This is a genomic window from Paenibacillus sp. J5C2022, from assembly GCF_025567625.1.
Lineage (GTDB): Bacteria > Bacillota > Bacilli > Paenibacillales > Paenibacillaceae > Pristimantibacillus.
This window is the reverse complement of the sequence record NZ_JAOQJC010000004.1, coordinates 57,672-115,342: the sequence shown is the minus strand read 5'-3', so window position 1 is coordinate 115,342 and position 57,671 is coordinate 57,672. Positions and strand designations below refer to the sequence as shown.

46 protein-coding genes, 1 tRNA gene and 1 other annotated feature (1 of these 48 only partly in view) are annotated in these 57,671 nt (G+C 50.2%); of the genes, 14 read left to right on the top strand and 33 right to left on the bottom strand.

Annotated features, from left to right (window positions below):
* Positions 1–937 carry the 3' portion of a hypothetical protein gene (locus M6D81_RS04685; RefSeq protein WP_262675667.1) on the top strand. 386 nt of this gene lie to the left of the window's left edge, so only the last 937 of its 1,323 coding nucleotides appear in the window; its start codon lies off the left edge, out of view; the stop codon is at positions 935–937.
* Between the two features lie 15 nt (positions 938–952).
* Positions 953–2,320, top strand: a complete 1,368-nt coding sequence (locus M6D81_RS04680) for a hypothetical protein (RefSeq protein ID WP_262675666.1) — start codon at positions 953–955, stop codon at positions 2,318–2,320.
* Positions 2,321–2,518: 198 nt separating this feature from the next.
* Here the strand turns inward: M6D81_RS04680 and M6D81_RS04675 are convergent, their stop codons facing one another.
* The 5 genes from M6D81_RS04675 to rlmD form a co-directional block, all read right to left on the bottom strand.
* Positions 2,519–5,149, bottom strand: a complete 2,631-nt coding sequence (locus M6D81_RS04675) for a DEAD/DEAH box helicase (RefSeq protein ID WP_262675665.1) — start codon at positions 5,147–5,149, stop codon at positions 2,519–2,521.
* Positions 5,150–5,182: 33 nt separating this feature from the next.
* Positions 5,183–6,124 (bottom strand): HamA C-terminal domain-containing protein, encoded by a 942-nt coding sequence (locus tag M6D81_RS04670; RefSeq protein ID WP_262675664.1) that lies wholly within the window; start codon positions 6,122–6,124, stop codon positions 5,183–5,185.
* Between the two features lie 530 nt (positions 6,125–6,654).
* The gene (locus M6D81_RS04665; RefSeq protein WP_262675663.1) at positions 6,655–7,215 is read right to left on the bottom strand and encodes a hypothetical protein; all 561 of its coding nucleotides are present in this window, start codon (positions 7,213–7,215) and stop codon (positions 6,655–6,657) included.
* A gap of 182 nt (positions 7,216–7,397) precedes the next feature.
* Entirely contained in the window at positions 7,398–8,006 is a 609-nt protein-coding gene (locus tag M6D81_RS04660) for a hypothetical protein (protein WP_262675662.1), read from the bottom strand.
* Positions 8,007–9,098: 1,092 nt separating this feature from the next.
* On the bottom strand, positions 9,099–10,826 hold the full coding sequence (rlmD, locus tag M6D81_RS04655) for a 23S rRNA (uracil(1939)-C(5))-methyltransferase RlmD (RefSeq protein ID WP_262675661.1): 1,728 nt from the start codon (positions 10,824–10,826) through the stop codon (positions 9,099–9,101).
* Positions 10,827–10,941: 115 nt separating this feature from the next.
* Positions 10,942–11,189: a binding site (T-box leader), on the top strand.
* Between the two features lie 40 nt (positions 11,190–11,229).
* Here rlmD and argS point away from each other — a divergent pair.
* Positions 11,230–13,014 carry an arginine--tRNA ligase gene (gene argS, locus M6D81_RS04650; RefSeq protein ID WP_262675660.1) on the top strand — a complete coding sequence of 595 codons (1,785 nt, stop codon included), beginning with the start codon at positions 11,230–11,232 and terminating at the stop codon, positions 13,012–13,014.
* A 31-nt stretch (positions 13,015–13,045) separates the two neighbouring features.
* Here argS and M6D81_RS04645 read toward each other — a convergent pair whose 3' ends face one another.
* From M6D81_RS04645 to M6D81_RS04635, 3 genes are read right to left on the bottom strand one after another with little or no spacing between them, the layout of a single operon-like run.
* Positions 13,046–14,032, bottom strand: coding sequence for a hypothetical protein (locus M6D81_RS04645; protein WP_262675659.1), 987 nt, complete (start codon positions 14,030–14,032; stop codon positions 13,046–13,048).
* 34 nt (positions 14,033–14,066) lie between these two features.
* The gene (locus M6D81_RS04640) at positions 14,067–16,592 is read right to left on the bottom strand and encodes an ATP-dependent helicase (protein WP_262675658.1); all 2,526 of its coding nucleotides are present in this window, start codon (positions 16,590–16,592) and stop codon (positions 14,067–14,069) included.
* Positions 16,593–16,607: 15 nt separating this feature from the next.
* Positions 16,608–17,936 (bottom strand): hypothetical protein, encoded by a 1,329-nt coding sequence (locus M6D81_RS04635; protein WP_262675657.1) that lies wholly within the window; start codon positions 17,934–17,936, stop codon positions 16,608–16,610.
* 96 nt (positions 17,937–18,032) lie between these two features.
* Here M6D81_RS04635 and M6D81_RS04630 point away from each other — a divergent pair, with 96 nt between their 5' ends.
* Both M6D81_RS04630 and M6D81_RS04625 read left to right on the top strand, forming a co-directional pair.
* Positions 18,033–18,584, top strand: a complete 552-nt coding sequence (locus M6D81_RS04630; protein WP_262675656.1) for an SRPBCC family protein — start codon at positions 18,033–18,035, stop codon at positions 18,582–18,584.
* Between the two features lie 43 nt (positions 18,585–18,627).
* Entirely contained in the window at positions 18,628–19,284 is a 657-nt protein-coding gene (locus M6D81_RS04625) for a universal stress protein (protein WP_262675655.1), read from the top strand.
* A 36-nt stretch (positions 19,285–19,320) separates the two neighbouring features.
* On the opposite strand, the gene M6D81_RS04620 is transcribed toward M6D81_RS04625, so the two are convergent.
* From M6D81_RS04620 to M6D81_RS04600, 5 genes are all read right to left on the bottom strand, one after another.
* A complete protein-coding gene (locus tag M6D81_RS04620; RefSeq protein WP_262675654.1) occupies positions 19,321–20,424 on the bottom strand; it encodes a HAMP domain-containing sensor histidine kinase in 1,104 nt (367 codons plus the stop codon).
* Positions 20,417–21,124, bottom strand: a complete 708-nt coding sequence (locus M6D81_RS04615) for a response regulator transcription factor (protein WP_262675653.1) — start codon at positions 21,122–21,124, stop codon at positions 20,417–20,419. The genes M6D81_RS04620 and M6D81_RS04615 overlap by 8 nt, the downstream gene beginning before the upstream one ends.
* A gap of 4 nt (positions 21,125–21,128) precedes the next feature.
* Positions 21,129–21,695, bottom strand: a complete 567-nt coding sequence (locus M6D81_RS04610; protein ID WP_262675652.1) for a class I SAM-dependent methyltransferase — start codon at positions 21,693–21,695, stop codon at positions 21,129–21,131.
* 610 nt (positions 21,696–22,305) lie between these two features.
* Entirely contained in the window at positions 22,306–23,370 is a 1,065-nt protein-coding gene (locus M6D81_RS04605; RefSeq protein WP_262675651.1) for a M42 family metallopeptidase, read from the bottom strand.
* Between the two features lie 198 nt (positions 23,371–23,568).
* Complete coding sequence (locus M6D81_RS04600; protein WP_262675650.1) at positions 23,569–24,759, bottom strand: multidrug effflux MFS transporter; 1,191 nt, start codon at positions 24,757–24,759, stop codon at positions 23,569–23,571.
* 307 nt (positions 24,760–25,066) lie between these two features.
* Between M6D81_RS04600 and M6D81_RS04595 the strand changes: the two genes are divergently transcribed.
* The 4 genes from M6D81_RS04595 to M6D81_RS04580 all read left to right on the top strand — a co-directional run bounded on the left by M6D81_RS04595 (position 25,067) and on the right by M6D81_RS04580 (position 30,956).
* Positions 25,067–27,319: an AraC family transcriptional regulator gene (locus M6D81_RS04595; RefSeq protein ID WP_262675649.1), complete on the top strand. Its 2,253-nt coding sequence runs from the start codon at positions 25,067–25,069 to the stop codon at positions 27,317–27,319.
* 162 nt (positions 27,320–27,481) lie between these two features.
* On the top strand, positions 27,482–29,122 hold the full coding sequence (locus M6D81_RS04590; RefSeq protein ID WP_262675647.1) for an extracellular solute-binding protein: 1,641 nt from the start codon (positions 27,482–27,484) through the stop codon (positions 29,120–29,122).
* Between the two features lie 14 nt (positions 29,123–29,136).
* A complete protein-coding gene (locus M6D81_RS04585; protein WP_262675646.1) occupies positions 29,137–30,063 on the top strand; it encodes an ABC transporter permease in 927 nt (308 codons plus the stop codon).
* Between the two features lie 14 nt (positions 30,064–30,077).
* A complete protein-coding gene (locus tag M6D81_RS04580; RefSeq protein ID WP_262675645.1) occupies positions 30,078–30,956 on the top strand; it encodes a carbohydrate ABC transporter permease in 879 nt (292 codons plus the stop codon).
* A gap of 137 nt (positions 30,957–31,093) precedes the next feature.
* Here M6D81_RS04580 and M6D81_RS04575 read toward each other — a convergent pair whose 3' ends face one another.
* From M6D81_RS04575 to M6D81_RS04565, 3 genes are all read right to left on the bottom strand, one after another.
* On the bottom strand, positions 31,094–31,915 hold the full coding sequence (locus M6D81_RS04575; RefSeq protein WP_262675769.1) for a DUF817 domain-containing protein: 822 nt from the start codon (positions 31,913–31,915) through the stop codon (positions 31,094–31,096).
* Between the two features lie 71 nt (positions 31,916–31,986).
* Positions 31,987–32,220: a helix-turn-helix domain-containing protein gene (locus M6D81_RS04570; RefSeq protein ID WP_262675644.1), complete on the bottom strand. Its 234-nt coding sequence runs from the start codon at positions 32,218–32,220 to the stop codon at positions 31,987–31,989.
* A 15-nt stretch (positions 32,221–32,235) separates the two neighbouring features.
* Complete coding sequence (locus tag M6D81_RS04565; protein ID WP_262675643.1) at positions 32,236–32,712, bottom strand: DUF2975 domain-containing protein; 477 nt, start codon at positions 32,710–32,712, stop codon at positions 32,236–32,238.
* A gap of 359 nt (positions 32,713–33,071) precedes the next feature.
* Between M6D81_RS04565 and M6D81_RS04560 the strand changes: the two genes are divergently transcribed.
* A complete protein-coding gene (locus tag M6D81_RS04560; RefSeq protein ID WP_262675642.1) occupies positions 33,072–33,836 on the top strand; it encodes a hypothetical protein in 765 nt (254 codons plus the stop codon).
* Between the two features lie 70 nt (positions 33,837–33,906).
* Here the strand turns inward: M6D81_RS04560 and cysK are convergent, their stop codons facing one another.
* Positions 33,907–34,830, bottom strand: a complete 924-nt coding sequence (gene cysK / locus M6D81_RS04555) for a cysteine synthase A (RefSeq protein ID WP_262675641.1) — start codon at positions 34,828–34,830, stop codon at positions 33,907–33,909.
* A 340-nt stretch (positions 34,831–35,170) separates the two neighbouring features.
* On the opposite strand from cysK, the gene M6D81_RS04550 reads away from it, so the two are divergent.
* From M6D81_RS04550 to M6D81_RS04535, 4 genes are all read left to right on the top strand, one after another.
* Positions 35,171–35,244 (top strand) — tRNA-Pro (locus M6D81_RS04550).
* Between the two features lie 558 nt (positions 35,245–35,802).
* Positions 35,803–35,925, top strand: a complete 123-nt coding sequence (locus M6D81_RS04545; protein ID WP_262675640.1) for a hypothetical protein — start codon at positions 35,803–35,805, stop codon at positions 35,923–35,925.
* A 56-nt stretch (positions 35,926–35,981) separates the two neighbouring features.
* On the top strand, positions 35,982–36,623 hold the full coding sequence (locus M6D81_RS04540; protein ID WP_262675639.1) for an Ltp family lipoprotein: 642 nt from the start codon (positions 35,982–35,984) through the stop codon (positions 36,621–36,623).
* A 342-nt stretch (positions 36,624–36,965) separates the two neighbouring features.
* On the top strand, positions 36,966–37,328 hold the full coding sequence (locus M6D81_RS04535; RefSeq protein ID WP_262675638.1) for a helix-turn-helix domain-containing protein: 363 nt from the start codon (positions 36,966–36,968) through the stop codon (positions 37,326–37,328).
* Between the two features lies 1 nt (position 37,329).
* On the opposite strand, the gene M6D81_RS04530 is transcribed toward M6D81_RS04535, so the two are convergent.
* From M6D81_RS04530 to M6D81_RS04455, 16 genes are all read right to left on the bottom strand, one after another.
* On the bottom strand, positions 37,330–38,202 hold the full coding sequence (locus M6D81_RS04530) for a hypothetical protein (RefSeq protein WP_262675637.1): 873 nt from the start codon (positions 38,200–38,202) through the stop codon (positions 37,330–37,332).
* An 88-nt stretch (positions 38,203–38,290) separates the two neighbouring features.
* Positions 38,291–40,573: a hypothetical protein gene (locus tag M6D81_RS04525; protein WP_262675636.1), complete on the bottom strand. Its 2,283-nt coding sequence runs from the start codon at positions 40,571–40,573 to the stop codon at positions 38,291–38,293.
* Positions 40,574–40,613: 40 nt separating this feature from the next.
* Positions 40,614–41,954 (bottom strand): UDP-glucose dehydrogenase family protein, encoded by a 1,341-nt coding sequence (locus M6D81_RS04520; protein ID WP_262675635.1) that lies wholly within the window; start codon positions 41,952–41,954, stop codon positions 40,614–40,616.
* Positions 41,955–41,973: 19 nt separating this feature from the next.
* Positions 41,974–43,368 carry a sugar phosphate nucleotidyltransferase gene (locus tag M6D81_RS04515; protein WP_262675634.1) on the bottom strand — a complete coding sequence of 465 codons (1,395 nt, stop codon included), beginning with the start codon at positions 43,366–43,368 and terminating at the stop codon, positions 41,974–41,976.
* Between the two features lie 34 nt (positions 43,369–43,402).
* A complete protein-coding gene (locus M6D81_RS04510) occupies positions 43,403–44,356 on the bottom strand; it encodes a polysaccharide pyruvyl transferase family protein (RefSeq protein WP_410795692.1) in 954 nt (317 codons plus the stop codon).
* 148 nt (positions 44,357–44,504) lie between these two features.
* Complete coding sequence (locus M6D81_RS04505; protein WP_262675632.1) at positions 44,505–45,878, bottom strand: oligosaccharide flippase family protein; 1,374 nt, start codon at positions 45,876–45,878, stop codon at positions 44,505–44,507.
* A 6-nt stretch (positions 45,879–45,884) separates the two neighbouring features.
* The gene (locus M6D81_RS04500) at positions 45,885–46,784 is read right to left on the bottom strand and encodes a glycosyltransferase family 2 protein (protein ID WP_262675631.1); all 900 of its coding nucleotides are present in this window, start codon (positions 46,782–46,784) and stop codon (positions 45,885–45,887) included.
* Positions 46,785–47,109: 325 nt separating this feature from the next.
* Entirely contained in the window at positions 47,110–48,144 is a 1,035-nt protein-coding gene (locus M6D81_RS04495) for a glycosyltransferase family 4 protein (RefSeq protein ID WP_262675630.1), read from the bottom strand.
* A 1,419-nt stretch (positions 48,145–49,563) separates the two neighbouring features.
* Positions 49,564–50,706, bottom strand: a complete 1,143-nt coding sequence (locus M6D81_RS04490; protein WP_262675629.1) for a glycosyltransferase — start codon at positions 50,704–50,706, stop codon at positions 49,564–49,566.
* On the bottom strand, positions 50,660–51,880 hold the full coding sequence (locus M6D81_RS04485; protein ID WP_262675628.1) for a glycosyltransferase family 4 protein: 1,221 nt from the start codon (positions 51,878–51,880) through the stop codon (positions 50,660–50,662). Before M6D81_RS04485 ends, M6D81_RS04490 begins: the two co-directional genes overlap by 47 nt.
* Positions 51,881–51,911: 31 nt before the next feature.
* On the bottom strand, positions 51,912–53,261 hold the full coding sequence (locus M6D81_RS04480; RefSeq protein ID WP_262675627.1) for a hypothetical protein: 1,350 nt from the start codon (positions 53,259–53,261) through the stop codon (positions 51,912–51,914).
* Entirely contained in the window at positions 53,254–54,375 is a 1,122-nt protein-coding gene (locus tag M6D81_RS04475) for a glycosyltransferase (protein ID WP_262675626.1), read from the bottom strand. The genes M6D81_RS04480 and M6D81_RS04475 overlap by 8 nt, the downstream gene beginning before the upstream one ends.
* 23 nt (positions 54,376–54,398) lie before the next feature.
* Positions 54,399–55,094, bottom strand: a complete 696-nt coding sequence (locus tag M6D81_RS04470) for a sugar transferase (RefSeq protein WP_262675625.1) — start codon at positions 55,092–55,094, stop codon at positions 54,399–54,401.
* A 2-nt stretch (positions 55,095–55,096) separates the two neighbouring features.
* Positions 55,097–55,999 (bottom strand): UTP--glucose-1-phosphate uridylyltransferase GalU, encoded by a 903-nt coding sequence (galU, locus tag M6D81_RS04465; protein WP_262675624.1) that lies wholly within the window; start codon positions 55,997–55,999, stop codon positions 55,097–55,099.
* Between the two features lie 198 nt (positions 56,000–56,197).
* A complete protein-coding gene (locus M6D81_RS04460) occupies positions 56,198–56,884 on the bottom strand; it encodes a CpsD/CapB family tyrosine-protein kinase (protein ID WP_262675623.1) in 687 nt (228 codons plus the stop codon).
* Positions 56,865–57,617, bottom strand: coding sequence for a YveK family protein (locus tag M6D81_RS04455; protein ID WP_262675622.1), 753 nt, complete (start codon positions 57,615–57,617; stop codon positions 56,865–56,867). Before M6D81_RS04455 ends, M6D81_RS04460 begins: the two co-directional genes overlap by 20 nt.
* Positions 57,618–57,671: the final 54 nt, after the last annotated feature.

The window sequence follows — 57,671 nt, the reverse complement described above, 5'->3', positions numbered from 1 at the left end:
GTCGAACGTTGAGCGCATAGCTATAGAAACAATGGACGAGACAAAAAAGATTCCTTATCTTCAGAGTGAACTATATCAAATGCTCGCACTTAAGGGCTATAGAGAAGAAGAAGTAGCACTTGCGGTTGCTTTGCAGAATCAGTACCGACTTCTGCAAACGTTTAGTAAATCGAAAAGCCAAGAACCGATCATTAGCAATGAATATGTATGGGGGCCGAATCATAAGAAAATCGCAATGGCAGTATCGGATCTTCAAACCCAAGATAAACAGAGCTTGAAGGAAATAATAGAGATAATACAAAAAACGCAAGGTTACCCCCTTGAAATGCTGTCACCCTTAGCTGGCGATATGATACTGTTGGCGAAGAAGACAGGCATGATTAACCCTACAACAATTGTTTCAAGTAGAGGCCTGCAAAAAGATTTTGGATTCAGTCCAAATGTACTTCTTGATGCTGACACTTACAATGATGATATACTAGATGATGTTAAGTTATTGCTTGCATCTATTCGTTTCGGTGAAAACTACACTCCTTATTCTACAATCAGTGATCCCGAGAGGTTCCTATCCAAGCTAATGTCTTATGGAGATGTGGGGCCGCATAGTGCTAATGCTACAGACTATACGTTGTTAGAAAAAAAGGGAATAGTTCGAGTAGTGACGAAAACTAAATATAATGACTATACTGGGTATTCTAGAACAGGCCCCTGCTTAGAATTGGTTCGCAAGGATGTTGCAGAACAGGCGCTAAAAATTATTAGAAATCCTGACTATGCCATCAATATGGACAATGATGCAACTGACATTAGTTCTGTGATGGACACAGGATATTATTTCTCACCCGAAGAAAATAGAATTAGGCTGGGCGATTCTCCCGAACACATTAAAGAGGTTGAGGACCACTGCTGTCGCGTTTTAAGGGGCGAGAATTATTAGGAAGGAGAGATTATATTGGCTGATCAAACCAATGACGCTTCACCACACGCTGAAATTATTCAAGGAAATGAAGAAATAAAACGTGTTACTCATCAACAGGAACCTACTTTAGCCGCTCTTCCTATCCAAACTGAGCTTCCTATCGCAGATTTCAATTCCGAGAAAAAATCGACTCCCCTACCATCAGAGTCTGCTTATAAGCGCCATTCCCAAAAGGGGGGAAAGAGGAAGTTTAACAGCGGGAATCAAGCTAACAAACCAAAGACCGATGAAATTTCCCCAGGCAAGATGCTTGAATTTAGGATTAAGCGATTAATATTTAATCTGGGGTATTATCCAAGAATGGATATCGATATGAAAACTTCACCTGACGACTCTGCAGACAAAATCACGGACTTGGATGTGTATGGAGTTTACATTCACAAAGACTTTACTACAAAAACTATTTGGGCAGATTGTAAGTCAGGTGATGTTAAAATACATGATAGACTTTCGTGGATAAAGGGGATTATGAGTACGATTCAGATAAATGATGTTCTGCTTGTGGCTAATAACATTAGAACGTCTGTCAAACAACATGCAAGGAAGTCAGGAATACAAATTCTTGATATGCGGGTACTCGAAAAGTTAGAAAATGACTTTAACATTCGTAACGATGATTGGAGAGGATCTTGGAATCCCAAAACTCAACATAATAAAATAGTCAGTCTAGCTAAGCTAGCAATACCTACAAATGAACCGTATAAGAAGATAGCAGGCTTTATATCTTCTGACTATTGGGTCATGGATAACTATTCCAAGGCTAAAAAGTCGATAACCGCATTACGTGACTTAGCGACTGTAGCCACACTTCCATTAAGCGGTGACCAATTACAGACTGTAAAATGGGCTATTTTTGAGTTGATTTCTCTAGTACTGCTTGCCGTATTAAATATCTCTAAGGAACTTTATTATTTTAATGAGGCAGAGAAGAAGGAGACAGTCTATGATGGTTTAGCATCAGGTGATGTTCCAAATAAGAAAAGAGCCGAAATATTTGATGCAGCGTTTCGAGTAGCATATAGTATGGTTCAGAATCAAATCCCTGAGTTTCAGGCACCTCTCAAAATGCCAACATTTAATTTAGCCCCGCCAGGATACTCTGAATCATTTTTCGATCTAGTTTTACGAATTACTAATAAGCCCAACTATTACTTTGACATTTTAAGATTTATTGACTATATACTAATGGAACATGACCTAACGGATAAGGTGCTGGTAGCCTCCGAATTAAAGGCTATGTTTAGTAATTATGATGATCTTGTAATTGGAGCAAAAACAGTACTCCATACAATCTGCCAAATTACCCATCTGCCTAGAGATATGTTTTCATTGATAAAATAATCGCAAATACAAACAGGGACATCACAAAAATCCCCAATGTGATGTCCCTTCGTTTTCCTCCTTAGAATTAATCAGTAAATGTATTTTTTTTCATCCATTAGGCCCCTAGTGAAACAAATATGAGAGATTTGTCATTCTAAAACCCAAACTTATACAGCAATCATCAAATATAAAATGCTGCTCAGATGTGATGGATTTTCAATTAGATATTTTGTATCCCAGGTTTTTCAAATGTTTCACATATAGCGGTGGCAATACAAACTTGGCATTTATTTGTATCCAATCTTCTAAACTACCTGTGTAGCTATGTGGGATTTTTTTAACTAACGCAAGAGCGACAGTCCGAGTTATTCCCTTTGAGATTAGTTCCAGTCCTCTAGGGTTATCGGTTCCCATTTCTATCATATTGCATAGATTAAGTATGTACTTATGACTCTCTATTTCCTCATCACTCATAAAGTATCTTAAAGTGTCCGCCCAAAGCTTAAAGTATTTTACCATTAGAAATCTAACATTTTTATTTATACTTTTGGTTATTCTTCTGACAGCAGTATCTACTTTCTCTACCGTCTCTTCTTCAGAAAGATTCTCAAGTTCTCTTTCTATTAGCACTTTATATGAAGACCCACGAATCCAAGGAACTGCATCTCTTACTATCTGGCGTATAGTATAGCTTGCATAACTACTATTATTGTTTGCCTCTGAGACAATATCGAAAAAATGGTTTAATGCTTCAGTAACATATTCAAACTGTCCATAAAAGTTTTTATCTTTAAATTCCATTCCCCTTTGTTCTTGCACACTTATCATATCTCTTGTATTAAAGGGCAGCGCAGTAATTAGCCATTGATATATCCCATTTTGCTGAATGTTTCTAAAAAAACTATCTTGTAAAATAGGATCTATCATTGGATTTAGAGCAAGCAACTCTTTCGGTATAATCATAGATGCTGAGCTTTTTTTCAACTCTGTCAGAATCATTTCAGCATCCGTTTGTTCAACTTTTCGAATTGCTAGGTAGTCCGTTAGTTCTTCCTCACTTTGATTTAGCTTATGACGTAGAATGCTTATTGTATATGCAATTCCCTCATTAGCTTTTATATGCAGAGGATTCATCGTTAATCCCAATTTCAATTCATCCAAGTTTTCTGTCATTGCTCGACTTGTTGCGGAAACAATTTCTTTAGAGAAATCATTTGTTAATTTTTCCTTGGCCCAAGGTTCTTCATCCAGTTCTATACAATAGATAGAACCATATAGATGTTCTGACATTCTTCCAGCCCTACCGATTAAATTCCCGAAATCAAAATCACTTAAATTATTGCTCGCTGCTTTAGGTTTTATAATAAACATTTTCTTTGCAGGCAAATTGACCCCCTCAAGGAGAGTTGAGGTACATACTAAATTCTGTATATCCTCACTGTTAGAATAAATATCTTCTATTTCTGTTCTAGCTATATCAGGAAGGCCTGAATGATGAAAAGCCACACCTTTTTTTAAGCACCTAATCAAAGAGTATTTTTCATGAACCTCTTCCGATAAGTAGGCAATTAATTCATCGATTCGCTCACCAGTTGTTTGGCTCGTATTTGATGAAGTATTTTCAGATATTTTTATTGCCCAGTTTTCAGAAGTGTCAGTACGATGAGAATATATAATATTTTTACTATCACTTCCAAATACGCTTACTATGTTTGCAAGCGCCTCGCCTGGATTATTTTTTATTTTCGAAAAAAAACTTGATTTGGTTTTCACATTAAATTCAAGTAATCTACCTGAAGGACTAATTACACTTGCCTTTAATAATTTCCTATCTTGCTTAGAAGCGCTTATTACAGATTTTAATTGAAATACAGAAGATAATCTTGTTATTTGGGGGCTAACACTATTTGTACTAAGTTCATGTAATAAGTTTTCTGATCGCTCTAAATACGGTCCTGCAGTTACCAATTTTGCCTTTGGCCATCTTCTATGTAATTCCTTAAGGATATATTCAAGCAAAATACCTCTGGAGCCCTTTTCAATGTTTTGTATTTCATCAATAAAAATCACATTAATATCTGTATATGAATCATTACTCATGTTTACTTCAAGTAATTTCAAGCATCTCTCTGGCGTAACAACGATAACTTCTTTTTTAGATATTTCGTTAGTTTCTTCATTCCCAAATCCTGTTCGTACTATTATTCCTTCATCATTTAAATTTTTCTTAAAACTTGCACTTACTTGATATATTAATGCTCTAGAAGGCACAATGTATACTGCCCGAAAAGCATCTAATTTCCGACTCCTATTGATCAAATAATTTTGAATAATGAAAGATTTACCGGATGAGGTTGGTGCAGAGATTGCGATATTGCTTGGTTCCTCTTGAAGTGCTTTCCATAGTTTTTTTTGAAATCTTGTTGAAACAAACTCATGATTGTCTATATTAATTATTGAGTCAAACCTTTGTAAGCCCATTTCAATATCCAACAATGTGTTAAACGAATTTGAGAAGTTCCCCTTATTAAACAACCCATTTAAGTGCTTACTTAAAGGAATATTACCGGTTCTTGATTGAGTTAAATAACAATTCCTTAAATACAAATCATTATTATATTGTAAATAACAAAGCGTCGAAAAATTCAAGGCTTTTTGTTGATGAGCCTCATCAGGGCTTAATGCCAGTATTGATGACAACCAGTTTGCTTTACGAAGCTTTTCTTTTGGGATTTCAATTAATTGTTGTTGTATGTTATTATCAAGAATAAATTGATTTTTTGTAAGAATATCTATAGAATCATTTAATACTTCATGATTAAATGCAGAATCAAAGGTGTTGCTCATAGTTTAACTTCCACCTCCTAATTTATCTAGAACTTACGCTTTTGAGGTTGGAGATGTATATGCAACTCCATGAATCGCTTGATACATAGTATGTCTAAGTTGCTTTACACTTGTGGTGGGTAAAAAGAAGAAATCAAGAAATACTGTTTTAACTTTCGGATGATCCGTTAATTTTGATTGAATATTTTTTACTAACTCCGGTATTCTCTTCTTCATTCTCTTACTTAAGAGAGACTCCCCGTCCAAATGTCCTTTGCAAGCCACTTCAATATCACTAATATGCTGATCTTCATAAATAATTAAAATGGGATGCACCAAGTTATTTTGTTTATAAGTTTCCGTTTTCGGAGTAAAACTATCATACAGATAATCCAATTGTTCCACAGTTAGGTCTTGTCGAAGAATTTGACTAGCTATTATTAATTCATGTCGAAATTGCGAAGTGGTTTCCAAATTAGAGTGAAATCTTTCAATAGAACCAAGTGCATGTGTAATTGCAGTTGTTGCTTCGAGCTCAATTTTCGATTCACCAATAAATAGAGAATTAGAGCCATTGTACTCTCCAAAAAATATACCGTCCCCTCCTTTTACTTGATCACGGGTATTCGTCAGCAGAGTCATTTTGTGTGCAATCATAGGTGCTTTCAAAACAGATTCAGTAAACAAGTATAGTAGCAATTCTCCATACTTACCGTCATTTTCTGGATTAGTGTCACCAAAATATTGCATAGCTCGCCTATAAACATCTATTCCCTCAGCTTCGAAACGACTAATATCTTCAGGAGGAAATACAAATTGTTTAATATAATCAACTATTCCTTCGACAAAACCCATTATCTGATATTGTGTTCCACTGAACTTTAAACTATAGCTCCTCACATTAATCTTTGCCTCATTATGAGCCTCATTATGATTAAGATAATCCTTTATCCATCGATCCGAAATCCTAGTACATTCGGCCCAATTTAAATTCACCCTATCACCCCGCACCTCTAAATGATCTATACTACTTACTTCGACACTTTCCGTCATTTTCCTTTTTTCGATAATTTTAAGCCTAGTTACTTATTGACTTTCATTATCCGCACGTAAATACTAGGATTAAAATTCAACGGCTTGAATCGGATCTTGCTCGGACATGTTGCAGTAGCATTTTTTCAAGGTCGCTTCAATAGCCTATTGCTTTTCCCTCCTTCTATGTGTCAATAGGCAGTCCTGATTGCGGGGGTTGTATGTATGATTTCTCTTTCTGCAATGTCTTATAACGGAAGTTGTCTGTAATGTAATTGGAATGGCAACACTCATCCACCGGAATACTCACAATACGCTTGGCTGCCATTCATCAGCGTATAACCCGTGATTCATAAGCTGGGATAATCAAAGTTGATGCGAAAGAAAGCAGCAATAGCGAAGTGAGGATATAGGGAGAACCTTTGCTACACAATGGTTCAAGGCATTTTTAAGGTTTAAAAAATGTTTTCGCATAATTCGATGTTACTGAAGTGCTATGAGAAACTCGACAATTCAATAGTCTTTCCATCTTTGAACCATTCAATATTTGAGCAACTCATAGTTGCCATATTAAAAGATAAAAAGGCACCATACTGATATTTTAAATCATTATATTTAGAGTCTGTGTATGCCTTTAATTTGCAGTAATCATAATCCTTTGTAATTGAGCTGTTTGATTTTTTAATTTCGATAATAAGTATGTTTCTATTTGATCTTCCACGTTTATGGACTATTATGTCTGGATACACCGAGAACTCATAATATTCTTCCCCATCTATTTCATGAATTCTTGGATTACTCTTAATTCCAGGCAGTTCTTTTATTTCATTATGTATCACAAGTATTTTTTTCAATTCGGCTTCATTTGAAGCATTTCTATTAAACTCACAATCAACATCATAAAAGGAACCGAATTCATCTTCTAAGTAAGAAGCTATCTTGTGAGATATTGCCCGTTCACTAACATTCTTCTCTAAAAGATACTTGTCTCTATCTAAAAATTCTTTTATAGAATTATTTAATGCTCTCTTGATATATGAAAATTGTACAGCCAACTTATTCACCTCTTTTATTTTCTTCGCATTTCAGGAAACACCGTAAATTCACATACTTCACAGAATCAACATATGCGTCGCGATCTAATTGAGCTCTCAAGTGGAATAATAATATTAGCCAGGCATTCATAATTAACATTCCAGCCTTCATTCAAAAAAGAATGTTTTATGCCGATAATCTACTACAATTCATAGCGTAATTTTTCAAACTCTTCTCGGGTAGCTCCAATCGCTTCATTGCCCCATATAATCCTGCCAAAATGGGCTTCATGATCGAGATCGCAATCAAAGCCAAACTTCCGGTAATAATGCTCCAATCTATCAATGTGATCCCAATCAACCCCTGATATTATGCCGGTGATATACCGGACTTGCAGGTGGTCGACTAGCTGCATGATGGCAGTCATCAGGATCGAACCGTAGCCACGGCTAACGTGATTGCCTTTAATTTTGATGTCAGAAATTCGCATGAGCTTGTTCTTATGGTAAAAGAACAAGAACGCATTCAAATCGGGAGTTTTTATCCCCTTTTGGGATACGATCTTGATACACAAGTGGATAGGCTGATCTTCTAGTTCATTGTGGTCATGATGGTGTAGACGATAGATCATGACGGTCTCGCCATGCCGAGTTTTATCGACATGGATTACCTTGTGTCCGTCTTTTGCGATATCAACGGTTCGCCATTCGACTTCATAATTGATGTCGCCCTTGCGCTTCAACGGGATCGATTTATGTTCACGATCAAGATCAGGGAAGGGATCTCCGGTTCCGAATAAATTTTTGAACATTCTACAAGGCACCTTCTTTACTTAACTGTCAAGTTGATTGCTACAAATTTCGCCATGAGTCGTGTAAAAACCTGCTAATTTGAGCAGAGCTTTCAAAATTAATCCCCCTTAAGCCCCTCAAACATATAAGTGAACTCCTTATGAACCGATTCAAAGCAACTATTGCATACAAGGAGAGTTTTATCTCCCAAGCCTAAAAACATCGCCTGAACTCGATAGGAAACGTCGGGGATTGGATCTAAAGGCAACAAGCTGGAAGCGCATGCCCCACAAGAGCCATGAAGCCGCATATAACATTCGATACAGAGTGAACCAAGATCATAAATCAAATGGCTAAACAACTTCACAGCTTCGTTAGAACAGAAAGAACAACATTTCATTTCAATACCTCCAGTTTTAGTCGAAACGCAAAAAACCACAGACCTTGCCTGTTATTTAGGCAATATCTGCGGTGCTTCCGCTTCAATAGAATATTCGATTAGCTTTAATATAACGGAATGTCAAAAAATAGGCAATCTTTTTTAAATCAACAATGCTCTGTTAGACTAGCTTGTAAAAAAAAACCAACAAGCTGACCAACGCAATAGACTTAAACTTGACTGATTATTCAACAAGAGGTAAGCTTGCAGCATCAGCTTCGTATATCACGTAAAAATCAGGTGCGTATTTCTTTTTCTGCACATATCCTGCAAACGCCTGGTTCGTATATCTGAGCTGAAAAAATCAAAGTTATGCGAAAACAAAGCGACAAAAGCGAAGTGAGAAAACAGGGAAAAGCCTTGCTGCGCAAGGGATTATGGCCTTTATGAAGGGTCGAAAAATGGTTCGCATAATATGGTGTTATACGAAAGACCACCTTCGTTTTGCAAGGTGGTCTTTCAACGTTTTGATGCTTATTCATTTTCAAGGTTCATGCCATAAATAGCATAAGAATAATGATTCTTGTATTCTAAAAATCACTCGTCATGTCCACCCATTTCAAATCCAAAACAACCTTAACCATAATCGTATCTCTCAATACCTTATTCTTATAGTCATCGTCATCTTGCACAAATGAGAAATACTTCGCAGAATGCTGAAAACTATAGACTTCTAAGTATCGATGCGACATATCCCCACCACGCACTCCACATGCGCCGTCTGAGGAAACATATCTACCGGCTGGACCCATTCCAGACGGTAGCCGTTCTCCAGCAGCACCTTGCAATCCTTCGCCAAGGTGGAGGGATTGCACGAGACATAGACCAGCCGTCGCGGCTTCGACTTGACGATCGCCTGAAGCAGCGGCAATTCGCAGCCGGTGCGCGGCGGGTCGACGACAACGACGTCGGGACGCACGCCTTGCGCTACCCACTCCGGCAGCAGCTGCTCGGCACGTCCCTCGTAGAAGCGCGTATTCTCGATGCCGCTCGTCCGGGCATTGTCCCTCGCATCGCTGACCGACTCCGGAATCAGTTCAATCCCTCGCACCTCGCACGCATGCGGAGCCAGCCACAGGCCGATTGTCCCCGTGCCGCAGTAGGCATCGACGACCAACTCCGTTCCCGTCAGCTCTGCCGCCTCCCGCACCGCATCGTACAGCTTCACCGTCTGCTCCGGATTAAGCTGGAAGAAGGCGCGTGGCGACAAGGAAAATTGCACGTCCCCAAGTGTCTCCCCCAAGCGCTCCTCCCCCCATAAAATAGCCGTCCGCTCGCCGAAGATAAGCGGCGACTTGCCCTTGTTGACATTATGGGCAATCGTCACCACATCGGGAAGCTCGTCGCGAACTCGCTGCACAAGCCGTCTGGCATCCGGCAGCCGATCTGTCACCGTGATCAGCGTCAATTGCACCTTGCCCGTCTCGGTGCCGACCCGGGCCACGATCGTCCGCACCGCTCCTTCTCTCTTCCGCTCATCGTAGATGGGAATATCCAGCTCCGCCATTATGCGCTTCACGCCGTCAACTGTACGATTCACGGCAGGATGCTGGACCGCACAGCCGCTAATATCCACCAGCCGATGAGAGCCCGCAGCATACAGTCCCGTTATGATCTCTCCCTTATACTGTCCCGTCTGCAGCTGCGCTTTGTTCCGGTAACCCCACGGATTGCCCATTCCAATAATCACTCGTAGCGGCAGATCCTCCAGACCGGTATAGCGCCGGAAAGCCTCGCGTACGATTTCTTCCTTCGCCTCCAGTTGGGCATCGTATGTCATATGCTGCAGCTGACAGCCGCCGCAAGTGTCGTATACTTCGCACATAGGCTCCTGCCGTTGCTTGGAGCGCTTCTCGATTTCCACGACGTCCGCAGACATATAGCCGCGCTCCACTCCCGACACCTTCGCCTTGACCACCTCGCCGGGCAGTGCTCCTTTTATGAATACTGCCTTCCGCTTATAGTAGCCGACGCCTTCCCCGTTAATGCCGATCCGCTTAATGGTGACGACGATGCGGTCGCCCGCCTTCACCTGCTCCGCCGAAGTCCCGCCGTTCCTTTCACCAGCAGGCCTGTTCCCGGCTCTCACTTGCTCCCGTCCTGCGTGACCTTTGCCGTGATGCGGCCGCTTGCCTCCCGCTTCCGTTGGCCGACTCGTCTTCCTCTCACCGCCTCCGCTTCCCGCCGGCTTGCTCGACCTTCTCTCACCGCCTCCGCTTCCCGTCGGCTTGCTCGACCTTCTCTCACTGCCTCCGCTTCCAGTTGGCTTGCTTGACCTTCTCTCACTGCCTCCGCTTCCCGCCGGCTTGCTCGACCTTCTCTCACCGCTTCCGCTTTCCGCCGGCTTGCTCGCCCTTCTCTCGTTGCCACCGCGTTTGCCATGCTTGTTCTCGCCTTTCATTCGTCACTTCTCTCCGTTTCCGCCAATGTTCCTTCCACTATACCACAGCGCAGAACTTTTCCCAACGCATGAAAAAACCGACTTGATTTCTCCGGCCGAACCGCTATAATAAGTCGTAATATCTTGGAACGGGACAGTAGGCGGTGTATCCAGTTGCACAGCGAGCCGGGGCGGTGGAAGCCGGTCAACGATCATTAGCCGAAGAGGACCCGGGAGATGGCTTGCCGAACATAGGGTGCAGGAAGCTGCCTGTATTCGCACAGTAGGGAAGTCCGGCGAAGCGCCGTTATCGTACGAGAGATCCGATGCGCGCATCGCACCGGATAACAAGAGTGGCACCGCGGGTCAACCCCCGTCTCTAACAGAGACGGGGGTTTTATGTATTTCAGAGGAGGAATCGATAATGGACATGAATCAGATTACCCGGCTTATCTCGCCGCATGTGCCTCTGCCTGAAGAGGAAGTGAGAGAGCTGCTGCAATACCCGCCGAACCCGGAGATGGGCGACGTAGCTCTGCCCTGCTTCACATTGGCGAAGCTCATGAAGCGGAGTCCGCAGCAGATCGCACAGTCGCTGGCAGACGCTATCGAGCATCCGGCTATTCGCGCCGAAGCGGCTGGCCCTTATTTGAACTTCAAGCTGGACAGAGCGGGCTTCGCCGAAGCGCTGATCAGGGCGGCCGCATCCGGCCAGTTCTGGCATGTCCCTGCAGAGCGTCCGGAACGCATCATCATTGACATGTCTTCGCCCAATATCGCCAAGCCGTTCGGCATCGGGCATCTGCGGTCGACGATGATCGGCAACGCCGTATCCCGCATTTTGCGCGAGATCGGCCATGACACAGTCAATGTGAACCATCTGGGTGACTGGGGGACGCAGTTCGGCAAGATGATTGCCGCCTATATGAGATGGGGCGATACGGTGGATCTGGAGCAACAGCCGATTAAGGGCTACTTGCAGCTCTATGTGCAATTCCACGATGAAGCGGAGCGGAATCCTCAGTTGGAGGAAGAAGCCAGAAGCTGGTTCCAGAGGCTGGAGGCCGGGGATGAGCAGGCAACTTCTCTATGGCGCTCCTTCATTGCGGAGAGTATGCGGGAGTTCAATAAGCTGTATGAGCGGCTGGGCGTATCCTTCAATCACGTGCTGGGCGAGAGCTTCTACAATGACAAGATGGATGCGGTTGTGCAACAGCTTGCGGAGCAAAGTCTGCTGGAGGATAGCGATGGCGCCAAGGTGGTGCGGCTGGAAGAGCAAGGCATGCCGCCATGTCTAATTCTCAAGTCCGACGGCACCTCCATCTACGCGACCCGAGATCTTGCGACTGCCCTGTACCGTCATCGGGAGATGGGCGGCGACCGTCTCCTGTATGTCGTAGGCGGAGAGCAGACGCTTCACTTCCGTCAGGTGTTCCAGGTGCTGAAGAAGATGGGCTGCGATTGGGCGGAGCAATGCCGCCATATTCCGTTCGGATTAATGCGGCTGAAGGGGCAGAAGATGTCCACCCGGCGAGGCCAGGTCGTCTTCCTGGAGGATGTGCTGAACGAAGCGGTCGATAAGGCGCTGGTCAAGATCGAACAGAAGAATCCATCGCTGCATAACAAGCGGCAGATTGCGGAAGCTATCGGGCTCGGAGCCGTCGTCTTCGGCGATCTGAAAAACTCGCGAACGCTGGATATCGACTTCTCGCTTGAGGAAATGCTGAACTTCGACGGCGAGACTGGGCCGTACTTGCAGTACACGTATGCCAGAACGGCCAGCATTTTACGCAAGGCGGAGGCTGGGCTGCATGCTGCTACCGGAGGACTGGGCAGCACACCGTCTGATGATGACAGCTCGGCCTCTGCAAGCCGTACGGATGCTTCACCAGCAGTCGATACGTCAACGTCACCGTTACCGCAGATGGACTATTCGCAAGCGGAGAATCCTTATGCATGGGCGCTCATCACGACGCTGAACCATTATCCTGAACGGCTGCTTCAGGCGGCGGAACGCTACGAGCCATCCGTGCTGGCCAGATACCTGCTGGATCTTGCGCAAGGCTTCAACCGGTATTACCATCATGTGAAGGTGCTGTCCGGCCAGCCATCGGAAGTCCGCATGAAGCTGGAGCTGGTGAGCCTGGTGTCGCAAGTGCTGCGGAGAGGACTGCATCTGCTGGGCTTGGCAACACCGGAAGAAATTTGAATCGTTCTACGAAGCGGGCTTAGTTCTTTTTCTATGACGCTCTCTCCTTTTCATCGATGATCGGGAAGAGATGGAGAGGGCGATTCCGCGGTATTTCGACGTCAATAGGTATGTTCAATCTCCATGCGGCAATATATAGATTCTGCAGCAGCGAGAACCATTCTTCATCGGAAAATGCGTAATTTTTTGTTTTGACGGTACAGTTCTTTCCATTCCTCAGTTCGAATCTGATCTCTCTGCCTCCGCCGTTTTCCCGGCTTACTTTGCAATCTACAGTAATGCTTCTAATTTGATCTGCGGATAATTGTTTCTTACCAGATAAGATGATCCGGTTTTCAAAATCTGCGACGATCAGCCCGGCCTTTAACCTTCTGTAAGCAATTGTCAGGCGAGTCTCGCTCGATAGGGACGTATCCTTGCCCGTTTCCAGCTTTGCCGTTGCTTGCAGCGCCTCCACTCTTCGCTTATTTTGCCGTTCGTTACATTCAAACAGTCGGTCTTCAAGCTTATAATGGCTCTCGATATTTCTCATAGGCAATTTAATGATCTGGTCCGATATATAAAGACGGTATTCTCTCAACCAGTACAAACCACCGAGTTTGATTTTGAATAGTTGTTCCACCCCGATCAGATCATCGAAAGCAATATCGAAGGAACGCTCCCGTATCGAGAATTGAATCCGTTCATTCGTCATTACAATGGAATAAGGAGGCAGCAAGTAGCCATAAAGCATTGTTCCACTCAAATACAAAGCGATGAACAGGAAAATTCCCGAAGCAACGCCCGCTAGCGGCTTTAGATCATTCGATAGAAAAGATAACCATTCTATTCGAGGTAATTGAATCAAGAGGAAGATAACTGAAAAAATAATCATAAAGAAAAGGGATACACCTAGCGAGAAAACAGCAGTAAATCCAATAGATTTCATTAGCGGTTCTCTCTTCAGCGTTTCAGTAATTGCTTCACTCACTTGCTCACGTTTACGTTGTCGTTTTGTGCTTGCACGATTACTCATCATTCTTCCCCTTCCTGTTACTCTCTCCCCAAGGTCATTACTCAGGCTCCAGAAGCCCCATCGATAAGCATGTGGCCAGCGAGAGCACCTTCGACCCGGACGGATATCGAAGCCAGATGCGCTCCCCATCCCACCGCTCCACTACACCCGTGCCAAATACGCGATGGCGTACCATGCCGCCGGCCACGAGCTGGGAGGCCATCCGGATCGCCGTCGGGCTTGCCGCTCCGGCGGAAGTTCCGCCATGCTCCTGCACGATTACTCCGGAGGAACTATCGCCAGGCCTGCCGGCGTCGGACGCGCCATGCCGCAAGCCAGCGTCCTTGCGCCCGACGCCGCCCTTGCCTCTCACGCCATCTTCCACTCGTGCGGACGAGTTGCCCCTCCTGTCTGCGGCGGCCCCCGATCGCGCAGATGGAGCCGCACGTCCAGCCGCTCCCCCTCTGCCTCGTTCACCAGTTGCTTCCGTACGCCGGGCTGAGTGGTCGGACGAACCACCGCCACTGCCCCCGCGCTCCCGCTCCGGCTTCACAAGGCCGCGCACCGCGGTGACGAATGCGGACTCCTTCACCGTCTCCCCGTCCCGTTCCCGGTAGGTCACCATCTCCAGGTGCTCGCGCGCCCGGGTCATGCCGACGTAGAACAAGCGCACCGCTTCTTCCATAAGCGGTTGCTCTCCCGTGCCCCCATCCTTCTTATGGGGACCGCCGCCCTTGCCGTCCTCGCTGGACGGAATGACGCCGTCGATGAGATCGATCATATATACGCGGTCGAACTCCAGCCCTTTCGCACTGTGGAAGGTAGAGAAGGTGACGGCGTTCTGTCCCCGCTTCGAGCGCGAGCCCTTCAGCGCCGCCTCCAGCTGCTTCAGCCGGGCGGCGAACTGCTCCATCGTCCCCAACCCGTCCGCAATATCCTCCAGCGTATTCAGGATGCCGATCAGATACTCCCGCTTGAAACCGAGCCTTTCGCACATTTTGTCCAGCGCCTTCTCGTAGCCCAGCCTGCTCCGGATGACGCGGATCGCGTGCTGCGGAGGCATGCCGCGCATCCCCTGGAACGTCTCCCTCGCCTCCTCCAGCAGCTTCACCTGATAATCCTTGAGCATCACGAACTTCAGCAAGTTATCGAACACCGACTCGCCGTTATCGATCTCCTTCAGCACCTCCATCTGGTGCTTGCTGATATAGCCGCTCATCTTCAGATGAATCCGCTCCAGCAGCTCCGCCCGCTTATCCGTATACGACATGCGCATGAAGTTCAGCACGTCTTCTACCACCCAGTGCGAGAAGAAGCGGACATCCGCATCCTTCATATAGAACGGAATGCCCATCCGGTCGAATTCATTCATCAGCGCAATGGATGAAGCATTGTTGCGATATAGAATCGCCACCTCGGACAGCTTCTCCACCTCCTGCACATGCTGGGCGAGGAACTTCGCCTGGAAGCGGTAGTCCGGCAGCTCGCGGAACAGGATGTCGCCGCGCTCACCGTTGGCCGTGAACATATTTTTGTTATAACGGTTCCTATTCCGCTTGATGAAAGCATTAGCCGCGGCAACTATCTCCTGCGACGACCGATAATTCTGCTCCATATACAGCGTTACCGCATCAGGATACACCGACTTGAACTCCAGCAAGTACGAAGGCTCCGCCCCGCGCCAGCTATAGATCGACTGATCGTCATCCGCCACCACGCACAGATTGCGGTGCTCGCGAACCAGCTTCGCGATAATCGCATGCTGCACAAGCGACGTATCCTGGCTCTCGTCCGTCAGCACATAATCGTAGCGCCGCTGGTACTTCCGCAGCAGCCCCTCATCCCGCTCCAGAATGTCGTTGGCATATGTCAGCATATCGTCATAGTCGATCAGCATCTTCCGATGCCCCGAGCGCTTGTAGTCTTCGTATTCCTGCAGCACCTTGGCGGCTTGCGGCACGCTTGTGCGGACGCTGCTCCAGCGATCCGGAGGAATCATCTTGTTCTTCACATAGCTAATGAACGTCGTCAGCTCATCCATGCTGTCGTCGCTGGGGTTCTCGCCGGCTATTCGCTTGAACAGCGATCGCAGCAGCAGCTTCTTGTGCAGAGGCATGCCGTCCATGCCGACCTCGCCGCTTCCGCCCCCGTCTTCTTCCTCGCTGATCTCGCCTTCAATAATCAGGAACTCCGTTCCTTCCTTGCGGAACTGCTCCCTTATAATTTCGAACGCCAGACTATGAATCGTGCTGAACCCGGCGGTCGGAAGCTGCGGGAAGAAACGGTCGAACCGCTCCTTCATATCTCTGGCAGCAGCTCTGCTGAAGGTCACGGCTTTCATACGGGACGGGTTCACCCCGAGCGCTTCGATGAGATAGCCTATCCGCATAATAATCGTTGTCGTCTTGCCCGAGCCGGGCGATGCCAGCAGCAAGAGCGGTCCGTCCCCATGCACGACCGCCCGCTGCTGCGCCTCATTCAGCTCGATGCCGAGCTCCTCTTTCTTCACCGCCAGATACCGCTCTTGCTCCTCTGTCAATCCGCTGCTCCATTGCCCTGCTGCCCCTGTATCCTTCATAACCATCCTATCACTTCTTCCTTACGCTTCATTCGTCAAATGCCTATTCGACTGTCGCCGCAAGTCCCGCTCGATATTCATCGGGTACCGGAATGCTATATCTCCCTGTTCACAGGCCCATTGCAATGCAGCCGTTATAGGAATCTCCAGTACGCTGTGACCGAACAAGATGTAGCATTCGTTGTTGTTTCCGTCATCCCGCAGCGCGTTCAACTGCGACACCATCCGCTCACTGCTATCGCAACCGTCGAAGCGCCGTTCCGAGCGAAAATAATGCAGCTGATGCTCCAAGTCCGCGTAGCTGTCGTAGTGCCTGACAATTCTGAGCGGAGCTCCGGACAAGCCGCAATTGTCCGTTCGCTCATCATCCGCCGTCAGCGCTCCATCAATGAGACCTTGACGCTTCAGTGCGATGAGTGCCGAAGTGTTGACCGAGAAATAGCCGAACCGGACAAGCTTGTCGATGCTATCGGCGCCGGCGAACCGGGTGATGGCAGCATGCATATTCCCTACGCTCGCGATCATCTCCTCATCGCTCAACCGGCTGGAGCGCGTATCCTCGTACAAGGAATGATAGCCGAACTTCAGCCAATCCGCATGCGTGGCGAATTCATCCTTGAACTTGGTCGTCATATCCGACATCGTGAAGGCATCGTCCGTCCTGCCGTAGAACAAATAAAAGCTGAATACCGCGCCGTACTTCTCATGCATATCCCGCAAATACGCGAACACCTCATGATCGAACAGGCTGTTGTACCGCGTCTCGTTCACCGTCAACTCCTTCATCAGATCGTACGTGTCGTCGAACGATATATGCATGAACTTTCCCGGCTTGTGCTGCACGTCGAAGTGAACCAACTGAGGAACCGAAGCGAGCGTGTCTTCGACAACCGTACCCGCTTGTGTGACATCTCCATCAATGGCAGCCTTCAGCTCGTAAGCGGCAAGGAATATCCCGTTGGCATAAATAAAAGCCGTCTTGCCGACCATTCTCGTCTCAACCATCAGCCGTTCCGGCAAAGAAGCCCGACTAAGAACTGCCTTCGCCTCGCCGGGCAAAGCGGCAGAACGATGAACCCCCTCGCCAGACTCAGCCGCAGGAAGAACGGCATACGATTCATTCCCTTCATCTACCGTATAAGCTTCTGCCTTCAGCGCTCCCGCACGCTCGGCAGTCAGCAAGAACCATAACGTTCCGCCATTCGAGTTCCCGAGGAACAGCCGAAGCCTGTCCACTGAGGCCGCTTCTATATGGAACGTTGCTTTCACCACGTGTATTTCCCTGTTGTCATCCGTCAGCTTGCGCTGCCTCCACCGCTGTGGCGAAAGCGCCGAGTTCTTCTTGTTCATGACAATCGATCTCCTCTATTTCCCTTTTTCCGTTCCGCTTGCAGCCGCTTCATGTGTTATTATTATAACAGCTAGTACAGTATACAGGAGGACCATATGTTCAAAAGGAATAAAAAAACGGCTTCCAAAAGCGGCCCGGCACAAGAAGCGAAAAAAGGGCTGCATATGACCCGCATCTTCCATGCGCCGCCGGAGCTGCTGTTCGATATATTCACGCAAGGGGAGCACATGCCGAACTGGTGGGGGCCGCGCGGCTTCAAGACGACTGTCATCAGCCAGAGCCTGCAGCCGGGCGGCTCTATTCACTACATGCAGGAAGCGCCGAACGGCGGGATCATGTGGGGGAAATTCAACTACAGGGAAATTGAAGCGCCTCATAAATTCGTCTACACCAATTCCTTCGCCGATGCGGAAGGCAATCGCATACGCGCGCCGTTCAGCAAGGACTGGCCGCTGGAGATTCTCAACACGATTACGTTCGAGCCGCATGAGAACGGAACGAAGCTCGTCCTGCATGGCCTGCCGGAGGACGCCAAGAAAGGAGAGCGCCGCGTATTCGAAGCGCTCATGGACAATGTACGTCAAGGAATGAACGGAACGTTCGAGCTGCTGGACGAATATTTGGAGCAGGTGCAGAAGAAGGAATAGAGCAACGGTATACGAAAACGATAGAGAGAGGATGTCACGGATTATGGAACATGCAGCACGGGAGAATATACTTGTCTGCGTCTATTACGGGCCGAATGCGGAGCGGCTTATTCAACGGGGCGCCAAAATAGCGAGTGCGATGGGCGGAACGCTGACCATTCTGACCGTCAATCCGATGCGAGACAATGAATATAACGCTTCCAAGGAACGCAATATGGCGGAGTGGAAACGATTGGCGAAGGAGCATCATGCTGAGTTTCTGGCGGAGGAAAGCGGCCCGCGAAGCGTCGTGAAAGTGATCGTCGACGTTGCGAGGAAGAAGCAAATTACGCAGATCGTATTGGGAGAATCGGCCCGCACCCGATGGGAAGAGCTTCTTCGGGGCTCGATCATTAACGAGATACTGCGCCAAATCGACTTCATAGATGTCCATGTCGTATCCGTGCAGCGCGTCTTGCCGGAGCAATATGAGGAGGAATTCGAGCAAGGCGTTAGAGCCCATCTCCTGAAGACGGAAGGCGGGATGATCATGAACGTGGGAGAGTCGCCGACGGACGAGCTGGAGGGCATGTTCTTCAAGCTGACCGGTACAGACTTCAACAGCGGCGTATTCAAGCTGGTTCAGCACAAGAAGAAGACGTTATACAAGATCTCCGACGGCAAGGTGGCGGAGGAACTGAAGAGCAGTAAGGAAACTTAATATCGCCTTTTCCGATAAGCAGCTTCCGAAGCTGCTTTATTCTTTGTCATCCGCATCATTCGATGTATCTATTGGGTGATGAGCCGGTATGTCAATACGGAAGGCGAATCGTCCTTGATCATATGCCAGGTTCAAGCTGCCTCCATGATGCATGATGATACTTCTCGCAATAGATAAGCCGAGACCGGCGCCTTGCGGCATATTTTGTTCCGACCGGGATGCGTCTACCTTATAAAATCGTTCAAACAGCCGTTCAAGCTGATGCTCGGCAATCGGCTCGGCCAGATTCTCGATGACAAACCCGATGTTTTCTTTTTTCCGATACAGCTTGATCGTTATTTCACTTGGCCTAACCGAAAATTTCAGTGCGTTCATTAGCAAATTATCAACGGCGCGCACAAACATTTCCGCATCTATCCATCCCGTCGCCTCGCCTTGCTCCATCTCGACAGAGACGGTAATTCCGTTCTGTTGAGCCAGCGGCTCGAATTCATTTATGATTTGATTGAATAAACTTCTGAGATCGACGGCTTGGAAGCCGAGCTGTACCGTACCGCTCGTTAATCTTGTATATTCGAACAGATCGTCAATCAATTTTTTTAGCTGCTGCGTTTTGTAGAATGCGTTCCGAATATACCGTTTATGCTCCGTAAGATTCTGATAATCATCATCCAACAGCAAATTAAGATAACCGATTATGCTGGTAAGCGGCGTCCGCAAATCATGAGAGACATTCGTAATCAACTCCATCTTAGCCGCTTCAACCATTCTTTCCTTATGAATCATCGTCTGCAGCCGTTCGGCCATATCGTTAATGTTGCTCGCGATCTCGCCCAGCTCATCCTTGCAGGACAGCTGCACGCGGCAGCTTAAATTCCCATTGGCAATGGTCATAAGTCCTTCGTTAATGACTTGCAATCGGGTAATGACAGGATGCATAAATAAGAAAAACAGCAAAAAGAATGAGCCTAGAAAAATGATAAACGGAAACACGCGGCCAATGAGCGGAATGCCTTCCAAAAAATACTCCCATATCGAACTGGCGAAGACCGTTACAACAAAACTGAGGACAATCGAGCCAAACATCCGAAATCGAACACTTTTTTTCCAATTGAAATGATCCCAGAACGATCTACTCAATTTTGTATCCCACTCCCCATACCGTTTTCACATATCGCGGCTCTCTCGGATTTGCTTCAATTTTCTCGCGTATATTGCGAATGTGGACCATAACGGTGTTGTCCGAGGTGAATTTGTCTTCCTTCCACACCCGCCGGTAGATCTTATCAACACTAAATACATAACCGCGGTGACTCGCCATTAATTCCAAAATAGAAAATTCAATCGGGGTGAGCTGTACCTCCTTGCCTCTAACCGTAACCAGGTGGCGGTCGCGATCGATGACTAAGTCGTGAACAACAATTTGAGACATCTCTTGCGTCATTTGATTCTGGTGAGCAGGGAGATTACGCATCTGCCTTCGCAAATTCGCTTTGACTCTCGCGATCAATTCGAGCGGATGAAACGGCTTGGTCATATAATCGTCCGCTCCAGTAGTAAGTCCCGCTACCTTATCCATATCTTCACTCTTGGCAGACAGCATGATAATGGACGTGTCGTATGAATGTCTCACTTCGAGACAAGTTCGCAACCCATTCATAACCGGCATCATCACATCGAGAATAATGAGATCAATGGAATCTGTCTCCATATAGCGCAATACTTGTGCACCATCTTCCGCTTCAAGGACCCGGTAGCCTTCATTGAGCAAATAGATTCGAATCACATCGCGAATTTCGGGATCGTCATCTGCAATTAATATCGTCGGGGTGTAACTCATGCCATCACTCCTTTTTTTTGCGGCAGACATACACAAACGCAGGCGGTACATTGAACAAGACGAAGCGGATTCGTTCGATCTCGAAATATTGACTGAATGACTTGCGCATTTGCAGTGAATATTGAAAGGCGATAAACCACCCTTCGGGCCTTAAGGATTGATTAATTTGCTTCAGTATTTTGCTACGCATGGCTGGTTGAAAATTAAAGAACGGCAAGCAGCTTATAATGCAATCGACATTCGTCAGCTGTTCGTTGCGGAGCGCATCTTGCAAATGCAAGGCATCCCGATAGCAAGGGTGGGGATATTGCTGTGCCATATAATCTCGAAGTCCGGAATCTTTTTCGAATAGGATGATTTTCGTCTCTTCTTGACTGGCCCGCTCGATCTGTCTGGTCACGGACCCGGTTCCTGCGCCCAGCTCAACAACGGATTCCACTTCATCCCATGGAACGGAAGCAACCATCTTGTGCGCGAGATGCCGCGAGCTGGGCGTAACACTTCCAATATATTGGGGGTCATTCGAAAATTTGAACAAGAAAAGCAATTTTTCATGAATCGATCTGATCATCGATCGCAATCTCCTCTCCAAGCTCTTTATGGTGTAAGCATAAAGAAGCCATTTGAGATTCGATTGAAGATTTAATAAAGAAATCATGAAGATTGATCGCCAGCTTTAGCTCATTAAATTCCGCCGATGATCAATGATCAATGCTCCTGACAGCACGCCTACCGCTACTACTTTTTTCATCCAGTTGAGCCTCCTTAATGTTGTGCTCTCTCGCTTACAAGACATACTTTATAGGGCGTGAATGAGAGCAACATAAGAGCAACATTAGAATTCGATGAGAAGAGGGACTCACTTTACTCAGACTCCTTATCCAGAAAAGTGGGAGCAGACAGATAGTTAAGATCATTAAGTTAGTTAGAAATAATCATCCGATCCGAGGAGCGAGTTGCATGCAATAGCGATACAGCGGTACATTGCATTAGACACAACTAACTGTATTTAGTGTTGTTAATAGATGCGAGATCGCCATTCTGATCTCCTGTAAATGGAATAAGTACAGTTATATTAGGTCATTCAGCGTATCATCCCAACAATCGATCAAATTAGTATCATGAAATCCAGTTATCGCTTCGTTCAAGCCTTCCATCTCCCGTTCTCGTCCATCTGCTGCCTACCGCTCGTCACATTCGTCCATTACATAAGCAAGCAGCAAAGCCGCTGTGCCGACAATCGCACTCGCATGCGTCCGCTCCATGCCGTGTGAAGCGTGAACTCCCGGCCCGATAAGCCCCGCGCGAATATTGCTTCCGCCTCTTAACGCCGCCGAAGCGTCCGAGCCGTAATGCGGATAGATATCGACGGCATGCGGAATGCCCTCCCGCTTCGCCAGCTCGATGAACCGCGATGTCATCCCGTAATCGTACGGCCCGGAGGAATCCTTCGCGCAGATCGACACATCCTTCTCCGTCGCCGACAGATCGTCGCCAAGCGCTCCCATATCGACTGCGATCAGCTCCGTAATATCTGCCGGAATATACGAGCTGCCGTGACCGACTTCTTCGTACGTCGAGATCAGCAGCTTGAGCGTATAAGCAGGCGTCTTCCCTTCCCGCTTCAGCCATTCCATCAGTCCGAACAGCGCGGCTACGCTTGCCTTGTCGTCCAGATGGCGCGACTTGATCCAGCCGTTCGGCAGAATGCGGGTACGCGGGTCCCAGGAGATGAAGTCGCCTACCCCGATGCCCAGCTCCAGCACGTCTTCCTTCTTCTCCACCGACTCGTCGATTCGGATCTCCATATTGGCTTCCTCGCGCTTCCAGTCGCGCGCATCGCTGTACACATGCACGGACGGCTTGCTGGACAATACCGTTCCTTCATACTTGCGTCCATCCCGGGTATGGATGACGCAATACTCCCCCTCCACCGTCTGCATGGCGTAACCGCCAATCGGGGTGAACCGGATCATGCCGCTGGACTTGATGGAACGAACCATGCCGCCAAGCGTATCGACATGGGCCGAGATCCCAATCGTCTTGTCGTTGCTCCGTCCCGGAATGGTAATAATGCCCATGCCCTTCGGCGTTCGTTCTACCGTATAGCCCAGTCTGCCGGCTTCCTCCCGAATATGCTCCATAATGGCCATGCAATATCCGCTCGGACTAGGTATGCCAAGCAGCTTCCGCAGCTGCTCCACCATGTAATCTTGCTTTAATCCCTGCTTGATCGTTGCGCTCATCGCCGGATTCTCCTTTGCTTCATGCTATGTATTCCTGCTCCTGCCTGCGTGCCTTATCTACCCCTATAGTATACATGATACCGCCATCTCTCTTCACGTCTCCCCGGAGCACTCCCCCATCCATAATGAAAGAAGCCGCCCCCAAGCCCGATTCAGGCTTAACAGGACAGCTCCTCTTCTTAATTCACTATCACACATTCACTCCGGCATCTCACGGCTAGCCAACCTTACGCTGACGACAACCATGCCTGCCGATAATATCAGAAAATAAACGGGCATCGTCCATAACGAACCGTTATGCCAATAGCTCATTCCGCTTGTTATGAGACTAACGACCGCATAATAGCCGAGCCCGAAGATTGCCCCTGCCGTACCCAGCACATCACCGTAGCGAATTAGTGCGAGACTGAGACAATTCGGGATAGCCATCCCGATTCCCAACAGCAATAGGAACAGACAAGCGACGATCAAGATAAAATGGGCGACCGTCGCTTTCATGCCAAGCAAGGAAAGCCCCGTCAAGCAAGCGGCGCCTATTGTCGTCACTATCGTCCCGATGACGATAATCTTGCACGGCTGCACTCTTCCCAGCAGACGTCTCGACAGCATCGCGCCTATAATGGAAGATAGGGCAACGACAATGCCCAGGAAGCCATATTCCCCGGAAGTCAAGCCGAAATAGTCGATGAACATGAACGGCGCTTCGGCATAATAGCTGAACAGTATTCCGTTCGTTGTGCCAATCAAAAAGCCGAATGCCCATATGTCGCGGTCTGCCAGCATCCGCTTCGCCACGGAAAGCATATCCGCCTTAACCTGAACGGCTATTCTCGTCTCCGGCAAGGCAACGAATGTATAAGCAAAAATAGCTGCGCTCATCGCTACCAGCGTAAACAATACGGCCCGAAATCCAAAAGCTTGATCCACCCAGCCGCCGATTAGCGGCCCGATGGCCGGAGTAAAGGCAAGTGCGGCGGAAATTTGGGCAAAAACAGCATGGCGCTTCGTTCCGTCGATGCTCTCGCGCAGAATCGTCTGCGTAACGACCGAACCGGTGCTGGCGCCGAACGCCTGAATGAAGCGGCATGCCAGCAGCCACTCGGGCGAAGACGACAGGAAGCAGCCCAGACTGCCGGCTCCATACACGAGAATTCCCCACAGCAGCGCGGGACGTCTTCCGATCGCATCCGAGAGCCTGCCCCAGCAGAAAACGCCGACGGCAAATCCCAAAAAATAGATGCTGAGCGTCAATTGAATCGTATTGCCGCTGGCATGCAAGCTGTCCGCGATACCCGGCAATGAAGGCGTATAGATCGTTTCGCTAATTTGCGGAAATCCGATAAGAATAATAACTAACAACAATGACGGCGTTGAGATTTTCTGTTGCACTGTTCATACCCCCTGTATTGTCAAATCTCAATCAGCGCAACAGTAAATTACGGGATAGGGGGCTTGCACTTCGTCAATCTTGTAAATGAGAGCATAAATTCACTTCACCTTTTATCAATGGGGGTATGCAAATGTTAAAATCGATTAAAACTCAACTTGCATTATAACATATCCATTCGCAAGATGACGCAACCGGATTTAAGATCATGGATGTTCAAGGCAACTGCGATGCTGTTATAGTAAATAAAAGAAATGAAATCGGTTGCATAAAGAGGTGTTTCCGCTGCTGAGAAAAAAAAGTGTGTTCATGACGATTCTTATCTCGTATTGTCTCATTCTGCTCGTCCCAACGTTTGCCGGAGGCATCGGGTACCGCGTACTGGAGAAAACGCTCATCCGCAACGTCAATCAATCCAACTATGCCATGATGGAGCAAGTCCAACAGCTGGTGGACAGCCGTATGATCGAGCTTCACCGGATGAGTCTGCAGCTTGCGCTCAATCCCAATGTGCAGTGGCTGATCAACAATCCCGACAGTCCGTTCGCGCAGCTGCAGCTGCGGCAGATCGGACTTATTCAAGATATGCAAGCGCTGGCGATCGCCAGCGACTTCCTGGATTCCTTCTTCATCTACTTCGAGGAGCTGGATAGCGTCATCACCCCGACGCTGCAGTCCGATCAGAAGCTATACTTCAAGCGCATCCAGCACTTCGAGCATGTAGAGGATATGTCAGGGCTGCTGTCGCAATATCATCCTCTGAAGTTCAGATCCATGGCCGTTACCGAGAACGATTCCACGAGACAGAAGCTAGCCTATATCCAATCGTTGCCCCTGCAGGAGAAGAGCAATCCGCAGGCTTCGCTTGTCGTGCTTATTGACGAACAGAAAATTCTGGACATCCTGCAGCTGACGAACTGGGACGACAACCGGACAGCTTATATTTTCGATCAGAACGGACAGCTGCTCGTCTCCTCCGCGAATCAGGAAGCGGAATTGCCGGCATTATTCCAGACGCTGAAGGATGAAGAAACGGTCTTCACTGCGGAAGAGAACGGGAAGCGGCTGCTTGTCTCCTCCATTACGGGGGATAACGGCTGGACGTACAGAATGGTCACTCCTGAGAGCTTCGTTATGGCGCCGATCCATCAAGTCAAGCTCATCTTCCTGCTCCTGCTTGCCGCCAGCGTGGCCGCCGGATTGGCAATCTCTTGCTATATGGCCTACCGCCATTACAGACCGCTGCGGGAATTGCTGAAGCTGATAGGAAAACGCCATGGGCACGCGCTGGGCGGTCATGCGAACGAATACGAGGTCATTAACCGCACGCTGATTGACGCCTTCGAGGAGAAGAGTATGCTGAAGAGCAAGCTGCAGGAGCAAGCGCCGCTTATCCAGTCCAATTTCATCTCCCGTTTAATGAAAGGCAGTGTGGACATGGCTACGCTCGATCAGGCGTCGCTGGACTTCATGAAGGTTGAGCTGACGGGGAAGTCATTCCGCGTTATTCTGCTGGATATCGAGGACGGCCGAGCCTTCATGAAGTCGGAGACGGAGCAGGAGCTGGCCCTCATCCGCTTCATTCTGTCGAACTTGAGCATGGAGCTCATGCATGAGCAAGGATACGTGGTGGAGCTGGAACGGAACCGCTTGGCGATACTGGAGCTTATGGAGAGCGATCGTGAGCCGCGCGGAACGGAATGGATCTATGAGCTGAAGCGCTTGTCGCAGGAACGCTTCAACTTGAAGATGACCATTGCGGTAAGCCTAGCCGCGGGGAGGCCCGAGGATATCGGGAAATGTTACATCGATGCGCTGCTCGCGCTGGAGAGGCGGATCGTCATCGGCCACAATTCCGTCATCGTCTCCGAGCCCGGCCAGCACGAGCAATCGATGTACCATTATCCGATCGAATTCGAAGCATTGCTGATGAACTACGCGAAGACGGGAGATTACGAGCAAGCAGCCAACCTGCTGACGCAAATATACGACACCAACTTCGCCAGCGGCACACTGTCGCCCGAGATGACGCGCTTCCTCTTCTTCGACTTGCTGGGCACGCTGCTGAAGCTGGCTCACGGCACCTGCTCCGAAGAGAATCGACCGTCTGAGTTGGCCGATCCCGCCTCCTTCTTCACGGAGTGCCACACGGCGGATGAGATGCTGAAGAAGTTGCAAGCTCTGTTGGCTCGGTTATGCGCGCATGCCGGTGAATCCCGTTCCGATCAAGGACAGCGATTATATGACGGCATTACGACTTATATCCATGAGCATTATGACGACGGGAATTTGAGCCTGACGCTCATCGCCGACCACTTCCAGCTGACGCCGCAATACTTGTCCTCCTTCTTCAAGAAGTATAGCGGCCAGAACCTATCCCATGTCATCTCGGAATACCGTGTCGCGCAAGCGAAGAGAATGCTTGGGGAGAGCGCGCTGACCATCAGTGAAATCTCCCGCAAGGTCGGCTACTCCAACCATATCGGCTTCGGCCGGGTGTTCAAGAAGATCGTCGGCTTGACGCCGAGCCAGTACCGCGAAACACTGGATAATGCCCGGTAAATGAATTCGGGTTGCATCACCTTAAGCATGTATACCCGCCAATCTTAAGAGCAGTTGCCGGTTCGAGCGATCGGATTCTTCCACAGCCGGTCGCTCCTCTGATACGCTGATGCTGCGGCACAGAGAAAGCCGACAACCAATCATTCCAAGGGAGGCCACCCGATGTACAGAAACAAAATAGCGCTTACATGTCTTGCGATTGTCCTCATTCTCAGCATGCTTGCCGGCTGCAGCGAGAACGCCGAGCCGAATACGGAAGCGGTGCAAAATGAAACAAAGGGACAGAACGAAGGAACGACAGGAGAAACCGCTGATGAAGTCCCGTATCCGGAGAAAATTACCTACTGGGCTGCGATGAATGCGAACGTAGCCGCTACGATGAAGAGCTTCAATGAAATGAAGGTTTATCAAGAGCTGGAGAAAATCACCGGCACGAAAATCGACTTCCAGCATCCGCCCGTCGGGCAGGAAAGGGAGCAGTTCAACCTGCTGCTCGCATCCGGCGACAAAATCCCGGACGTCATCGAATATGTATGGACGCGAGCGCCTAAAGGACCCGATGCCGCTATTCAGGACAACGTGATTCTTCGCCTTAACGAATTGATTGAAGAGCATGCACCGAACTTGACGGCTTACTTGAACGCCAATCCCGATCTGAAGAAGCTCATCACAACGGACGAGGGCAATATATATGTCATGCCTTACTTCAACCCGGAGATGAATCTGCGCGCCTATAACGGGCCGGCTATTCGCCAGGATTGGCTCGACAAGCTCGGACTGGAAGTCCCTACAACGCTGGAAGAATGGGAGAAGATGCTGATCGCATTCCGCGACGGCGACCCCAACAACAACGGCGAGAAGGATGAGATCCCGTTGATCTTCTACCCTGAGCTTATGCATGTGAATCACTACTTCGTCGGCGCGTACGGCATCTCCAGCCGCTACTACCAGGAAGACGGGCAAGTGAAGTACGGTCCCGTCCAACCGGAGTACAAGGAATTCCTGACATTGATGAACCGATGGTATAACGAAGGGCTCATTGACAAGGACTTCGCCACCATGGACGGCAAGCTGATGAACGCCAAGATGGCGGAAGGCATTGCAGGCGCCATGGGGATGAATGTAGGCTCCGGCATCGGTACGCTGACGCAGAGCGGGAAGCAGAGCAATCCGGACTTCAGGCTGACCGGCATTCCTTATCCTGTGCTTGAGCCGGGAGGCAGCTCGCTTGGATTCATGGACGCGGCCTTCATCGGTCTGGGCGCTGCCGTCAGTGCTAAAGCCGAGCATCCGGAACAGATCGTGAAGTGGCTGGATTACGGCTATAGCGAAGAGGGCGGACTCCTATACAACTTCGGAATCGAAGGAGTCAGCTACGAGATGAAGAGCGGTCATCCTACGCTGACGGAGATGATTACGAACAACGAGCAAGGACTAAGCCTTGCCCAATTGCTATCGCAATATTCCCACGGCACGTTCGGCGGGGCGTATATATTCGACAGCCGGCTGGCCGATCAATATTCGCTTACGATGCCGGAGCAGAAGACCGCTATCGCCGCATGGGCTCAAGCGGATCACTCCAAGTTAATGCCGCTTACGTCCCAGTCGATAGACGAGAGCGCGAGAATCTCTACGCTTGGCAATGATATCGAGACTTATTCTGCCGAGATGCTGAATAAATTCATTACCGGACTGGAGCCGCTGGACAACTTCGACAAATTCGTAGAGACGATTAAGGCAATGGGGATTGATGAAGTATTGAAGCTGAAGCAAGCCGGACTTGACCGGTTCAACAGCAGATAATGGAGCGCTCCCCCATGTCGTCTCCTAACAAAAGCTATATGAACCGGCTTCTGCGAGACTTCGTCCGCAACAAATATGTCTATATCATGCTGCTTCCCGTAGTCGCTTATTATGTCATCTTTCATTACGGGCCAATGTACGGCGTGCAGATTGCATTCAAGGACTATTCCCCGTCACGCGGGTTCTGGAACAGCTCCTGGATTGGCTTTCAGCACTTTAACGACTTCTTCAACAGCTTCTTCTTCTGGAGGCTGCTCAAGAATACGCTGCTCATTAGCCTGTACGAGGTGATCTTCGCCTTCCCGTCCGCCATTATACTGGCGCTGCTGCTCAATGAGGTGAGGCGGATGGCGTTCAAGCGCTGGGTGCAGACCATTACGTACTTGCCGCACTTCATCTCGCTTGTCGTCATATCGGGCATGCTGATCGACTTTCTGGCCCGCGACGGCATCATCAATCAGATTCTTGGCTTAGTCGGCATAGAGGCGATTCCGTTCTTCAGCTTGTCGGAATGGTTCCGTACAATCTATATCGGGTCGGGCGTATGGCAGAATGTCGGCTGGGGATCGATTATCTTTCTTGCGGCCATATCCAATATCGATCCTTCCCTGTATGAAGCCGCCAAGGTCGACGGAGCGGGTCGCTTGCGTCAAGTCATATCCATTACCATTCCAAGCATGATGCCGACGATCATGATTATGTTCATTCTGCAGATCGGAAGCTTTATGGCCGTCGGAACGGATAAGATTCTGCTGCTGTACAACCCGACGATCTATGAGACAGCGGATGTCATCGGCACTTATGTGTATCGGAAAGGCATATTGGAGTCCAGCTACAGCTATACGGCTGCCATCGGCTTGTTCAACTCGATCATCAACCTGGTCTTGCTTGTCCTGGCGAACTATTGGAGCCGAAGAAAAACCGATTCGGGATTATGGTAGGAGGTGCTTTCAGGATGATGAAAAGAAGCTTCGGAGAGCACTTCTTCGATAAAGGCAATACGCTGTTTCTAACCGGCCTTTGCTTTGTCACCGTCTATCCTTTTCTATATGTGCTATTCGCGTCATTAAGCGATCCGGCCGAACTGATTCGGTTCAGAGGGATCATGCTGTACCCGCAAGGATTCAGTCTGGAAGCGTACAAGCTCGTGTTCGCCAATCCCATGATTGTGCTCGGCTATGCCAATACGCTGTTCTACGTCATCGTGGGCACCTTCATTAATTTGCTGCTCACATCACTTGGCGCCTACGCCTTATCGCGCCGGACGGTCATGTTGAAGAATCCCATTATGATGATGATCGTATTCACCATGTTTTTCAACGGCGGGCTTATTCCGAACTTTCTTCTCATCAGCGATCTGGGGATGCTTAACACGAGATGGGCGCTTATTATTCCTGCAGCGATCAGCACGTACAATCTGATTATTATGCGGACATCATTCCTGGCGATTCCGGTCGCCCTGGAGGAATCTGCGAAGATAGACGGAGCGAACGACTTCACTGTGCTCTTCCGCATCGTGCTGCCCCTGTCGCTGCCGATCATCGCCGTTATGCTCCTCTTCTACGGCGTCACGCATTGGAACTCCTGGTTCAACGCCCTCATCTACTTGCGGGACCGGGAGCTGTATCCGCTGCAGCTCGTGCTGCGGGAAATACTGATTACGAACAGCATCGACGTCATGACGACCGGCGTAAGCGACGCCGATAAGTCGCTCCTGTCGGAGACGATCAAGTATGCCGCTATCATCATCGCCACCGTGCCGATACTGCTGCTGTATCCGTTCTTGCAGAAGTACTTCGTCAAGGGCGTCATGATCGGCGCGATAAAGGAGTAGTTATTCATCAGACGCAAAGGAGCAGTCCCTGCTGTCGTTCAGACTTGCGGGACTGCTCCTTCTTGCCTATGTCGCTAGCGTATCTTGCCTCAGTTACTCTCTTCACTCCAGACGATAGGGAATGATTCCGATCATATTCAGGCTTGCCGCTTCACGTCTTGCCCACTGTCCCGGCTGGCACGGAGCGTTTCTTCTTGCTGCCCCTCCTTCACATGCTTCAGCTGAGCTACAATGATGAAGCTGACGATGACGAGCAGGAACCATGAGCTGAGCTTCCCCCAGCTGACCGCCGTCCATGCCTCTCTCTGGTTGGGATATTGCCATGCGCCAAGGAAGGTGGCGATATTCTCAGCCAGCCATATGAACCATCCGATCAGAAAGAACGACACGGCCAGCGGCATACGCCTTGTAACGGACAACACCTTATACATGACGACTGTCCGGAAGAAGATGATAAATAACAAGGCGGTGAGCACCCAGCGAATGTCATAGATGTAATGATGCGTCATGAAATTCAGATAGATCGCCGCTCCAAGCGGAACGGTCCACACCGGCTTCGGCCAGCCGACGAGCGTCACGGCCAGTCTGCGCCACGCCTGGCACAAGTAGCTCGCCACGCTGGCATACATGAAGCCGCTGTACAGGGGAACCCCGAACAGCTTCGTCCACCCGTCCTGCGGATAGGACCACGAGCCGTGATGCACCTTGTACACCTCCAGCGCAATGCCGATCAGATGAAAGAGGCAGATCACCTTCAGCTCATCCTTCGACTCCATGCCTGACCGATACATGACGTACTGCGTCGCAAGACAAATGATGAACAGCAGATCGTAATCGGGAAGATAGGGCACGTCAATCACCTTGGTGATAGCGAGTGAGACGAAGATGATCACCGGAAAAAGGCATGACATCGCCTGCTGATAGCCAAAGTAAAGCAACGGCTTCCAAAAACGTTCCATCATCGCGTTCATCCGACGCCCGCAAGCAACGCAGCAATTGCTATGATCTTCTTCATGATGGAAACCCTCCTTTATTGCTCCTGCTCTTCATCCGATCCCGCATCCTTCGCATATGCCAGAATATCTCCCGGCTGGCACTCCAGCACCTCGCATATTTTCTCCAATGTAGAGAAGCGAACCGCCTTGGCTTTCCCCGTCTTCAGTATCGATAAATTGGCCATCGTAATGCCTACACGCTCTGAGAGCTCGGTTACGCTCATCTTGCGCTTGGCCAGCATCACATCAATGTTCACAATAATCGCCATATCGCAGCCCCCTCCTTAGATGGTCAGATCGTTCTCTGATTTGATCTGGAGAGCCTGCTTTAACAGCTCTTGCAGGACAGCGGCGAAGAACGCTACCGTCAAAGCGGCGAATACGATACTCGCTCCTGTTGCAGCAATTGCGGGACTCCATATCTGCCGCAGCGCCAGCGCTGCGAACATGACCGCGTACAGGACAGCGATCGTTGCGGCGCACTGCTTAATGCGCTGCAACGCCCGCACCGCCGACTCGGAGAACGCATCTCTGGCTTCAATGAGCTTTAACAAGACGTAGGCTTGATACAGCGCTATGAAGAATGGGATAGCCGTCACGTATACTCCGATTAGCAGCGGATAGCGCATAAGTGCCAAATCTGGGTGTATCCTGGCATAATGCTCGACAGACGCAGGCAACCAGACGACACACGCCATAATCGCAACTAGTCCCATGACTGCCAAGACCAGCTTCAAGAAAACAATACTTCCTCTGCGCATAGAAGCACCTCATCCCTTGGAAATGAGTACAGTTTACATTAAAATTTATCGTTTATCAATAAATATTTAGCGTTTAAAGATAATTACATGTTGCTATTCAATATTTATTGCAGCTTACGGAAAAGGGCGGTTGAGAATCCTTGCATGCAGGAAAGCAGTCATAGCCCGCTTCGACAGAGCCGACAAAGATCTACTTATATTGTTTTTAATCATATCCAGATAATTGTCGCTTGGCGGATTCAATTTGGTGATTCAGCTTGTCTACTCTATTAGAGATCGTCCACATATGTCCCAGTACATCTTCATGTTGTGTTATAATTTTGCATATTAGGATTGGCTTGAACAGGGAGGGAGTCATATTGAAGGCAACAGGGCTTCGGGTTATCGGTTACGTGGCTTCAAAACTTGCAGCCGCAGGGCTTGTATTTTTAGGATTTCTGGGTATGATGGCAGGATTCCAGCTATATGAAATGTCCGAGCTAGCCCGACAACTCCCACTGTGGAAATATATTTACGGCTATGCCGTCTTGTTCTCTGTCGTGGTAGATGCGATGCTATACAAGTGCAAGGCCGGCCCTTCCAAAATAGCGCTTACCGTCCTGCTTTATATACTCGGAGGGTATGTCCCTTTTTTATTTTGGTTTCCTGGCCAATGGTTCTTGAGCCTGTATGCTGGTGTCTTTGGCGTAGCCTGCGCACTTGCATTTCTCGCTGTATCCCATCTGTTTCGCGTGTTGCGGCTATACAGCGCAGTTGCAGCACTGCTGCTGCTTGCCGGATCCATCTACATATCCACGACCGACTTCACGGTGACTGAGCAGTGGACAGAGACGAGAACTGCCGACAGCTATCAAGCGGAATTTGCATACTTCAACGGACAGAAGGGAATTCCTGTCAAGCTTGAGAAGGGACAGACATTATCCTATAACATCGACTGGCAGATCACCAGCGGAGGTTATGGCACCTACTTGGACGCCAAGGGCGGGACGCACACGAGTACGGAGCAAGACGGGGAAGCATGGCTCATCTCCTACCGGGTCGATATGCCGTCCACTGTACGAATCGTCGTCACCGGCGATCAGGCACAGGGAGCGCTGAAGGTAGAGTGGGAAATATCCGGTTAAGGACGGATGACTTCGACTCCTGCGATAACTCCATTACAACAGGCTGCCGGTCATACCGGCAGCCTGTCTGCTATCCGAACAAGTCCGTCGACAGATAGCGTTCTCCTGAATCCGGAGCGATACAGAGCACTTGGGCGTCAGACGGCAGCACCTTCCCGATCTCAACTGCGAAGTAAGCCGATGCTGCGGAAGAAGCGCCAACGAGGATGCCTTCCTCGGATGCGAGTCTTCTCGCCATGTGCTGCGCATCGTCATCCCTGATATGCAGAATCTCATCATAGATGGAGGTATTAAGAATCGCAGGCACGAAGCCCGGACCCGTGCCTGGAATCTTATGTTTGCCTGGTTGACCGCCTGCTAGAACGGGCGAACCGACAGGCTCTACTGCGTATATTTTCAAATACGGCATCTTCTTCTTCAATTCTTCTCCGACACCCGTAATTGTACCGCCCGTTCCAGCCGTCAGCACCAGCGCATCCAGCTTCCCCTCGAACGCTTCATGGATTTCGACCGCTGTAGTCAAGCGATGCGCGTCCGAATTGGCCGGATTCTCGAATTGCATGGGGATGAAGCTGTCCTCCATCGTCTTAGCCAGTTCCTCGGCACAAGCGATCGCTCCACTCATCCCTTCATGCGCTGGGGTAAGCCGCACCTCTGCGCCGTATGCCATCATCACCTGCACACGCTCCCGGGTCGCACTCTCCGGCATCGTAATGATGCAGGGATACCCGAAAGCTGCGCTAACCATCGCAAGTCCAATTCCAGTATTGCCCGAGGTAGGCTCAATAATGGTGGAGATACCGCGCTTAATTTTGCCTTCTTGCTCTGCGCGCTGGATCATGTTGAAAGCTGCGCGATCCTTCACACTCTTGCCGGGATTGAAATATTCCAGCTTCATATAGACAGATGCGCCCATATCGGCTGCAACTCGTCTCAGCCTCACGATTGGCGTATCGCCTATAAGCTCTGTGACAGAAGAAACTATTCTCGACATTGTCAGCACACCCTCTCTAGTTGGTCATTGTCCGCACGATTGCTTCATGCGTTTACTTAAGCCCGAGCAGGCTCATAATCATCTGACTGTTCGCGGCGAAGCTCTCGTCGTTGCGATTCCGCGGTCTTGCCTGATAAGCGAGATCTTCTCTACAACCTGCCCGGGTCTTACGCTCATGACGAATATTTTGTCGGCTTCTATTGCCACTAATTTCATAAAGGAAATAATACGAAACACAAACATGCCGCAAGAATGCCTCGCGGATATCTTTACAATTCGTTAGTCCGCGATTATAATAAACGGAAGCAGTCTCCTGCAGCCTGCTGCCATTTGTACATATCGGGGTATGGCGCAGCCTGGTAGCGCGCACCCTTGGGGTGGGTGAGGTCGCTGGTTCGAATCCAGTTACTCCGATTTCTTTCAACACTTTATAGCTTTCGACGTTTTATCTGAACGTTATAAAGGTTGTAGTCACTGACAGTCACGCTTTAACCCATAAAGACCACTTTCTAAATGTAACGACTACATTTGGTGAGTGGTCTTTTCATGCTCATTAAACTTGCTATTAAATATTTCAGAATGAATTTCATACCTTTTGTTTAGAAAATAAATTGGTCACAAAGCTGAAATGATTATATCTTCCAATTTTTATATTGATTGCACATACAATACTTACTATACTGTAAATAGGTAAACGCATAGTGGTTGATGTTGGGTGCTGGCTGTCATCCTGTAGGCAAGGGGGTGAGAGCCTATGGATTATATAACTGTCTTTATTGCAGGAGCGACATTCGCTATGACACTGATGAAAGTTATAGCGAAAATACTCAAAGATGCAAAAAAGAAGTAGTCCACCCCAACCCTGACAAGTTGATGGATTACTTCTTTTAGAGGTGACACTATGCGTTTACCTCTTGCCTGTAGTGTATGACTTATTTGATTAAATTATACCAAGAAAAGAGGAGTGAGTCAATGTTGCCATTTGAATTAACAAAGCAAGCTGTGGGAATCGGTATAGAATATTGGTTCTTGCTTGGCATGGGCTTTGGGTTTTTGGTACATATGATTTATGAGCATGTCAAAGAACGCAAATAGCAAGTGCAGAGAAATAAAGATGAACAAAGAAGTATATAATTGGGAGTGTATTATTCATGGCATTTATCGGTTTATTTGCTTTTCTCGCCTTAATGTTCTTTATAGTAATGTCAATTGTTCCACCACTTAGGCGCAAAATTTCACCAAATTTCACCCTAAAGAAAAGTTTATTATTTGGATTAATTGCATTCGTCATTCTGGTTGTTGCAGCGGTGAGCGATCCTTCTGATGAAGAAACCACAACAACGATTGCTAGTGATAATAAAACTGTTGTAGAAACTAGGTCGGAAGCCAATTCAGAAACCAAAATAGAGCTTGCAAAAGAGCCAGTTAATAAAGAGTCAATCAAAGAAGCAAGTTCAACTCCTAAACCTACTATTGAACCAACTCCTGAGCCTACAGTAAAAGAAACAGCCAGCCAACGCAATGCAGTTCGTACCGCAAAAAGCTACCTAAATTATACGGCTTTCTCAAGGAAAGGCTTAATAGAACAATTAGAATTTGAAGGATATTCTACTGAAGATGCCGAATATGCAGTTGATCAAATTAACACAGATTGGAACGAACAAGCTGTAATTAAAGCGAAAGAGTATCTGGATTATTCATCATTCTCAGAGAAGGGCTTGAAAGAACAACTAGAGTTTGAAGGATTTACAAGCGAACAGGCTGAACATGGTGTCAGTCAGGCATACGAATAAGCTAATTAAATAACAACACTTCCGTTGCCTGTCTGGTAGCGGCTTTTTAATATGTCGGCTATTACACAAAAGTATTCCCTTTTCCTCCGAAACATGCCACAACTCGAAGCGCTCTCAACACTAATAGTTGTGGAACAGCATTAAGAATGTAACAGCTCGTTACTTCTCTCACCTGGACTCGCAAAACTTAAATCCCATTTCAATATAAACGGAGGAAGGGAAGGAATGGGAATATATTACTAACTTGTACATGTAACTGGTAATCATGATATAATGAAATTTACATGGATTGAAGCAGTGGGATGGGCATATTCGATGAGAAGGCGTCTGGAGGGAGATCGTATGAGCATGTTTGGTCAACGACTGAAGCAGTTGCGAAAAAAAAGGAAATTGACCATGCAGGAGGTAGCGGATTACGTAGGTGTGGCAAAAAGCACTTACGCCGGCTACGAATCTGGGTATAGACAGCCGACTATTGAATCGATTCAGACGATAGCCCGAAAGCTGCGGACATCGGCCGACTATCTATTAGGGCTAACGGATTACCCTGATCCTCCAGCCGAGATTAATCATAATGCCAAAGAATATTTGAATGTAGACAAGCTACATTGGGACGGGGTCCCCTTGGAGAAAGACGATCTGGAGCTTATACGCCATTTGCTTGAGCGCGTGCTTCGTGACCGCACCTCCCCCAAGGATGAATGAATCAGGACATCATCATCGCCTGAAGCTTCAATTCTGTCTCGCTGTGGATTTGTTTCAATATTTCGTTGAACGTTGACTTCCATTCCTTAATCGTATCTTGCGACACGCCATCTTTTTCCGCACGATCAATCACCTCGTTGAATTGCGCTTCGCATCCGTCCTGCGCAGTTTGCAGTTTGTTCGTCAGTTCGACGATCAAGGCTTGTACTGCGATCGGATCCGTTTTATCCACCTCCCCGATACTGACTTCCGCTTTCTGCAGCACCTGCTTCAAATCTTCTACGCAGACAGCTTGAACGGCAATCAGCTCGGCTTCATATAACGCGGCGGCATCGGCGGGCGTTGGCTCAGGCGATGGTTCAAGCGTCCCTTCGCTCTCTTCCGGTGTTGGATCGGGAGTTGGTTCGGGAGTTGGCCTTGGCGTAGGCATTGGCGTTGGACTGGGAGATCCGGGAATCGGCTTCGTCACAGGCTTATTCTCCTGCTTCGAATCCGGCTTGACCGGCACTTCCGGCGTTGTCGGCTTTTGGACAGTTCCAGCTAAGGAATCTCCGGCAGCAGTCTTCTCGTCATCGGCAACCGGTGCTGTCTCTTCTCCTGAGCCTTCCCCTTCGGAGCTGATGGATTCATTGCCGGAACCGGTATTCGCCGATTCCGCATTCACTTGCTGCAGCTTGTCCAGATCCACCATCACGACAGGCTCGTTATCCGCTTCGCTTGCATATATGGTCGGCTTATCCTCCGATTTCTCCTGCCAATACAATCCGCCCCACACGATCAATAACGTAACCGTCATCGTCGACAAGACGATAATGATCGGACTCGCATTGCCCGCTTGCGACCGTCGTTTCGTATGGGAACTTTTTTTCCCCATCTTGCTGGCACCGCCTTTCTATGCTTAAGACCATCAATAGACAGCCGAACCCGTTCGCCATGCGTGTGCGAACGAGTTCGGCTATCGTTTAAAATTCCAGCAGTTCGTTAATAATCATGGCAACCGTTTCATTGACCTTCTCCTTCACGACGCTCAACACTTCAGCCAGCCTCGAAGGCTCCAGTTCAAGCTTGAGCAGGTCTTTAGCAGCCTCATTGCCTGCGCGGACCGCATCCATTAGAAGATTAATTTTTTGATGATCGTGCTTGGCGGACGCTAGCTTGTCCTGAATCTTGTCCAGCTTGTCTTCCAATTGCTGCATAATCTTCTCAATCTTCTTTTCCACTTCACCCACGTCGCCGTTCACCAGCGTAACCTCCTGCTGGAACAATACCTTAGTCGAACGATCGAACGGAAGCGTCAGAGCCGCTTGAATGACAGCCGTTCCGGAGTCGACATTTTTCGGAATGGACACCTTGCCCTGCCAGTCTACCTTCACGACTTGATCGCCGGACACTTTGGACCACTTCAGCCAGCCGGTCGGGAATGCAATTCCGTACACCGACAGCGAATAATTATGCTGTCTGCCATTCTCCGACACTTTCACCGAAGCCTCCGAATCGGCACGAATATAGGCCACTGCCAATGCCTGCATCGCTTCCTCTTCATGCTTCAGCTTGCTCTGAAACGCCAGAGCGGTCGAACGAATATCCTTCGTCTTCACTCCCAACTCATGTAGCGCCTTCACAAGTGCATAGTCATCCTCTTCCTCCATCAGCTCTTCCAGCGCTTCGATGACCAGATTGTTCAGCTTGCCTTTATCGCTCAGCAGCTTGCCAAGCTCTGTAGCATTCATATCTTTCACGATATCCAGTATTTCGCCTTCCAGGCCACCGCGTTCCTCTCCGGCGCCGAATAATAGAATGAGGAAATCGTCCATGGACACGTCATTGACGCCGCCGGCAGCAGCCAATGTTTGTATGGCCGACTGATAATCTGGATTCGTCCGGATCGCATCCAGATCTGAAGCTTGCGGGTCGCAACGGAATAAGCCGATGGCGATGATCATATCGAACAGCGTTTTCTTCAATTCGTCCTTGTCCACCGAATCGGGAAGATGCTGGGCGATCGGCTTCCAGATCGGGTCGATTAGCCTATGATCCCTGTCGAAGCTGAGCGAGGCTAATTCCTCACGCAGTTCCCTTACTGCTTCGGCGTCTTCGGGATCGCCTGCCAGCAGCGCTTCTCGCAGCTCATTCATCCGTTCCATGAATTGCTCTGCCGGGAATACATTCCCGCTCCCGGCCGTCAACGTTACTTCCTTGCGGATAATCATTTTCGGCGAGCCGCCATAAGGATTAATCAGACTGGCCTGAATAACGGCAGATGCGCTCATCACATCATCCGGGATTGTCACAATGCCGTTTGCGCTTACCGACACATCGGGACTGCCCGACTCCTTGGACCACAGCACGACAAGCGAAGGAATGTCGACCGAGAATACCTTCAACCGATACTCGTGCTGGCGGCCGTCATCACTGACTTCCACCGCGGTCTCGGCGGCCGTCCGAATGTAGGCGACCGTCATCGCACGAATAGCAGGCACGTCCTTCTGCAGCTTCGCCTGGAAATTGCCTACAAGCGCTCGCACATCCTGTGCCGTCACATCGAGTTCGGATAATATAGCGCTGAACGTGTAGTCGTCTACTTGGGCAAGCAGCTTCTCTGTTGCCTGCAGCAGCACGTTCGTAATGCCTTCCTCGTCGGCAAGCAGGCTCATGAGCTGGGCGGAAGACAATTCTGCAAGCTCATCGACGATCGTCCCCTCTACGCCCCTGCGGCTTCCGCCATCGCCGAACAGGAAGACAAGGAAATCGTCAATCGTAATGTTCGCACTGCCGCCCGCAGCGGCTATCGTTTTCAGTGTCGCGCGAAACTCCGGGTTCGTTCGGATGGCTTCCAGCTGCGAAGCTTGCGGATCATAGCGGAATGAGCCGACAGCCTTGACGATGCGAAACAAATTCGCCTTCAGCTCCTGCTCGTTCGCATCATCCGGGAGATTGGCGCTGATCTTGCCCCACATCGGGTCCAGCAGATGCAGATTGGCTTCCACGTCCAAGGCTGCGATCTCGTCGCGCAAATTCCTTACATCCTGTACGTCGGCTGGCTCCCCCGCCAGCAACGCTTCATGAAGCTCGTTCATCCGATTCAAGAATACACCGGAGGGCAATCCCGCTTCAGCAGCGCTGGCTACCCCCACGGAGCCGGGCATCACCTGTCCTCCGCCGTATGACGGCAGGCCGGCCAACGATGCTCCGAGCAATGCAACGCTGAGCGTGGCCGCTGTAATCGACTTCCTTACTTTCAACATGTCTTCATCACCTCTTCTTTTATGGTTAAGCTATGTGTTGCTAGAATTGAAGAACAGGCATCTGCTGTTTCGTGCCTTGCTTCAGGCTGGGACGCCCGATCGAATCATAAATAAAACCGGTATTCAGCAAATCCTGCTCATCGAACACATTGCGTCCGTCAATCAAAATCGGGCGCTTCATTATCGACTGCAGCTGCATAAGATTCACCTGGGCGAATTCTTCCCAATCGGTAAGCAGGCAAAGCGCATCGGCACCTGATGCGGCGTCCATCGCCTTCCCGTGCCATGATACCCCTTCCCGCCCCAACAGCAGCCGGAAGTTGCCGGTTGCTACAGGATCGTAGGCTCTGACGCGAGCTCCTGCGTCAAGCAAGTGCGATATAATTTCAAGCGCAGGTGTATCTCGCACGTCGTCGGTGTTCGGCTTGAATGCCAGTCCCCATACTGCTACCGTCTTTCCTGCAAGCTCTCCGTCGAAGCACTTCTCCAGCTTTCGGATAATGCTGAAGCGCTGATCCTGATTCACTTCAACGACAGAACGAAGCAGCTTGAATTCATAATCGACATGGCCCGCGATTTGAATCAGCGCTTTCGTGTCCTTAGGGAAACATGATCCTCCATAACCGATGCCGGCATTCAAAAAAGATGGTCCGATTCGACGGTCGCGCCCCATGCCCTCCGCTACTCGCAACACGTCCGCTCCCACCTTTTCGCAAATGTTCGCGATTTCGTTGATGAACGAGATTTTGGTAGCCAGGAAAGCGTTGGATGCATATTTAATCATCTCCGCGCTCCGAATATCTGTCACCATCAGTTGATCCGTCAACGGATTGTGCAATTCCACCATCCTGCGAGCCGCCGCTTCCGATTCGGCGCCAATGACGATGCGGTCCGGATGCAATGTATCATGGACGGCGGTGCCCTCCCGCAGAAATTCTGGAAGCGAAATGCTGTCGAAAGGCTTATCCGTCATTGAGTGGATAATGCCGGCCAGCCGTTCGTTCGTCCCGACAGGAACAGTGCTTTTCACGGCAATCATTTTGTACCCGTCCATCGCCATCGCAATCTCTTTCGCAGCGCCGTCGATATAGCTCAGATTGGCTTCACCGTTAGGCAGCGGGGGCGTTCCAACCGCGATAATGATGAGCTCGGAGCGCCGAACGGAAGAGGGTAGATCGGTCGTGAATGACAGCCTGTCGGCAAGTCGTTCTCCCTCGATCAGCTTCTTCAGGCCCGGCTCATAGATCGGAATTTCGCCGTCTTGCAGCATGTCGATTTTGGCGGGCTCCTTATCGACACAGACGACTTCATGGCCTATCTCCGCGTAGCATACGCCTGATACGAGCCCGACGTATCCGGTCCCGATGACTGTAATTTTCATGCCTCTTCCTCCCTTTTCGTCAAGCGGTGCACAGGTCCAAGATTTCATTCCAGTCGTAAGCCAGGCGCACAATATCCTCCTCGATCAGCTGCGTTCCTGTCTGCACTTCGATGATTTCCATCTCGGTGTCCGCGCGCAGGCTGTGCCGGCTTTCCTTCTCGATCGTCAGCACATCGCCGGCCTTGACCCGAAACATTCTGCCGTTGAGCACCACCTCCCCTTCGCCGGAAATAATCGTCCACACCTCGCGTCTCAGCTGATGGTACTGATAGCTCAGATTTTGCGAAGAGCTTACGCATATGCGCTTCGTCAGCACTTCCGTTCCGCCCGGATATTTCAAATAATCGAGTACCCGGTAGCGCCCCCAGCGCCGCTCCTCGTACATCGGCCGCTGGTCGGAATGCTTCATGATTTCTTTGATCATCGGACTCGCGTCCTTGTCTGATACGAGTATGCCGTCAGGACTCGCAGCTACGACCACATTGGACAGATTGAGAAGCGTAATGGGGATATCAAGCTCGTTGATGACATGCGTATTGTCCGAGGTTCCGGCAATCATCCCTTTGCCGATCAACGAATCGCGAATTTGCTCCGTTAGCGTGTTCCAGGTTCCTAGATCCTTCCACTCGCCTTCGTATGGCATAGCCACGATGCGATTGGAGCGCTCTACGATTTCGTAATCGAAGCTGGTCTTGGGGAGCTGGGCATATCGCTTCAACATTTCGTTATATTGAATCGGATAGCCGCCGGCAATGAGAATGTTTATTAGAAATTCCAGCTTGAAGGCGAACACGCCGCAATTCCAGAGCGCCGATTGTTCCATCATCCGGATCGCTTCCTCACTGGCCGGCTTTTCCTTGAAGCTGCTCACCTTGCAATAGGACAGCTCCCCACGAATATCCCGAACAGAGATTGGCTCAGAGTCCTCCGCCGGCACGATGTAGCCGTACTTCTCCGAAGGGAAGGTCGGCTTGACGCCCATCAGCGCCAAGTCGGCTCCGGAATGATCCAATACCCGCTCCAATTCCTTTGCTTTTTGGAAGAACGATGTGTCCACATAGGGATCAACCGGCATGACAACTACGGTTTCACTGAGACCGACGCCTTCCACAGAGTACAAATAAGCGACGGACAGCGCGATAGCCGGAAACGTATCTCTTCGCTCCGGCTCGACGATTATCTCGACTTCGCTGCCAAGCTGGCTTTGAATCATCTCGACCTGCGGCTGGCTTGTTGCGATATAGGCATGCCGCCGCAGTCCGGCCTCTTCGATTTGTCCCCATACTCGCTTAACCATGGATTCCGGACTACCTGTAGCATCCGGCAGCACCTTCAAAAACTGCTTGGATCTGGAGTCATTAGAAAGCGGCCACAGCCGCTTGCCCGATCCTCCCGACAACAACACTATTTTCATCTGGAATTCCTCCCCTATCGAATCATCTCATCCGCTAATGCGTTTCCTCGGAGCCCGCCAGGCGGGCCGTCTGCACACTGCTCGTCCACGTATGAAAGTAACCGGAGTTTTTGCCGTATGAATTGTCGAACAGCGTGTTGGGCTTGTCCAATAGGCAGGACAGAATGTGGCCGTGCAGCCTGGACGTTTGAACCGCTTCATATTGACTGAAGCGACGAATCGCCTTGTCCACCAAGTAGTCGCTGTATTTGCTCCAGATCGTCCCCATCGGCAGCGGCCCCGTTCCCTTCTTCAACATCCGCCCGATCAAATAAATCGACTTGCGTTCCACGCGATTGTACAGCGAGCACCAGTCCAGACAGTCATCTGAGCCGCCCTCTTCAAGTGCGATCTGATCATTGGTCTTCTCCATATCGGTGCGGAGGAACCGCAGCAGTTTTTTGCCCGGCTTGCTTGCCGGAACAATCGGCCACAGCTGATGGGCCATATCCGGAGAAAGGTAGATCGAACATTGCCCGAACCACTCCTTGGCCGCCTTGTAAGACAACGGGTCCCTTACGAATAAGTGCACATCGGGATGCCGGTTGAAAATATGGGCCGTCTGCCGAAACTCCGAATCCTTCCGATAAAAAATCGTTTGCGGCAAAATAACGATACGATTATGCGGATAACTTGCCACGACCCGCTCCCGAAGCTTCTGGTGTACGGGATACAAATCTCCGAAATTACCCCCGCCCTGCAGCACAATGATATGATCGCGCGGAACCGCAAGCGATTCGGGAAAATCCAGGACGCTATAACGCGCGTGGATACGAATGCCGTTCTCCCTGAAAAAAGCCTCGGTTCCTTTCATAATCAACAGATCGCCGCCGTTGTTATAAACGGGATAATCGATATATTGAATGGTCGAACCCTTCGGAATAACCGTCAGTATGCGGCTAAGCTGACACTTCAGTTCGTCCATAGGATGCCGGCTGCGCTCTTGCATCTCCTTCGGCGGTTGCATCGCCTGCGAATCAGCCCACTCTTCGGCTTGCGCCCCGGATGCCGTCCCGCATGAAGCCTCCTTTGGCGGACACATGACCGGCGAATCCTGCACTGCTGCATGCCCCAAAGCTGATGGCTTTGGCGGCGTCTTAGTGTGTTCCATCTGCATGTTCATTCGCTCCTTTGCGACGTTTTTTCTCTTGCATCCGCATCTGAAGAAAGCGGAAGTCCGTTCGGTCAAACAGCAGGGTCGACAGCCGCTCCCGAAATGTAATGCGCATGGCCAGAAGCGTTACCCCCAGCCGGATGAACGAGCCGATTAACAGGGACAACGCGATGCCGTTAAGGCCGTACTGCGGTACTAGCAGGAAGAACAGCCCAATCGTCGCCGCCAGCGCGATCATCTGCCTGATCAGCACGAGCCCCGGCCTGCCCATTGCGTTGAACGCAGATGCGAGAATCCACGATCCGCCGCCGATCATGCACTCTACCGACAGCAGATAGAAGGCGAAGCTAGCTTCCAGGAACGGTTCTCCGAACAAGACGCCCATTAGGAAGCGGCCAATCAGCATGCAAGGAACCGCCGCTATCGCCATTAATAGCATCGAGAGCCGGAACGCCCGAGCGACCGTGGCGATGATGACGCTTTTGTCCTGACCCGTCACTTTCGGAAACACAACATTCGTAATCGCCATCTGCACAACGTTGAACACACGCGACAGCGCATAGACGACCGTATACAACCCTAACTCTCTGGCTGAAAGCATCGTCAGAATAATGAGCTTGTCGAATTGGGCGTATAACGTCCCGAGCAGTTCCACGCCGAACACCCTGCTGCCGTACCCAAGCAGCGCCTTGGCCGCCAGCCGGTTGCCTAGCCCCTTCAGCCAGTTGATAGCCAGCGAGTCCCGCAGACTGTAGAATGTCCAGACGACGACCGCCGCGCTTGTGGCGAGGAAGACAGCCGCCGCTGCGGACAGCGACGGATGACCCGCAGCCCATAACGCTGTCAGACCGATGAAGTTGAACAACGGTACGGACAGCCGCAAACCATTGTATGTCTGGAATCGGCCCGTGCTTTGCGCTAGAGCGGCCAGAAGATTGATCGCGAGCAAGATCGGCAGCATGGCAACCGCGTACCATCTTGCGGTTTCCACGACCTCACCGGGATAATTCGCCAGCCAGGAAGGCATCCAAGTCCAGGCAGCTGCCCCCGTCACAAGTACGACGGGAAGCTGGAATAGAAAGCCCGCCCGGATGAAGTCGGCGCTGCTGCCCTTGTTGTTTTTTAAATTGTAGATCAGTGAAGTGGGCAGCCCGAATGACACCAGCCCGGCCAACAGCGTTGGCCAGTACAGAATGGCCGAGAATTCTCCCTTCCCGACGACGCCGAACATGCGGGCCGATGCGATTGAGGTCAGCGTGCTCAGCACCATCACGAGCAGGTTGGTAGCACTGGTGCGGAAGATCGTGCCGACAAGCCCTCCGCTCCTCCACACTTTGCTCAAAGCGATTTGCGCCATCTGCCGTCAGCCCTTCCCGCCATACCGAAGAATTCCGACAAGCGTTCCGTTGCGGTAGCAGATGTTGCTCACCTGGCGGATGAACGCCTTGGGATGGAAAACCGCGGGCAGCGTCGCCATAATGGCTTGCAGCATGCGTATGATATGCTTGGCCATGGCCCAAGCGCTTCGGTCCCCGCGTTTTACCGCATCGCTGACGCCTTGCCAAAAAATGCGCCTGAGAAACCATTTCCTCGTTGTGCGCGTCTTGGCGATTTTATGTCTGACGGAACCGTGAGGCGTATAGACAACCTTATGCTTCCTGCGCAATCTGGCGATCAACTCGCTCTCCTCACTGGACAGCAGCTTGCTGCCAACCCGTCCCAGATCTTCCCGGAATAACTCCCCTTCCATTAACGCGCTTGTCCGAAAGGCGACATTCGCTCCGTATGGAATCGCGGGCGCTTCCATCTCCGTTATCGAATCCGCAAAGTCCAGAATCGTAAATACGGAGCGGTGCTCGTCCGGTATCCATGCCGGCTCCCCCGCTTCCCAGATCGGGTCGATTCGTCCTCCGACGCAGCCGATACCGGAATCGCCCTCGAATACATGCAGTATCTCCTCCACCCATTCCCGGGACGCAAGGGCGTCATCGTCCAGAAATAAAATATATTCTCCTCTCGCCTCGCGAATAGCCCGGTTGCGGGCGACCGACAGCCCTAGTCGCTGCTCGTACACATAACGCACCCGGGGGCCATGCCTGTCGCATAGCGCTCCGATGACCTCGGCGGTAGTGTCCGTCGAACCGTTATCTACGACGATGATCTCCATATCATCACCGCGATAGCTGCCGTCCAGCACACTCTGAACTGCCTCCCTCGTATCCTCTGCCCGGTTGTGGGTACAGACGGCTACCGTTGCTTTCATCCATTCATCCCCGTTCTTCGTTACTTGTGATGCCGGTGAACCATCCTCCTCTAAACGGCCAGATACACCCGCAGCCCGAGCGAGCCCGATACACCCGTTTCGTCTTCTTCGCGACCACACTCTATACAGCCCGAGTTCGATACACCCGTTTCGTCTTCTTCGCGACCACACTCTATACTGCCCGAGTTCGATACACCCGTTTCGTCGATTGCGCAATCACACTCTATACTGCCCGAGTTCGATACACCCGTTTCGTCTTCTTCGCGACCACACTCTATACAGCCCGAGTTCGATACACCCGTTTCGTCGATTGCGCAATCACACTCTATACTGCCCGAGCCCGATACACCCGTTTCGTCTTCTGCGCGACCACACTCCAATCCAGCTCCCTGAGCGCTTCCTCGTAGCGGGATGTCCGCTGCCCGTATTTGACACTACGCGCAGTCATAAGCGCATTGTCCAATCCCCCGGGCTTCGCCGGATCGTAGGTCACGACCATGCCCTCCCGGAAATATTCATTCACGAATTCATTGTCCGGCATGACAACGAGCTTCTGGAACGACAGTCCCAGAATCGCCGAACCCGAAGTTGTGATTTCCTTGTAAGGCAACACCAGCACGTCCGCAGCACGAACCAGGTCTGCTACTTCCTCATTCGGAACGAAGCCAAGCCGCAGTACGATATTGTCGGCATCTTCCATCTGGCGCAAATACCGCTCTTGCTCCTCATCCGCTTTGCCCGCAATAAGTAAATGCGTTTCCTTGGTCTTTATCGCATTGAACGCCTGAATCAAATCTTCGACACCCTTATAAGCCTTGATCGCGCCCATAAACAGGAAGACGTCTGCTTTCTCGTCAATTCCGTATTCCTTACGGAGGCAGATGCCTTGCGGCTTGTATACGTCCAGATAGTGTCCGTGCTTGACGACATGGAGCTTGTCGGGCGGAACGCCGAACTCCTTAACGGCTTTGCGCTTGATCGATTCAGAGGCGACGATTAGCCCTGTGCAGAAATGGCATATAAGCGAGCGCATCCAACGTTCCAAGCGTCCATACTTCATCTGATGCGGGTACAAGTTGTGAATCGTCCAGACTAATCCGATGTTCCGCAACCGCAAATAAAGCATCGTCAAGATCAGAATGAGCGACTTGACCACGAACAGAAGCGGGTTACTGTGCTGATAAGCATGATGAATCCAATGGATATGGACCGTATCCCCAGGCTTCACTCTGCCGATCTTCAGCATCAGTCTGCCGTGCTCCAGATCCATCACCTCAATGCCCGCTTCACCCAATGAATCCGACAATAGATCGTTGTACCTGTTCAACGGGCTTGATTTCGGCCACATCCATACTTTCACAAATCCGCTTCCCTTCTGTTCAGTAAAATGTAATTTGTACGATATTCCGTGTCCAACTCACAGCGTTATCCTGTACCACCTCGCAGCCCCATTCCGTACCAGCTCGAAAAAGTAACCGTTCATCGCTCAAAATGGCCACCTAGACGCTCCACCCTGTGCCCCAAGCCGTTCATCGCCTAATGGCCATATTGACGCGTTCTAGACACTTCAAGCACACTTTCCCTCGTCTGAGATTCAACGCTACTTCAAGGGTTTGTATGATTTTTCGTACAAACACGACGGCGTGGCGCACCATTTCAGGGATTTTGTACGATTTTTCGTACAAATGCACCGGTGCGGCTCACCATTCCAGAGGTTTTGTACGGTTTTTCGTACAAATGCACCGGCGTGGCTCACCATTTCAGGGATTTTGTACGATTTTTCGTACAAATGCACCGGTGCGGCTCACCATTCCAGAGGTTTTGTACGATTTTTCGTACAAATGCACCGGCGTGGCGCACCATTCCAGGGATTTTGTACGATTTTTCGTACAAATGCACCGGCGTGGCGTACCATTCCAGGGATTTTGTACGATTTTTCGTACAAACACGACGGCGTGGCGCACCATTCCAGAGGTTTTGTACGATTTTTCGTACAAATGCACCGGTGCGGCTCACCATTCTAGGGATTTTGTACGATTTTTCGTACAAACACGACGGCGTAGCGCACCATTTCAGGGATTTTGTACGATTTTTCGTACAAACACGACGGCGTGGCGCACTATTCCAGAGGTTTTGTACGATTTTCCGTACAAACACGACGGCGTGGCGCACCATTCCAGGGATTTTGTACGATTTTTCGTACAAACACGACGGCGTGGCGCACCATTCCAGGGATTTTGTACGATTTTCGTACAAACACGACGGCGTAGCGCACCATTTCAGGGATTTTGTACGATTTTTCGTACAAACACGAAGGCGCAGCACACTATTCCAGGGATTTTGTACGATTTTTCGTACAAACACGACGGCGTGGCGCACCATTTCAGGGATTTTGTACGATTTTTCGTACAAATGCACCGGGCGGCTCACCACTCCAGAGGGTTTGTACGATTTTTCGTACAAACACGACGGCGTGGCGCACTATTCCAGAGGTTTTGTACGATTTTTCGTACAAATGCACCGGTGCGGCGCACCATTCCAGAGGTTTTGTACGATTTTTCGTACAAATGCACCGGGGCGGCTCACCATTTCAGGGATTTTGTACGATTTTTCGTACAAACACGACGGCGTGGCGCACCATTCCAGGGATTTTGTACGATTTTTCGTACAAACACGACGGTGCGACTCACTGGTCCACCGGTGCGGCGCACTGATCATGCAGCTTGATCATTCACTGCGACGCTCACCTCACCATTCACTGCGACGCTCACCGCACCTTTCACTGTGCCGCTCTCCTTACCGCGTCTGGCTTCTCCGACGCGACCGGCTGCTCCAGCAGAGCGCAGTAGGTGTCCTCCACCTGACGGGCGATCGGGCTCATATGGAATTCCTTCATAACGCTGCGGTATCCGCGATTGCCCATCTCCTCGCTGTCGAACGCGCCCTCATCGAAGCTATTAATGGCGTGACTCAGCGCTTCCACGTCCCCGTCCTTCACAACGATTCCGCCTTGCGTGCGGCGGATAATCTCGGGAGCTCCGCCGGAATCGGCTACGATAACCGGCGTCTGAGCAAGCATCGATTCGATAATGACCCGGCCGAACGGCTCGTTGCGGGAGAAGTTGATTGTCAGATCGCATGCTTTCATCAACTCGATTGGCTTGCTGCTGTACCCGTAGAATTCCACATGATGCTCCAGGCCGTAATCGATCGCTCGCTGAATCAGATCCGAGTAGTACGTTTCCGAGCCGTCCACGGACACATCGCCGACGATCAGCAGCTTCCAATCCAGCTTTCCGCTTTGCGCGAGCATATGGACAGCATCGATGACAAGATGATACCTTTTCCACTCCACGATCCGGCCGAAGATGCCTACGACAAGCTTGCCGTCTTCCTTGAACTTCCTGCTCTTCGGCGTCAGCGCAAGCTTCGGATCGATACCGTTGTAGATAACGGTTTTGTTGTCTCCTTGAATGGAGCCTGCCACGAATTGCGAGATGCAGATGACACGGTCCATGAACCGCGGCAGCACTTGATCATACATGCGCTGCTGCATGAAATCCCGGTGATGCCATACCAGCTTGCAGCGCGCGAAGAGCTTAAGAGGCGCGGCATACCATGGCGCACGCCAGCCATTGGCGTGAACGATATCGATTCGGTGCTTCCTGACCAGCGCCCGAATTCGCCATACAGTCGCGGCATAGTCGAATCCGAGCCTTTTCTTCACACTCTCCAGGCACAGTGGAATATGCTCGTATTCCGCCCGAATCTCCGGCAGATAAGACGCTTCGCCCGGGCTGATCAGGAAGATCCGATACTGCGTCGTATTCAGATAGTTGATCAAATGAATAAGACTTTGCTCGGCCCCGCCCTTTTTATCCGCGTGCGTCACAAACATGACGTTGATTTTTCTGTTGCGCATCCGAAGCACTCCACTCTTGAGATATTTGGGGACCAAGGGATTGAAAGAACCCCTTCAGCACCTCCTTATGGTTATAACAGGTTCGAATGAATAGCTGAGACGATTCCAGCAGCTTTCCAGCCATCCCGGGATCGCGAAGCAGCAATCTGATTCTGTCGCAGAACGCTTCCGGGCTGTCCGCCACAAGAATATGCTCTCCGTCGACCAGTCCCGTGCCTTCGCAGCCGACCGAAGTCGATACGACCGGTAGACCGTTCTGAATCGCTTCGATCGTCTTCAGCTTGACGCCCGCCCCGTTCCGCATCGGATTGACGAACAGATAGCCTTGCCCGTATATGCCGTCCAGACTTTCCGGCGTATCATGCACCTCGACATCTCTCAGATCGGCGCCCTTGAGCCAGTCCAATCCCCTCCCGCGCGTATTGCCCGCCACAATGAAGCGATACCCCGGCTCGCCTCGCAGCTTGGGATGGACATGAGTCAGATACCAGTGAATCGCCTCGCGATTGTTCGGCATGAACAATGAACCGATGAATACGACATGCCCCCTGTGTAATGTCCCCGGCTTGAACACCTCCCGAGTGATTGGCGGCGGCAGAAAGCGGCTGATGGCTCCGGGGTCCCGTTCCCGGAAGCGATCGTATTCCTTGCTTGAGATGAACAGGTATTTGTCTACCTTTCGGCGCATCCTTTCTTGCAATCCGGCGAACTTCAGAGACTCCATATAATAATAGAGCTTATGGGCCGGATTGCCGGCGCTGCGGGCCAGCGCCTTGAAGTAGGCCGCTTCGTCATTGTGGACCCGCAATATCGCACTTGCCGGAGATATGGCGGGATGCTCCAGTATGGGGTAGACGTAATCGCCTTCCAGCAGCACGTAATCGTATCCGCCGTCCAGCTCCATCTGCCGCAACCCTACACGGGATTGAACCTGCATCGGAAGCCTGTGCAGCAAGTCCGCCAGCCTGCCGGTTCGCTCGCGGAATAGGATGCGGTTCACATAGACGCTTGCGGCTTCCCTGTCCGCAGCCGAAGGCGCCTGCTTGGCGCAGACCGCCAGATCGATTCGCCAGCCCAGCTCCGCAAGAGCTTTGATCCTGCCCCAGGTATCCACTCTGCCTCCATGATCGGCAGGATAAGGAAAATCGCTGCACACGACGAGTATTTTCATCATCCCTCTTCAAACCTTCCTCACGGCGAGAGCTTCACCGTTCATTTATGTTCCCGAAATAGTCGTTCCGCCCCATAAACATGCTGATAAAGGCAAATAGAAGCCAAATCTCGTATTTGATCTCTAAAGAGACAAGCAGCAGAGAGAACAGAATGAATACGAGCGCCATAAACATGATCAAACTGGCCTTGGCCTTTGCAATCAAATTCCTTGCTATCAAATAGAAGAAAGCGACAGAGAACAAGCCGCCAAACATAAACCATTGAAAGAATCCCGACTTGACGCCAAGGTTCTTGGTCGATTCGGAATAGCGAAGCAGCTCGCTCACATTGATCTGGCTGACGCCTAATGCGTCGTAATACATGCCGGACATTAGGCTGATCGAGTCTCCCATATATTGATTGAAGTAAATGGGATAGGCTCCCGTGCCGACGCCAAGCGGGTGATGCAACACCGTCAGTACCGCAATCAGTATCGTTCCCATCCGCGTGTAAGATGAAGTGTAGTTCTCAATATCATTGCTGAAAGAGCCGAGAAGCTCAGCAGCGAACTGCGCAATAAACACATACATCATCGCTACGGCCGCAAGCACCAGCACAAAGTTCCGTTTCTTCCTGAAGTCCAGAAATTTCGCCATCGTTACAATGAGAGTCAGCAGAATAATGATCAGAAACCCTTTGGAGCCGGTTACGGACGTGTAGAAGAAAAAGAAAGCGGCAGCATATCCGGTCGCCAGCCATTGTGCCGCAGGAGTGCTGAAGTATCGCGACAAGTAAATCAAAATCGCGGTAAACACGACAATGATGGAACCCGTCGTACTGCTCTCCGACGTCAGCAATCTCACCCGCCAGTACGGCTGGTCCCCTGAGTGCAGAAATGTCAGAGCGTTAGGCATAGTGGCCAGCTCAACAACCATGATCCCGAGCAAAAATGTGACAGCGGCGAGAAAGCACAGACCAATCGTGCGACCGTTCCCAAGCTTGGCAAGCACCAACTGCACATGGCGGATATACAACAGGATCAGTATGAAATAGATAAGCACCTTGACGCCTTTGGCCAGCAGCGCTTCCGATCCGAAGCTGTATTGGCCCATCAAATAATTAACCAGGATGTATGCAAGACTGATAGCGCTCAAATACACGATAAAGCCGAAAACATACGCTTGCAGCCGCGTGCCGCCCTTGATCGCTTTATGCTTGACCAGCAGCGCTACCTCGCAAAACACGAAAACCGGAAGCAGCGCCACGATGGGCGTTCGGCCAATCTCCCCGATCATTGTAACTAACGGAAAGTCCTGATAGACGGTGAACAGAAGCAGCAGCACAAAATACGCCGCGAGAAAAGAATGCTCCATCCCTTGCTTTCGCGCCGCAATACTAGACATATTTCCCCTCAGCGGAAGCATGGCGTCCCCTTCTTCCGATCAGAACATCCCGGTATAAGCTTTCGATCCGTCCGTTCATCCCATCCGCATGAAATTTCCCGAGGAATATGCGTCTGCCCGCATGCCCCATCTCCGCCAGTCTATTCTTGTCCATCCCGCGGATGATCGCTGCCAGTTGCTCCGTATCGTCGAAATCGAATAAATAGCCGTTGACGCCATGCTCGACGATTTCCGGAAGCGCTCCACGCCTGCTGGCGATAACCGGCTTGCCATTGCGCAAGGCTTCTACCGCCACAATGCCGAAGCCCTCCCAGCGCGAGGGAACGATCACCGCATCGCAGGCGCAGATATAACGGTCAATCTCGGAATTGTCCACCCATCCGAGCCGGACAGCGTTGTCAGGGAAGTCATACGTCCGCGCCTTCAGCACGGTATCCCCGATCAGATACAGCTTCACGTTCGGGAAATCGTGCTGCCGGAACAAGTCCAATAGACGGTCGAACCCTTTCTGGCGGTCGAAGCGCCCAATATACAGAAGGTTCAAGCAAGAGGGGATCGTCTCGATTGGAGAATGCTCGGCATCAGATGGCTTCCGTTCCGACACGCCATTGTACACCACGACCGATTTGCGCGCGGACAAGCCGTACTCTAACGCCATTCGATACTCGTGCCGGGAAATATGGATGATGGCATCCGAACGGCTTTCCAGTATGCGCTCGGCCAGCGCGTACAGACGTTTCTTCCATGGCGAAGTGTCCATCAGGAAGGACCAGCCGTGCGCGCAATATACGATTGCGGGCCGTTTCCGCCGGAACAGAAGTATTCCTCTTGCGAACAATCCGGCGAACGTTCCATGCACATGCACGATATCAGGCTTCAGTTCCTTGATGACTCTGGCCATCTCCCTCATCGCCTTCAGCATGTGCACCGGCCTTCGCTTGTAAGGATACACGATTAACCGTTCCGGACTGATGCCCAGCGTCTCTCGGCTGGAATTTTGCTCGGACACCATCAGGTAGACATCGTGCACAGAGCTTTGATAGCCCAGTACTTCATTCAGATGCGTCTCGATGCCGCCTTTGGTGAACTCCGACAGATGAAGTACTCTTGCCATCCTCTCCTCCTCCACTTCACTTGCTAGAATGCATCCTGGGGCGTAATCATGACCTTTACGGTTTTCAGCATGATCTTAATATCCAGCCACAAGCACCGCTTTTGAATATATGCAATATCCAGCTCTACCATTTGCTTGAACGTCAGACTGTTGCGACCGCTTACTTGCCACATGCCTGTGCAACCCGGCGTAACGCTGAGCCTCAGCTTGTCGTACTCGCTATATTCCTCAACCTCCCGCAGCAGCGGCGGTCTCGGACCGACGAGCGACATGTCTCCCCGCAGCACATTGAACAGCTGCGGCAGCTCGTCAATGCTCGTTTTGCGTATCCATTTGCCCACCTTCGTAATGCGCGGATCGTCTTTCATTTTGAACATAGCTCCGCTGATTTCATTTTGTTCCAGCAGATCCTTCAGCCTCTCTTCCGCATTCACCGCCATCGAGCGCAGCTTATACATGCGGAACGGCTTTTCATTTTTGCCGATACGAGTCTGATAGAAGAGAATAGGCCCTCTGGGCTCCTCCAGCTTAATCAGAACGGCGACCAGCACGATGAGCGGACTGAACAACAGCAATCCGATCAGCGATCCGACAATATCCAACGTCCGTTTCGCACTCTCATACAGCGTCGCTCCTTGTCGCCGTCCCGCATGCTGTGCTTGCGAATAGTAGCCGGACCCATTCCATACCGCTTCGTCCCTATAAGGTGAAGGCGCCATAACTACTCACTCCTTCCCATAATCAATTGTCTGCTGATCTCGCGCTCCATGAGCTCTTCGAGTTCAGTAATAAGCGGATACCGGAGCTCCTGATTCCGGAGAGCGAAGTTGATGGTCGTCAATATGAATCCGAGCTGCTCACCAACATCGTAACGAACACCCTGGAAGTCGTATGCATATACGCCTTGGTCCACATTCAGACGCTGGATGGCGTCGGTTAACTGAATTTCCCCGCCGGCTCCGATATGGTGTTCTCCCAGATACCCGAATATTTCAGGGGTGAGTACATAACGTCCCATGATCGCCAGATTGGACGGCGCTTGCCCAAGCGGAGGCTTCTCGACGAAGCAGTTCACTTGATACAGGTTGTCGATCCGCTCGCCGGGATCAACAATGCCGTAACGATGCGTCTGATCCACTCCGACCGTCTGCACGCCAATAACAGATCGACCCGTCTGCTCGTATTGCTGAATCAGCTGCTTCGTACACGGAATGTCCGATTCTACGATGTCGTCTCCCAGCAGCACGGCGAACGGCTCGTTGCCGATAAAGCTGCGAGCGCACCATACCGCATGACCGAGGCCTTTCGCTTCCTTCTGGCGAATATAGTGCAGATTCACATTGGATGACTTTCTGACCTTCTCCAGCGTACTCAGCTTGCCGCGCTCCTGAAGCGTGTGCTCAAGCTCGAATGCGATATCGAAGTGATCCTCGATTGCGCGCTTGCCTTTTCCTGTCACGACGATAATATCTTCGATGCCGGATTCGATCGCTTCCTCAACAATGTACTGGATCGTCGGTTTATCCACGATCGGGAGCATTTCCTTCGGCATCGCCTTCGTAGCCGGCAAGAACCGTGTACCAAGCCCGGCAGCTGGGATAATGGCCTTAGTCACCTTTTTCATTAGAACTCACCCTTCCCTTCAAAATTTGGCATAACACTCACATTCATCGGGCATCTAACCCCTCCTCACGCCACACCCTCGACGATTAACGTCTAAGGCCGCATGCCCACAGCATGGCCGAGTGCCTCCAGTGATAGAGGTGCAGGAGGCATTACCTGTATCCGGCCCACTCGGGCAGGCTGCGCTTCCACCGATATGTTATTTCTCCTCGGTGTAGTAGTAAGAGTAGGAATCCGCCTGACGGCGATTGACATTGTTCAGCACTACGCCAAGCAGCTTGGCGTTGACATGCTCCAGAGACGCCTTTGATTTCAACACGAGGTCCTTCGACACTTGTCCCGAATCCACGATCAGCACAGTACCGTCGCTGCGTGTGGCTACGATTTGCGCATCCGTCACGGAAAGAATCGGAGGCGTGTCGATGATCACCACTTCATAGTCGCGTCTGGCCTCCCGGATCAAATCGGACATCTGCGGCGAGGATAGCAGCTCGGATGGATTGGGTGGCGTCGGCCCCGCATGCATGATGAACAGATTGTCAGTAATCGTATGCTGGACGGTATCGCTTAGCGGCTTCTGGTTAAATAATGCCGTCGTCAGCCCGTTGCGGTTGGACGTGCCGAACAGATAATGCTGCGTCGGCTTGCGCAGATCCGCGTCGATCAAGAGTACCCTCTTGTTGGCCTGAGCGAAGGCGACGGCCATATTCGCACAGGTGGTGCTCTTTCCTTCGCCGGGCTTGGATGAGGTGACCATAATCACTTGCAGCTTCTGGTTAATGGTTGAGAATTCGATATTGGTGCGCAGCATCCGGTACGCTTCCGATATCGGAGAGATCGGATTCAGCTGTGTGATCAGATTCCACTTAGGCATCGAACGTGACATTGTTCTCCCTCCCGGTTCTCGCAGCGAACTGCATGCCGCTATGCTCTCTCGAATCGCTTTCCCTGAACAACGGCACCGTGCTCAACACCGGAACCTGGAGAAGCGTCTCGATGTCCTCTTCCGACTTCACCGTATCGTCCAGATATTCAAGCAAGAACGACAGCCCGATTCCAAGAAGCAGAGCCAGCATAAAGGCAACCGTCATATTCATTTTCAAATTCGGCGACACGGGACCTTGCTGCTCAAGCGGGTTAGCCTGATCCATAATGGAGACGTTATCGACCTTCATCAGCATCGGCACCGATTCCTGGAATACTATGGCAACGGCATTGGCGACATTCGCCGCCTTCCTGTAGGATTCCGCCCTGACGCTTATCGACATCACCTGCGTCTCATTTACCGAGCTGACGCTGACCATCCCGATGAGCTCCTTATACGTGACGCCCAATTCCGGGTAAGCTTCGACTACTTTCTTCATCATGCGCGGCGTTCTAATAATCTCTTTGTAGGTTTTAATCAGCCCGATCGTTGAATTGATTGCACCGATATCGATGCTGGACAGCAGGGAGCCGCTTGCCTTGTACTGATTGACAATCAGCTTGGCGGAGGCCTGATATTGAGGCTTGGCATAATAGCTGGAATAGAGCCCCACGCTTAGACAGCTGACTGCAATCAGCAAGCCTATCAACAACAATCTTTTCTTGATGATGATCCAATATTGTTTTAACTCCAACTCGCCACCTCCAATGGTTTGGAGCCATGCTCCATTCCATAGCCTTCGCATGCA

What these genes read in the sequence shown, in the direction of transcription:
- M6D81_RS04525 (WP_262675636.1), bottom strand. Translation starts at nt 40,573, where the DNA reads ATGTTGAAAGTAAGGAAGTCGATTACAGCGGCCACGCTCAGCGTTGCA.
- M6D81_RS04675 (WP_262675665.1), bottom strand. Translation starts at nt 5,149, where the DNA reads ATGAGCAACACCTTTGATTCTGCATTTAATCATGAAGTATTAAATGAT.
- M6D81_RS04585 (WP_262675646.1), top strand. Translation starts at nt 29,137, where the DNA reads ATGTCGTCTCCTAACAAAAGCTATATGAACCGGCTTCTGCGAGACTTC.
- M6D81_RS04460 (WP_262675623.1), bottom strand. Translation starts at nt 56,884, where the DNA reads ATGTCACGTTCGATGCCTAAGTGGAATCTGATCACACAGCTGAATCCG.
- M6D81_RS04545 (WP_262675640.1), top strand. Translation starts at nt 35,803, where the DNA reads ATGTTGCCATTTGAATTAACAAAGCAAGCTGTGGGAATCGGTATAGAA.
- M6D81_RS04480 (WP_262675627.1), bottom strand. Translation starts at nt 53,261, where the DNA reads ATGTCTAGTATTGCGGCGCGAAAGCAAGGGATGGAGCATTCTTTTCTC.
- M6D81_RS04470 (WP_262675625.1), bottom strand. Translation starts at nt 55,094, where the DNA reads ATGGCGCCTTCACCTTATAGGGACGAAGCGGTATGGAATGGGTCCGGC.
- M6D81_RS04605 (WP_262675651.1), bottom strand. Translation starts at nt 23,370, where the DNA reads ATGAGCGCAACGATCAAGCAGGGATTAAAGCAAGATTACATGGTGGAG.
- M6D81_RS04590 (WP_262675647.1), top strand. Translation starts at nt 27,482, where the DNA reads ATGTACAGAAACAAAATAGCGCTTACATGTCTTGCGATTGTCCTCATT.
- M6D81_RS04490 (WP_262675629.1), bottom strand. Translation starts at nt 50,706, where the DNA reads ATGCGCAACAGAAAAATCAACGTCATGTTTGTGACGCACGCGGATAAA.
- M6D81_RS04630 (WP_262675656.1), top strand. Translation starts at nt 18,033, where the DNA reads ATGTTCAAAAGGAATAAAAAAACGGCTTCCAAAAGCGGCCCGGCACAA.
- M6D81_RS04530 (WP_262675637.1), bottom strand. Translation starts at nt 38,202, where the DNA reads ATGGGGAAAAAAAGTTCCCATACGAAACGACGGTCGCAAGCGGGCAAT.
- M6D81_RS04565 (WP_262675643.1), bottom strand. Translation starts at nt 32,712, where the DNA reads ATGCGCAGAGGAAGTATTGTTTTCTTGAAGCTGGTCTTGGCAGTCATG.
- M6D81_RS04475 (WP_262675626.1), bottom strand. Translation starts at nt 54,375, where the DNA reads ATGGCAAGAGTACTTCATCTGTCGGAGTTCACCAAAGGCGGCATCGAG.
- M6D81_RS04575 (WP_262675769.1), bottom strand. Translation starts at nt 31,915, where the DNA reads ATGGAACGTTTTTGGAAGCCGTTGCTTTACTTTGGCTATCAGCAGGCG.
- M6D81_RS04485 (WP_262675628.1), bottom strand. Translation starts at nt 51,880, where the DNA reads ATGATGAAAATACTCGTCGTGTGCAGCGATTTTCCTTATCCTGCCGAT.
- M6D81_RS04645 (WP_262675659.1), bottom strand. Translation starts at nt 14,032, where the DNA reads ATGATGAGTAATCGTGCAAGCACAAAACGACAACGTAAACGTGAGCAA.
- M6D81_RS04580 (WP_262675645.1), top strand. Translation starts at nt 30,078, where the DNA reads ATGATGAAAAGAAGCTTCGGAGAGCACTTCTTCGATAAAGGCAATACG.
- cysK (WP_262675641.1), bottom strand. Translation starts at nt 34,830, where the DNA reads ATGTCGAGAATAGTTTCTTCTGTCACAGAGCTTATAGGCGATACGCCA.
- M6D81_RS04505 (WP_262675632.1), bottom strand. Translation starts at nt 45,878, where the DNA reads ATGGCGCAAATCGCTTTGAGCAAAGTGTGGAGGAGCGGAGGGCTTGTC.
- M6D81_RS04535 (WP_262675638.1), top strand. Translation starts at nt 36,966, where the DNA reads ATGAGCATGTTTGGTCAACGACTGAAGCAGTTGCGAAAAAAAAGGAAA.
- M6D81_RS04570 (WP_262675644.1), bottom strand. Translation starts at nt 32,220, where the DNA reads ATGGCGATTATTGTGAACATTGATGTGATGCTGGCCAAGCGCAAGATG.
- galU (WP_262675624.1), bottom strand. Translation starts at nt 55,999, where the DNA reads ATGAAAAAGGTGACTAAGGCCATTATCCCAGCTGCCGGGCTTGGTACA.
- M6D81_RS04660 (WP_262675662.1), bottom strand. Translation starts at nt 8,006, where the DNA reads ATGTTCAAAAATTTATTCGGAACCGGAGATCCCTTCCCTGATCTTGAT.
- M6D81_RS04640 (WP_262675658.1), bottom strand. Translation starts at nt 16,592, where the DNA reads ATGGTTATGAAGGATACAGGGGCAGCAGGGCAATGGAGCAGCGGATTG.
- M6D81_RS04510 (WP_410795692.1), bottom strand. Translation starts at nt 44,356, where the DNA reads ATGCAAGAGCGCAGCCGGCATCCTATGGACGAACTGAAGTGTCAGCTT.
- M6D81_RS04615 (WP_262675653.1), bottom strand. Translation starts at nt 21,124, where the DNA reads ATGAGTTACACCCCGACGATATTAATTGCAGATGACGATCCCGAAATT.
- M6D81_RS04610 (WP_262675652.1), bottom strand. Translation starts at nt 21,695, where the DNA reads ATGATCAGATCGATTCATGAAAAATTGCTTTTCTTGTTCAAATTTTCG.
- argS (WP_262675660.1), top strand. Translation starts at nt 11,230, where the DNA reads ATGGACATGAATCAGATTACCCGGCTTATCTCGCCGCATGTGCCTCTG.
- rlmD (WP_262675661.1), bottom strand. Translation starts at nt 10,826, where the DNA reads ATGAAAGGCGAGAACAAGCATGGCAAACGCGGTGGCAACGAGAGAAGG.
- M6D81_RS04540 (WP_262675639.1), top strand. Translation starts at nt 35,982, where the DNA reads ATGGCATTTATCGGTTTATTTGCTTTTCTCGCCTTAATGTTCTTTATA.
- M6D81_RS04520 (WP_262675635.1), bottom strand. Translation starts at nt 41,954, where the DNA reads ATGAAAATTACAGTCATCGGGACCGGATACGTCGGGCTCGTATCAGGC.
- M6D81_RS04635 (WP_262675657.1), bottom strand. Translation starts at nt 17,936, where the DNA reads ATGAACAAGAAGAACTCGGCGCTTTCGCCACAGCGGTGGAGGCAGCGC.
- M6D81_RS04500 (WP_262675631.1), bottom strand. Translation starts at nt 46,784, where the DNA reads ATGAAAGCAACGGTAGCCGTCTGTACCCACAACCGGGCAGAGGATACG.
- M6D81_RS04625 (WP_262675655.1), top strand. Translation starts at nt 18,628, where the DNA reads ATGGAACATGCAGCACGGGAGAATATACTTGTCTGCGTCTATTACGGG.
- M6D81_RS04595 (WP_262675649.1), top strand. Translation starts at nt 25,067, where the DNA reads ATGACGATTCTTATCTCGTATTGTCTCATTCTGCTCGTCCCAACGTTT.
- M6D81_RS04515 (WP_262675634.1), bottom strand. Translation starts at nt 43,368, where the DNA reads ATGAAAATAGTGTTGTTGTCGGGAGGATCGGGCAAGCGGCTGTGGCCG.